This window comes from Escherichia sp. MOD1-EC6475 (assembly GCF_003046645.1).
GTDB classification, from domain to species: Bacteria; Pseudomonadota; Gammaproteobacteria; order Enterobacterales; family Enterobacteriaceae; genus Escherichia; species Escherichia ruysiae.
In genome coordinates this window covers 1-57671 of record NZ_PZKQ01000030.1, presented here as the reverse complement: position 1 = coordinate 57671, position 57671 = coordinate 1, and the positions used below count along the sequence as shown (strand labels likewise).

The 57671-nt window shown below is 52.0% G+C and carries 53 protein-coding genes and 4 tRNA genes (1 of these 57 running past the window's edge); 39 read left to right on the top strand and 18 right to left on the bottom strand.

The annotated features are described in order from the left end of the window. From wzyE to A7589_RS10820, 8 genes are all read left to right on the top strand, one after another. Positions 1-641, top strand: the final stretch of a protein-coding gene (wzyE, locus tag A7589_RS10855) for an ECA oligosaccharide polymerase (RefSeq protein ID WP_000055113.1). Its footprint begins 712 nt before the window's first position; 641 of the gene's 1353 nt are visible here — the last part of the coding sequence; the start codon falls outside the window, past its left edge; its stop codon occupies positions 639-641. 2 nt (positions 642-643) lie between these two features. Then, on the top strand, positions 644-1384 hold the full coding sequence (wecG, locus tag A7589_RS10850) for a lipopolysaccharide N-acetylmannosaminouronosyltransferase (RefSeq protein WP_001064023.1): 741 nt from the start codon (positions 644-646) through the stop codon (positions 1382-1384). A gap of 189 nt (positions 1385-1573) precedes the next feature. Next, entirely contained in the window at positions 1574-2959 is a 1386-nt protein-coding gene (thrP, locus tag A7589_RS10845) for a bifunctional threonine/serine APC transporter ThrP (RefSeq protein ID WP_000774732.1), read from the top strand. 102 nt (positions 2960-3061) lie between these two features. Continuing rightward, positions 3062-3138: transfer RNA gene (locus tag A7589_RS10840), tRNA-Arg, on the top strand. A 58-nt stretch (positions 3139-3196) separates the two neighbouring features. Further along, positions 3197-3272: transfer RNA gene (locus tag A7589_RS10835), tRNA-His, on the top strand. Positions 3273-3292: 20 nt separating this feature from the next. After that, positions 3293-3379 (top strand) — tRNA-Leu (locus A7589_RS10830). Between the two features lie 42 nt (positions 3380-3421). Then, positions 3422-3498, top strand: a tRNA-Pro gene (locus A7589_RS10825). Positions 3499-3645: 147 nt separating this feature from the next. Then, the gene (locus A7589_RS10820) at positions 3646-4881 is read left to right on the top strand and encodes an anaerobic sulfatase maturase (protein ID WP_000941501.1); all 1236 of its coding nucleotides are present in this window, start codon (positions 3646-3648) and stop codon (positions 4879-4881) included. A gap of 127 nt (positions 4882-5008) precedes the next feature. On the opposite strand, the gene aslA is transcribed toward A7589_RS10820, so the two are convergent. From aslA to hemC, 5 genes are all read right to left on the bottom strand, one after another. Then, positions 5009-6664 (bottom strand): arylsulfatase AslA, encoded by a 1656-nt coding sequence (aslA, locus tag A7589_RS10815; protein WP_000406037.1) that lies wholly within the window; start codon positions 6662-6664, stop codon positions 5009-5011. Positions 6665-7344: 680 nt separating this feature from the next. Further along, positions 7345-8541 carry a protoheme IX biogenesis protein HemY gene (hemY, locus tag A7589_RS10810; protein ID WP_000921807.1) on the bottom strand — a complete coding sequence of 399 codons (1197 nt, stop codon included), beginning with the start codon at positions 8539-8541 and terminating at the stop codon, positions 7345-7347. A gap of 2 nt (positions 8542-8543) precedes the next feature. Next, complete coding sequence (hemX, locus tag A7589_RS10805) at positions 8544-9719, bottom strand: uroporphyrinogen-III C-methyltransferase (RefSeq protein ID WP_016158859.1); 1176 nt, start codon at positions 9717-9719, stop codon at positions 8544-8546. Between the two features lie 21 nt (positions 9720-9740). Beyond that, positions 9741-10481, bottom strand: coding sequence for a uroporphyrinogen-III synthase (hemD, locus tag A7589_RS10800; RefSeq protein ID WP_000026038.1), 741 nt, complete (start codon positions 10479-10481; stop codon positions 9741-9743). Then, on the bottom strand, positions 10478-11419 hold the full coding sequence (gene hemC, locus A7589_RS10795) for a hydroxymethylbilane synthase (RefSeq protein ID WP_010358469.1): 942 nt from the start codon (positions 11417-11419) through the stop codon (positions 10478-10480). The genes hemD and hemC overlap by 4 nt, the downstream gene beginning before the upstream one ends. 385 nt (positions 11420-11804) lie before the next feature. On the opposite strand from hemC, the gene cyaA reads away from it, so the two are divergent. Continuing rightward, positions 11805-14351, top strand: coding sequence for a class I adenylate cyclase (cyaA, locus tag A7589_RS10785; RefSeq protein ID WP_000281706.1), 2547 nt, complete (start codon positions 11805-11807; stop codon positions 14349-14351). 39 nt (positions 14352-14390) lie between these two features. On the opposite strand, the gene cyaY is transcribed toward cyaA, so the two are convergent. Both cyaY and A7589_RS10770 read right to left on the bottom strand, forming a co-directional pair. After that, positions 14391-14711 (bottom strand): iron donor protein CyaY, encoded by a 321-nt coding sequence (gene cyaY / locus A7589_RS10780; RefSeq protein WP_000999947.1) that lies wholly within the window; start codon positions 14709-14711, stop codon positions 14391-14393. Positions 14712-14758: 47 nt separating this feature from the next. Further along, a complete protein-coding gene (locus tag A7589_RS10770; protein ID WP_105282518.1) occupies positions 14759-16786 on the bottom strand; it encodes a hypothetical protein in 2028 nt (675 codons plus the stop codon). 188 nt (positions 16787-16974) lie between these two features. Between A7589_RS10770 and lptM the strand changes: the two genes are divergently transcribed. The 6 genes from lptM (at position 16975) to uvrD (ending at position 22598) form a co-directional block, all read left to right on the top strand. Continuing rightward, positions 16975-17178 carry an LPS translocon maturation chaperone LptM gene (gene lptM / locus A7589_RS10765; RefSeq protein ID WP_000799886.1) on the top strand — a complete coding sequence of 68 codons (204 nt, stop codon included), beginning with the start codon at positions 16975-16977 and terminating at the stop codon, positions 17176-17178. Positions 17179-17214: 36 nt separating this feature from the next. Further along, complete coding sequence (dapF, locus tag A7589_RS10760; RefSeq protein WP_001160645.1) at positions 17215-18039, top strand: diaminopimelate epimerase; 825 nt, start codon at positions 17215-17217, stop codon at positions 18037-18039. Continuing rightward, positions 18036-18743, top strand: coding sequence for a DUF484 domain-containing protein (locus tag A7589_RS10755; protein ID WP_000812780.1), 708 nt, complete (start codon positions 18036-18038; stop codon positions 18741-18743). The genes dapF and A7589_RS10755 overlap by 4 nt, the downstream gene beginning before the upstream one ends. Beyond that, the gene (gene xerC / locus A7589_RS10750) at positions 18740-19636 is read left to right on the top strand and encodes a tyrosine recombinase XerC (RefSeq protein ID WP_000130704.1); all 897 of its coding nucleotides are present in this window, start codon (positions 18740-18742) and stop codon (positions 19634-19636) included. The genes A7589_RS10755 and xerC overlap by 4 nt, the downstream gene beginning before the upstream one ends. Then, positions 19636-20352, top strand: a complete 717-nt coding sequence (gene yigB / locus A7589_RS10745; RefSeq protein WP_001213592.1) for a 5-amino-6-(5-phospho-D-ribitylamino)uracil phosphatase YigB — start codon at positions 19636-19638, stop codon at positions 20350-20352. Before xerC ends, yigB begins: the two co-directional genes overlap by 1 nt. A gap of 83 nt (positions 20353-20435) precedes the next feature. Next, positions 20436-22598, top strand: a complete 2163-nt coding sequence (uvrD, locus tag A7589_RS10740; RefSeq protein ID WP_000383407.1) for a DNA helicase II — start codon at positions 20436-20438, stop codon at positions 22596-22598. Between the two features lie 135 nt (positions 22599-22733). Here the strand turns inward: uvrD and A7589_RS10735 are convergent, their stop codons facing one another. Beyond that, the gene (locus tag A7589_RS10735) at positions 22734-23498 is read right to left on the bottom strand and encodes a phosphodiester glycosidase family protein (protein WP_000951168.1); all 765 of its coding nucleotides are present in this window, start codon (positions 23496-23498) and stop codon (positions 22734-22736) included. A 161-nt stretch (positions 23499-23659) separates the two neighbouring features. Between A7589_RS10735 and ysgD the strand changes: the two genes are divergently transcribed. Beyond that, positions 23660-23716 (top strand): YsgD/CorL family protein, encoded by a 57-nt coding sequence (gene ysgD, locus A7589_RS23245; protein WP_212723238.1) that lies wholly within the window; start codon positions 23660-23662, stop codon positions 23714-23716. Positions 23717-23867: 151 nt separating this feature from the next. Next, complete coding sequence (gene corA, locus A7589_RS10730) at positions 23868-24818, top strand: magnesium/cobalt transporter CorA (protein WP_000947145.1); 951 nt, start codon at positions 23868-23870, stop codon at positions 24816-24818. 42 nt (positions 24819-24860) lie between these two features. On the opposite strand, the gene A7589_RS10725 is transcribed toward corA, so the two are convergent. From A7589_RS10725 to yigI, 4 genes are all read right to left on the bottom strand, one after another. Further along, positions 24861-25241 carry a DUF2628 domain-containing protein gene (locus A7589_RS10725; RefSeq protein ID WP_000033709.1) on the bottom strand — a complete coding sequence of 127 codons (381 nt, stop codon included), beginning with the start codon at positions 25239-25241 and terminating at the stop codon, positions 24861-24863. 16 nt (positions 25242-25257) lie between these two features. Beyond that, positions 25258-25635, bottom strand: coding sequence for a hypothetical protein (locus tag A7589_RS10720; RefSeq protein ID WP_032147809.1), 378 nt, complete (start codon positions 25633-25635; stop codon positions 25258-25260). A 93-nt stretch (positions 25636-25728) separates the two neighbouring features. After that, positions 25729-26619 carry an EamA family transporter RarD gene (gene rarD, locus A7589_RS10715; RefSeq protein ID WP_000380000.1) on the bottom strand — a complete coding sequence of 297 codons (891 nt, stop codon included), beginning with the start codon at positions 26617-26619 and terminating at the stop codon, positions 25729-25731. A gap of 198 nt (positions 26620-26817) precedes the next feature. Then, a complete protein-coding gene (gene yigI / locus A7589_RS10710) occupies positions 26818-27285 on the bottom strand; it encodes an acyl-CoA thioesterase YigI (protein WP_001277144.1) in 468 nt (155 codons plus the stop codon). 165 nt (positions 27286-27450) lie between these two features. On the opposite strand from yigI, the gene pldA reads away from it, so the two are divergent. From pldA to rhtC, 3 genes are all read left to right on the top strand, one after another. Continuing rightward, positions 27451-28320 (top strand): phospholipase A, encoded by an 870-nt coding sequence (gene pldA / locus A7589_RS10705; RefSeq protein ID WP_001259596.1) that lies wholly within the window; start codon positions 27451-27453, stop codon positions 28318-28320. A gap of 131 nt (positions 28321-28451) precedes the next feature. Beyond that, entirely contained in the window at positions 28452-30281 is a 1830-nt protein-coding gene (recQ, locus tag A7589_RS10700) for an ATP-dependent DNA helicase RecQ (protein ID WP_024191047.1), read from the top strand. Between the two features lie 63 nt (positions 30282-30344). After that, positions 30345-30965 carry a threonine export protein RhtC gene (gene rhtC, locus A7589_RS10695; protein WP_000928822.1) on the top strand — a complete coding sequence of 207 codons (621 nt, stop codon included), beginning with the start codon at positions 30345-30347 and terminating at the stop codon, positions 30963-30965. 61 nt (positions 30966-31026) lie between these two features. Here rhtC and rhtB read toward each other — a convergent pair whose 3' ends face one another. Then, complete coding sequence (rhtB, locus tag A7589_RS10690; protein ID WP_000142513.1) at positions 31027-31647, bottom strand: homoserine/homoserine lactone efflux protein; 621 nt, start codon at positions 31645-31647, stop codon at positions 31027-31029. A gap of 110 nt (positions 31648-31757) precedes the next feature. Here rhtB and pldB point away from each other — a divergent pair, with 110 nt between their 5' ends. The 3 genes from pldB to bioP all read left to right on the top strand — a co-directional run bounded on the left by pldB (position 31758) and on the right by bioP (position 34563). Then, the gene (gene pldB, locus A7589_RS10685; protein ID WP_000487637.1) at positions 31758-32780 is read left to right on the top strand and encodes a lysophospholipase L2; all 1023 of its coding nucleotides are present in this window, start codon (positions 31758-31760) and stop codon (positions 32778-32780) included. A 7-nt stretch (positions 32781-32787) separates the two neighbouring features. Beyond that, positions 32788-33588, top strand: coding sequence for a sugar/pyridoxal phosphate phosphatase YigL (yigL, locus tag A7589_RS10680; protein ID WP_000285356.1), 801 nt, complete (start codon positions 32788-32790; stop codon positions 33586-33588). A gap of 75 nt (positions 33589-33663) precedes the next feature. Continuing rightward, a complete protein-coding gene (bioP, locus tag A7589_RS10675) occupies positions 33664-34563 on the top strand; it encodes a biotin transporter (protein ID WP_001196249.1) in 900 nt (299 codons plus the stop codon). Here the strand turns inward: bioP and metR are convergent. Next, complete coding sequence (gene metR / locus A7589_RS10670) at positions 34451-35404, bottom strand: HTH-type transcriptional regulator MetR (protein ID WP_000573620.1); 954 nt, start codon at positions 35402-35404, stop codon at positions 34451-34453. The two genes, bioP and metR, sit on opposite strands and share 113 nt — an antisense overlap. Before the next feature lie 117 nt (positions 35405-35521). Here metR and metE point away from each other — a divergent pair, with 117 nt between their 5' ends. Further along, complete coding sequence (metE, locus tag A7589_RS10665; RefSeq protein WP_000153912.1) at positions 35522-37783, top strand: 5-methyltetrahydropteroyltriglutamate--homocysteine S-methyltransferase; 2262 nt, start codon at positions 35522-35524, stop codon at positions 37781-37783. 38 nt (positions 37784-37821) lie between these two features. Here the strand turns inward: metE and A7589_RS10660 are convergent, their stop codons facing one another. Beyond that, a complete protein-coding gene (locus tag A7589_RS10660; RefSeq protein ID WP_010353608.1) occupies positions 37822-38637 on the bottom strand; it encodes a dienelactone hydrolase family protein in 816 nt (271 codons plus the stop codon). A gap of 261 nt (positions 38638-38898) precedes the next feature. Between A7589_RS10660 and udp the strand changes: the two genes are divergently transcribed. The 9 genes from udp to tatD all read left to right on the top strand — a co-directional run bounded on the left by udp (position 38899) and on the right by tatD (position 46801). Beyond that, the gene (udp, locus tag A7589_RS10655) at positions 38899-39660 is read left to right on the top strand and encodes a uridine phosphorylase (protein WP_000045177.1); all 762 of its coding nucleotides are present in this window, start codon (positions 38899-38901) and stop codon (positions 39658-39660) included. A gap of 140 nt (positions 39661-39800) precedes the next feature. Then, positions 39801-41228: a DNA recombination protein RmuC gene (rmuC, locus tag A7589_RS10650; RefSeq protein ID WP_000347691.1), complete on the top strand. Its 1428-nt coding sequence runs from the start codon at positions 39801-39803 to the stop codon at positions 41226-41228. 94 nt (positions 41229-41322) lie between these two features. Next, positions 41323-42078 (top strand): bifunctional demethylmenaquinone methyltransferase/2-methoxy-6-polyprenyl-1,4-benzoquinol methylase UbiE, encoded by a 756-nt coding sequence (gene ubiE / locus A7589_RS10645; protein ID WP_000227958.1) that lies wholly within the window; start codon positions 41323-41325, stop codon positions 42076-42078. 13 nt (positions 42079-42091) lie between these two features. Then, positions 42092-42697 (top strand): ubiquinone biosynthesis protein UbiJ, encoded by a 606-nt coding sequence (gene ubiJ / locus A7589_RS10640; protein ID WP_001116107.1) that lies wholly within the window; start codon positions 42092-42094, stop codon positions 42695-42697. Beyond that, complete coding sequence (gene ubiB / locus A7589_RS10635; protein ID WP_000187551.1) at positions 42697-44337, top strand: ubiquinone biosynthesis regulatory protein kinase UbiB; 1641 nt, start codon at positions 42697-42699, stop codon at positions 44335-44337. Before ubiJ ends, ubiB begins: the two co-directional genes overlap by 1 nt. Before the next feature lie 78 nt (positions 44338-44415). Next, on the top strand, positions 44416-44685 hold the full coding sequence (gene tatA / locus A7589_RS10630) for a Sec-independent protein translocase subunit TatA (protein WP_001295260.1): 270 nt from the start codon (positions 44416-44418) through the stop codon (positions 44683-44685). A gap of 3 nt (positions 44686-44688) precedes the next feature. After that, the gene (gene tatB / locus A7589_RS10625; RefSeq protein ID WP_000459596.1) at positions 44689-45204 is read left to right on the top strand and encodes a Sec-independent protein translocase protein TatB; all 516 of its coding nucleotides are present in this window, start codon (positions 44689-44691) and stop codon (positions 45202-45204) included. A 2-nt stretch (positions 45205-45206) separates the two neighbouring features. Further along, positions 45207-45977 (top strand): Sec-independent protein translocase subunit TatC, encoded by a 771-nt coding sequence (tatC, locus tag A7589_RS10620; RefSeq protein ID WP_000109945.1) that lies wholly within the window; start codon positions 45207-45209, stop codon positions 45975-45977. A gap of 41 nt (positions 45978-46018) precedes the next feature. Further along, positions 46019-46801, top strand: a complete 783-nt coding sequence (gene tatD / locus A7589_RS10615; protein ID WP_010352529.1) for a 3'-5' ssDNA/RNA exonuclease TatD — start codon at positions 46019-46021, stop codon at positions 46799-46801. Here the strand turns inward: tatD and rfaH are convergent. Next, positions 46798-47286 carry a transcription/translation regulatory transformer protein RfaH gene (rfaH, locus tag A7589_RS10610; protein ID WP_001192392.1) on the bottom strand — a complete coding sequence of 163 codons (489 nt, stop codon included), beginning with the start codon at positions 47284-47286 and terminating at the stop codon, positions 46798-46800. The two genes, tatD and rfaH, sit on opposite strands and share 4 nt — an antisense overlap. Positions 47287-47452: 166 nt before the next feature. Between rfaH and ubiD the strand changes: the two genes are divergently transcribed. Both ubiD and fre read left to right on the top strand, forming a co-directional pair. Next, on the top strand, positions 47453-48946 hold the full coding sequence (ubiD, locus tag A7589_RS10605) for a 4-hydroxy-3-polyprenylbenzoate decarboxylase (protein ID WP_000339815.1): 1494 nt from the start codon (positions 47453-47455) through the stop codon (positions 48944-48946). 45 nt (positions 48947-48991) lie between these two features. Continuing rightward, on the top strand, positions 48992-49693 hold the full coding sequence (gene fre / locus A7589_RS10600; RefSeq protein WP_010352530.1) for an NAD(P)H-flavin reductase: 702 nt from the start codon (positions 48992-48994) through the stop codon (positions 49691-49693). 183 nt (positions 49694-49876) lie between these two features. On the opposite strand, the gene fadA is transcribed toward fre, so the two are convergent. Then, positions 49877-51040: an acetyl-CoA C-acyltransferase FadA gene (gene fadA / locus A7589_RS10595; protein ID WP_000438770.1), complete on the bottom strand. Its 1164-nt coding sequence runs from the start codon at positions 51038-51040 to the stop codon at positions 49877-49879. 9 nt (positions 51041-51049) lie between these two features. After that, the gene (gene fadB, locus A7589_RS10590) at positions 51050-53239 is read right to left on the bottom strand and encodes a fatty acid oxidation complex subunit alpha FadB (protein ID WP_105282517.1); all 2190 of its coding nucleotides are present in this window, start codon (positions 53237-53239) and stop codon (positions 51050-51052) included. Between the two features lie 189 nt (positions 53240-53428). Here fadB and pepQ point away from each other — a divergent pair, with 189 nt between their 5' ends. The 4 genes from pepQ to hemG are packed head-to-tail and all read left to right on the top strand — an operon-like array spanning position 53429 to position 57421. Beyond that, positions 53429-54760, top strand: a complete 1332-nt coding sequence (gene pepQ, locus A7589_RS10585; protein WP_000444572.1) for a Xaa-Pro dipeptidase — start codon at positions 53429-53431, stop codon at positions 54758-54760. Further along, complete coding sequence (locus A7589_RS10580) at positions 54760-55374, top strand: IMPACT family protein (protein WP_001296979.1); 615 nt, start codon at positions 54760-54762, stop codon at positions 55372-55374. Before pepQ ends, A7589_RS10580 begins: the two co-directional genes overlap by 1 nt. Positions 55375-55412: 38 nt before the next feature. Continuing rightward, positions 55413-56864, top strand: a complete 1452-nt coding sequence (gene trkH, locus A7589_RS10575; protein WP_000545681.1) for a Trk system potassium transporter TrkH — start codon at positions 55413-55415, stop codon at positions 56862-56864. Between the two features lie 11 nt (positions 56865-56875). Further along, the gene (gene hemG, locus A7589_RS10570) at positions 56876-57421 is read left to right on the top strand and encodes a menaquinone-dependent protoporphyrinogen IX dehydrogenase (protein ID WP_000853959.1); all 546 of its coding nucleotides are present in this window, start codon (positions 56876-56878) and stop codon (positions 57419-57421) included. Positions 57422-57671: the final 250 nt, after the last annotated feature.

Here is a 57671-nt window from a genome sequence, read left to right as displayed (position 1 = left end):
TTGGCATGTTCTGGCTGGCGCTTAAACGCTATGGAATGAACGTTAGCGGCGATGAGGCGTTCTATACGTTTCTCTATCTCACCCGCGACACCTTCTCGCCGTGGGAGAATCTGGCGTTGCTGTTGCAGAACTACGACAACATTGACTTCCAGGGGCTGGCGCCGATTGTCCGCGATTTCTATGTCTTTATTCCTTCCTGGTTGTGGCCGGGACGCCCGAGCATGGTGCTGAATTCTGCCAACTATTTCACCTGGGAAGTGCTGAACAATCACTCCGGCCTGGCAATCTCGCCTACGCTTATTGGTTCACTGGTTGTTATGGGCGGCGCGCTGTTTATTCCTCTGGGGGCGATTGTAGTTGGACTGATCATTAAATGGTTCGACTGGCTGTATGAGCTGGGCAACCGCGAAACCAATCGTTATAAGGCCGCGATATTGCACAGTTTCTGCTTCGGGGCGATCTTTAATATGATTGTACTGGCGCGCGAAGGGCTGGATTCGTTTGTCTCACGCGTGGTCTTTTTTATCGTGGTCTTCGGCGCATGTCTGATGATCGCAAAACTGTTGTACTGGCTTTTTGAAAGCGCCGGACTCATTCATAAACGCACAAAATCATCGCTCCGGACGCGGGTTGAAGGATAACAATGAATAACAACACCACGGCACCGACCTATACGCTACGTGGCTTACCGTTGATCGGTTGGCGTGATATGCAGCACGCCCTCGATTATCTGTTCGCTGACGGGCAGCTTAAGCAGGGAACGCTGGTTGCCATTAATGCCGAAAAAATGCTGACCATTGAAGATAACGCCGAGGTCAGGGAGTTAATTAACGCTGCCGAATTTAAATATGCCGATGGTATTAGCGTTGTGCGTTCGGTACGGAAAAAGTACCCACAGGCACAGGTTTCCCGCGTTGCCGGAGCCGATCTCTGGGAAGAGCTGATGGCGCGCGCAGGAAAAGAAGGGACGCCAGTATTTCTTGTTGGCGGTAAACCTGAAGTGCTGGCGCAAACTGAAGCTAAATTGCGCAACCAGTGGAATGTGAATATCGTTGGTAGTCAGGATGGTTATTTTAAACCCGAGCAGCGTCAGGCGCTGTTTGAACGCATTCATGCCAGTGGAGCGCAAATCGTCACCGTTGCGATGGGATCTCCCAAGCAGGAGATCTTCATGCGTGACTGCCGTCTGGTGCATCCAGATGCGCTGTATATGGGCGTTGGCGGGACTTACGATGTCTTTGCTGGTCATGTGAAACGCGCACCGAAAATCTGGCAAAAACTGGGGCTGGAGTGGCTCTATCGCCTGCTTTCGCAGCCAAGCCGCATTAAACGCCAGCTCCGTTTACTGCGCTATTTACGCTGGCACTACACCGGTAACCTCTAATTTTCCTTTCTGTAAAGCGACGGAGTGGTCACTCCGTCGCCTGCCTGCTGTTTTATTACACAAAACATTCAAATTCTTAATGCTTCATTTGCCATTTCTTCTAAATTACGAAAACATTCGCAACACTCGATGTACCCATAACGATAACCGGTAACACCGGAAAAACATGCAAACACAACACGAGGATTTATGGCAGATAACAAACCAGAGCTACAGCGTGGGCTGGAAGCTCGACATATCGAACTCATCGCCCTGGGGGGCACCATTGGCGTTGGCTTGTTTATGGGGGCTGCCAGTACCCTGAAATGGGCAGGGCCATCCGTATTGTTGGCCTATATCATCGCCGGGCTGTTCGTCTTTTTTATCATGCGTTCAATGGGCGAAATGTTGTTCCTCGAACCGGTTACCGGTTCGTTCGCCGTTTACGCGCATCGTTATATGAGCCCGTTCTTTGGCTATCTTACCGCCTGGTCTTACTGGTTTATGTGGATGGCGGTGGGGATTTCAGAAATTACCGCCATCGGCGTCTACGTCCAGTTCTGGTTCCCGGAGATGGCGCAGTGGATACCGGCATTGATCGCGGTGGCGCTGGTGGCGTTGGCGAATCTGGCGGCGGTGCGGTTGTACGGCGAAATCGAGTTCTGGTTCGCGATGATCAAAGTCACTACGATTATCGTGATGATTGTCATTGGCCTGGGCGTGATTTTCTTTGGCTTTGGCAATGGCGGACAGTCGATTGGTTTTAGCAATCTCACAGAGCATGGCGGTTTCTTTGCGGGTGGCTGGAAAGGGTTCCTGACCGCTCTGTGTATTGTGGTGGCGTCCTACCAGGGCGTGGAGCTGATTGGCATTACTGCCGGTGAAGCGAAGAATCCGCAGGTGACGCTGCGCAGTGCCGTAGGCAAAGTGCTGTGGCGGATCCTGATTTTCTACGTAGGCGCGATTTTCGTTATCGTCACCATCTTCCCGTGGAATGAAATTGGCAGCAACGGTAGTCCGTTCGTACTGACTTTCGCCAAAATTGGCATTACCGCAGCGGCGGGCATTATCAACTTTGTGGTGCTGACGGCGGCACTCTCTGGCTGTAACAGTGGCATGTACAGTTGCGGACGTATGCTCTACGCGCTGGCGAAAAACCGTCAGTTACCGGCGGCGATGGCGAAAGTTTCTCGTCACGGCGTACCGGTTGCGGGTGTGGCGGTATCAATAGCCATTCTGTTGATTGGTTCATGCCTGAACTACATCATCCCCAATCCACAGCGTGTGTTTGTTTACGTCTACAGCGCCAGCGTTCTTCCGGGGATGGTGCCGTGGTTTGTGATCCTGATTAGTCAGCTGCGTTTTCGTCGTGCGCACAAAGCGGCGATTGCCAGCCATCCGTTCCGCTCCATTCTCTTCCCGTGGGCCAATTACGTAACAATGGCATTCCTGATTTGCGTTTTGATCGGCATGTACTTTAATGAAGATACCCGTATGTCGCTGTTTGTCGGCATCATCTTCATGCTGGCGGTGACGGCAATTTATAAAGTTTTTGGCCTTAATCGCCACGGTAAAGTGCATAAACTGGAGGAATAAGCAGCAAAATGCACAAACCGTAACCAAACGCGCATTTTATTTAAAAAGGGACTAGACAGAGGGGTGGGAAGTCCGTATTATCCACCCCCGCAACGGCGCTAAGCGCCCGTAGCTCAGCTGGATAGAGCGCTGCCCTCCGGAGGCAGAGGTCTCAGGTTCGAATCCTGTCGGGCGCGCCATTTAGTCCCGGCGCTTGAGCTGCGGTGGTAGTAATACCGCGTAACAAGATTTGTAGTGGTGGCTATAGCTCAGTTGGTAGAGCCCTGGATTGTGATTCCAGTTGTCGTGGGTTCGAATCCCATTAGCCACCCCATTATTAGAAGTTGTGACAATGCGAAGGTGGCGGAATTGGTAGACGCGCTAGCTTCAGGTGTTAGTGTCCTTACGGACGTGGGGGTTCAAGTCCCCCCCCTCGCACCACGACTTTAAAGAATTGAACTAAAAATTCAAAAAGCAGTATTTCGGCGAGTAGCGCAGCTTGGTAGCGCAACTGGTTTGGGACCAGTGGGTCGGAGGTTCGAATCCTCTCTCGCCGACCAATTTTGAACCCCGCTTCGGCGGGGTTTTTTGTTTTCTGTGCATTCCATCACTCACCCTTCGCAATAAACGCCCGTAGTTAATCATTGCCAAACGGTATTATTTCGCCCTTAAATTCATCGAAGGACGACTTCAGGCAAGGAGCGACTATGCTGCAACAGGTTCCGACGCGTGCTTTTCACGTAATGGCGAAACCGAGCGGTTCAGATTGTAATCTGAACTGTGACTACTGTTTTTATCTCGAAAAACAATCCATTTACCGCGAAAAGCCAGTCACGCATATGGACGATGACACGCTTGAAGCGTATGTCCGTCACTATATTGCTGCCAGCGAACCCCAAAACGAAGTGGCTTTTACCTGGCAGGGCGGCGAACCAACGTTACTCGGGCTGGATTTTTACCGCCGTGCAGTGGCGCTACAGGCGAAATATGGTGCTGGCAGGAAGGTAAGTAACAGCTTCCAGACTAACGGCGTGCTGCTCGATGATGAATGGTGTGCATTTCTGGCAGAAAATCATTTCCTGGTCGGTTTATCGCTGGATGGTCCGGCTGAGATCCATAATCAATATCGCGTGACCAAAGGCGGCAGACCAACACATAAGCTGGTGATGCGCGCACTTAAATTACTGCAAAAATATCACGTTGATTATAACGTTCTGGCCTGCGTCAACCGCACCAGCGCGCAGCAACCGTTACAGGTTTATGATTTTTTGTGCGATGCGGGAGTCGAATTCATCCAGTTTATTCCGGTGGTCGAGCGCCTGGCTGATGAAACAGCTGCCCGCGATGGACTGAAACTACATGCGCCTGGTGATATTCAGGGGGAACTGACGGAATGGTCGGTGCGCCCCGATGAATTTGGTGAATTTCTGGTGGCGATTTTCGACCACTGGATCAAACGCGACGTCGGCAAGATTTTCGTGATGAATATCGAATGGGCGTTTGCCAATTTTGTCGGTGCGCCGGGCGCAGTTTGCCATCATCAGCCGACCTGTGGGCGCTCGGTGATTATTGAGCACAACGGCGATGTTTACGCCTGCGATCACTATGTTTATCCACAATATCGACTGGGGAATATGCTTCAGCAGACAGTTGCAGAAATGATCGATTCCCCGCAACAGCAGGCGTTCGGTGAAGATAAATTTAAGCAGTTGCCGGCGCAGTGTCGAAGTTGCAACGTGTTAAAAGCGTGCTGGGGAGGTTGCCCGAAACACCGCTTTATGCTCGATACCAGCGGCAAACCGGGGCTGAATTATTTATGTGCCGGGTATCAGCGTTATTTCCGCCATCTACCGCCATATCTTAAAGCAATGGCTGATTTGCTGGCGCACGGCCGCCCGGCCAGCGATATTATGCAGGCACATTTGATGGTAGTGAGTAAGTAAAAAGCGGCCATTTGGAGGCCGCTGCGGTTGCTTGCCGGTGCCTACATGATCGTGCAAATTCAATAAATTGCAGCGTTCTGTAGGCTGGATAAGATGCATCAGCATCGCATCCGGCAAAGGTAGCGGCTTAGTCAGATTTAATCTGCGCGCGTGGTGGATATTTTTTCAGGATCTCCATATACGCATGCATTTCGGTCTGTAGCGGTACTCCCATCGGAATATGTCGCACGCCGATGGAGTCGCTTTCCTGCGGATCGGTATAGAGATTAAACACCGCAGAGCCCGCCGTTTGCATTACCGTACCGGTGAATCCTCCCTGATATCCACTCTGGGTATAGGCATATGGCTGCTGAATGAGAACATGATATTTGAACTCATCCATACGCACGGCAGCAAGTTGACCATTCAGGAAATAGTGCTCGGCTTTACGATTGGACTGACCGTTTGTTCCGAGGAAGAAAGAAGTCTGATCCACGCCATCGATAAAGGTGGTTTTCGGCACTAAATTTGCCACTTTCGCCCCAGGATGACCCGCCAGATCCAGCGCGGTTGGGAAAATATCCGCCAGATCGACAATACCGTCAGATTTACGCGGCTGGATCATGCCTTTCCAGTACACGAAAGTCGGTACGCGGACGCCGCCTTCCCAGGTCGAACCTTTAGAGCCACGGAACGGTGTGCGACCGTGTGGTGGCACTTCGGCTTCCGGGCCATTATCGGAGGTAAAGATAATCAGCGTGTTATCGAGCTGACCGTTTTTCTCCAGTGCTTTATACAGGTTGGCGAACACATCGTTCATCTCAACCATACAGTCGCCGTAAGAGGTGCGCGCCGGAGAACTTCCCGCATATTTTGCGTTCGGGTAGTTATCAAAGTGACAGCCGCGAGTGCCGTAATAGAGGAAAAAAGGTTTGTCGCTTTTTGCCATTTTATCGAGGAAATTAACGCCATATTCCATCCAGCGTTGATCCAGATCTTCCATATATTTCGGCGTAATGTCGGCAATGGCTTTTTGCTCACCGCCGCGCACGGCATGAACGTCATCTTTGCTGAACGGTAATTGTTTGATGTATTCAGAACGATCCGGGCTCAGGGCGACTTCCGGATTTACGTGAACATCGCGCCATTCGGTATACATATCGGACACTGAGTTGAAGCCACGGAAATCATCGAAGCCGACGTTCTGCGGCTGCGACTCTTTGTTTTCCCCCATGTGCCATTTCCCGATGGCTTGAGTGACATAGCCTTGATCATGCAGCAGTTGCGGTAGTGTCGTTAACCCTTGCAGACCGCCAGGTTGTCCGTACATCGGCGGCATCAAAATGCCGTGGTGGATGGAATACTGTCCAGTGAGAATCGTTGCGCGGGTTGGTGAAGAACTGGGTTGTGAATAAGCAGACGTTAAAATCAGCCCCTGGCTGGCAACGGCGTCAATGTCTGGCGTTGGGTTACCCACCGCCACGCCGCCGCCGTTAAAGCCAACGTCCATCCAGCCCACATCGTCCAGCAAGAAAACAACCACGTTCGGTTTCTTACCGGTTTTTTTCTCAAGTTCTGCCAGTTTCTGCTGGGTTTCTTTATCCTGCGCCGGGTGCTGCATTACCGGCATCATATTATCGGCAATTTGGGTTGCCGGTTTAACCAGATATTGATTTGGGTGATCGTATCCGGCAAAGCCTTTGCGTGCGGTGGCAGTTGACGGGGTATCTGCTGCACTGGCCATAAGGGGAATAGCAGTGGCAACAGCAATAACAAGAAGTTTGGGTGAAAAAGAAATTTCCATGCGAAATGCTCCGGTTTCCTGTCATCAAAACGACGACGTAATTAAGCATTGATAATTGAGATCCCTCTCCCTGATAAAATAATCATATAAATAATTTATGGAAATATATTATTTATATACCGTGGAAATAAATATGAATATCAGGAGAGCATTTTCAATCCTACCTCCAGTGTGGCGGATATGTAAGGCTGGTTTATTATATAATATTGATTATTGATGCTATTTTGATTTTGAATTCAATTAATATTTATATTGCCTATTTAACGACTTTAACTATTCATGAAGTATATAACCAAAGGCTGCCAGATTTGAGATAACATTCACCAATGTAATTATTGCAAGTGAATGAAAACAGGGTGCAGAATTATCTCATAACAAGTATTAAAGGATGTTATTTCCTTGTCCTGTATGGCATAATGATTGAGTAGATGCTCATTCCATTTCTTATGTTCGCCTTAGTGCCTCATAAACTCCGGAATGACGCAGAGCCGTTTACGGTGCTTATCGTCCACTGACAGATGTCGCTTTTGCCTCATCAGACACCATGGACACAACGTTGAGTGAAGCACCCACTTGTTGTCATACAGACCTGTTTTAACGCCTGCTCCGTAATAAGAGCAGGCGTTTTTTTATCCCTTCAGGAAAGGTCCGGAGGCTCTGTGCCTCCAGGTGAGAAAGGATTACTGCGGCGGGTTATTCTGTAACGTTAGCATTAAACCGTCTCGGCGCATCGCGGCGGCTTCTTCCGGTTTGTGCAGTCTGTCCAGCACGTCGGCAAGCCATGCATAATCATAAGCGTCCGGGCGTTGTTTCAGCGCCGCGCGGAAGGCGAGGGATGCTTCCTGCCATTCGCCATGCTTCATCAGCGACTGACCCAATGTGCTCCATAACAGCGGACGGTCGCCCACGTTTTTGATCTGTTGGCGCAGCACTTTTTCCAGTTGTTCTGGATTATTGGTTTTCAGGCGTGGGATCGGCAGCAGCAAACGATCGTCATACTGGTGTTTCAGGCCGTCGATGATAATTTGCTGGGCGGTGTCATGGTCATCACATTCAATAAGGTGTTCCGCCATTGCCACCTGCAACGCCACCTGATGACGCGTTTTCCGGCTTTGATTTTTCCACCAGTTACGCAAGCCTTCACTACCGTCATCAGCCCGCGCCTGATCCATCAGGCCAATCCATGCCTGTTGTTCCAGTGCTGCGCGGTGTTCTTCATCGCTAACGTGGGCTTTCGCCATTGATGGGATGATGTCCAGTAGCGAACTCCATGCGCCCGTGCGGATATAAGCCTGTTCAGCCAGACGTAATACTTCTGGATGGCGTGGCGTTACTTCCAACAACTTATCCACGCCGTGGCGTGCCGCATGGTTTTCATTACGCGCCAGTTGCAGGCGAACGCGGGCGATTTCTACCGGAATAGTATCATTGCCCGCCAGTTCTGCCGCGCGTTCCAGATGCTGATTGGCGCGCGATTCATCACCACGCTGTTGCGCGGCTTCGGCAGCCAGCAAATAGTTCACTACGGGTTGCTCAGCATGATCGGCATTTTTCGCCATCAGCTTTTCGACTTGCTGATAATCGCCTTCCGCCAGTTTCAGCAGCGCCTGCTCGGTCTGTTTACGCGCGCGGCGACGCTTACGGCCGACAAACCAACCGCGAGTGTGTGCGCCTGTGCGGAAAATCCGTCGCAGTAACCATTCGATAGCAAACAGCACCACCATCGCCAGAATCAAAATGATTGCCAGTCCCGTGACGCTGGTTTCGATATTGTAGTTATCCGTTTGGATCAGCACGTAACCCTGGTGTCCGGCAATCATTGGGCCGACGACGATGCCTGCAATCAGCAACACAAAGAGCAATAACACTTTTAGCATGGTTATTCTCCTTGCGGCGCGGCTGCCGGTGTATCAGCTTGCGGTGCAGGTGCAGCCTCCGCTACTGGTGTTACTGGTTGCGCCAGCAGATTGCGCACGCGAGTCTGCATCAGTTTTTCCAGCATTGCCTGGCTTTGCAGGGTTTCCGGGAGATCCATCGAGATATTTTGCTGACTTAACTGATCCACCTCGTCGAGGAACGCTTTGGTGGTGGCATCGTCAGTATCGTAGTAAGCACGTACCCAGGTGGAGACGTTCTCCAGCGCCTGGCGGTAAGTCTCTTGCTGATGACGTGGCACAGCTTGTGCAGCGACCAGCAGGCGAGAGCGAATATTTTCGCGCAGATAGATATCCTGATTCGGCGCTAACAGCGGTACGGCGGTGTCATCACGACGGCGAATCGTAATGAAGTTGTCCATAAAGTTCTGCCAGCTTTTTTGCAGGTTGATGCGCCATTCGCTGATGGAGCTGGAAAGCTCTTCACCATCGGAATCCATCGGCGAACCGTCACTGTCATTATCGGCCAGACGCAGGTTATCAACCTGATTAGAAAGCTGATTCAGCTTGAGGATGATGCCGTCATAATCTACCTGCGAGACCGCAGAAAGGCTGGCAATATCATCGGTAATTGCCCGGCGAACGGTAATCAGACTCGGGTCATTCATATCCGCCAGACTGGCGTCTGCGCTTTTCAGCAATGCCGCAGCGGTAGTGACGTCCTGATCGCTCCACAATTTACGTCCGGCGAGCTTCACCAGGAAATCAGCCTGCGCCAGCAGCCAGGTTTTGGCGTCACTACCTGAAATAGTGGCGACCTTTTGTTGAACTTCATCCAGCTTTTTGGCCAGCGTTTCCTGCTGACGATTTGCTTGCTCTAACTGCGTAGCCTGTTGTTTTATGATGCTTTCCAGCTCGGTTTTTTGGCTCTCCTGGGCTTTTTGCAGAGCCGCGAGTTGGTTAGCCAGAACATCGCTGGTGGCCGTCTGACTGACGGCCTGTTGTTTACCCCAGCCATACAAACCGACACCTGCAGCCAGAGCAATAGCGATAGCCACCGCACTTAAAATTAGAGCAGTACTGTTATTACTCTTTTTTTCTACTGTGACAGATTGTGGCGTGGTGTCCACGACCTCCCTGGTCTCTTCAACCACGGCGGAGGTTTTTTCTTGTTCCGTCATTATGGCTTCCTGTTATGAGAGTTATTGTAATGCCCGTAAAAGCGCATCGTTGTCTGCGTTATCGGCGACCTTAATATCTTGCCAGCCCAGTTCCCGGGCGAGTTTCGCCAGACGCTCGCTGACGACCAGTAGTCGACAGCGTAGTAACCAGTGCTCACGATACCATCGTGGAATCAGCGACCAGAGCTGTTGCAGCATTTCACCGCTGGTAACAACGACAGTTGTCACTTCGCGAGACTGCCAGCGCATCGCTTCTTCTGCACCATCGTAATGAATGGCGCATCGTTGATAACATTCGCAAAAAATGACTTCAGCACCGCGTGCCGTCAGGGTATCCCCGATCAGCTCACGACCGCCGTTGCCACGTAAAATTAGCGCACGTTTGCCTGCAATATTTTGTAATTCAGGTAATTGTAGCAAGACTTCGCTGATTTCCCGATCCTGCGGATAACGAACTTCGTGTCCGCTCACGGTATGCAGCGCCAGTGCGGTAGTGCGACCAATGGCGAAATAATCGGGTAGGGCGGGCCACTTGAGACCTTGCTGATGCAGCTGTGACTGTGCAAAAGCAACGGCATGTTGCGAAAGGGCAAATACCAGATCGCCTTCGCTCAGTGCCGCCAACTGGTCGGCAAGTTGTGGCAGTTGCCGACCCGGAGAAAACTCAATCAGCGGAAAATGCCAGGCCACCTGTCCCAGTGCGCGCAGACGGCTCACTAACTCTTCTCCTGCGGGAGATGGGCGGGTGACCAGGATACTCATGCTGGCGCATCTCCGCTGTAGACTTCGGCGAGGATCTCGCGCGCGCCGTTATTCAGTAGCTCTTCCGCCAGCGAAATGCCCATTTGCTCGGCATCCTGCGGCGAACCACGGCGCTCACCGCGAATAATCTGCGAACCGTCCGGTGCGCCAACCAGCGCACGCAGCCAGATTTCGCCATTGATAAGTTCGGCATAGCTACCAATCGGCACCTGACAACCGCCTTCGAGGCGGGTATTCATGGAGCGTTCGGCGGTGACGCGTAGCGCAGTTTCGTGGTGATTCAGCGCGGCGAGTACCTCGCGGGTGCGCGAATCATCAAGGCGGCATTCAATGCCTACAGCACCTTGTCCTACTGCCGGAAGAGAAATTTCAGGCGGCAGCGCAGCACGAATGCGAGACTCCAGTCCTAAACGTTTTAAGCCAGCTACGGCAAGAATAATGGCATCGTATTCGCCATTATCCAGTTTACTCAGACGAGTACCGACATTGCCGCGCAGAGAACGGATAATGAGATCCGGACGGCGTTCAGCCAGTTGGCACTGGCGGCGTAAGCTGGAAGTTCCGACGATGCTGCCTGCGGGTAACGCATCCAGACTGTCATAGTTATTGGAAACAAAGGCATCGCGAGGATCTTCGCGCTCGCAAATGGTGACCAGTCCCAGACCTTGCGGAAATTCAACCGGCACATCTTTCATTGAATGCACGGCGATATCGGCACGGTTTTCCAGGAGCGCGACCTCCAGCTCTTTCACAAATAAGCCTTTTCCGCCAACCTTCGCCAGCGGCGTATCAAGAATCACATCGCCGCGCGTTACCATCGGCACCAGTTCAACCACCAGCCCTGGATGGCTCGCCATCAATTTGTCTTTGACATAATGTGCCTGCCAGAGTGCAAGTGGGCTTTGGCGTGTGGCAATTCTTAAAACATTGTCTAACATGCTTGTTACCGTCATTATCATCCATGATCCATCCTAACATCCTTGCCGGAGCGATGTCAGTGTTGTGGTGAAACGTCGATGCCTGTGCAAAACGTAAAATGTAGCCAGGCGCTGGTTCCTGACAGGCGCTTCAAGCCGTCGTAATACGGAATTTACAGAGAATAAACGGTGCTACACTTGTATGTAGCGCATCTTTCTTTACGGTCAACCGGCAAGGTGTTAAATTGATCACGTTTTAGACCATTTTTTCGTCGTGAAACTAAAAAAACCAGGCGCGGAAAGTGGTACGGTTACCTTTGACATACGAAATATCCCGAATGCCGCGTGTTTCCGTTGATGTTGGCGGAATCACAGATATGACGGGTAGCAAATCAGGCGATACGTCTTGTACCTCTATATTGAGACTCTGAAACAGAGACTGGATGCCATAAATCAATTGCGCGTGGATCGCGCGCTTGCTGCTATGGGGCCTGCATTCCAACAGGTCTACAGTCTGCTGCCGACATTGTTGCACTATCACCATCCGCTAATGCCGGGTTACCTTGATGGTAATGTTCCCAGAGGCATTTGCCTTTACACGCCTGATGAAACCCAACGCCACTACCTAAACGAACTGGAACTGTATCGTGGAATGTCAGTACAGGATCCGCCAAAAGGCGAGCTTCCGATTACTGGCGTATACACCATGGGCAGCACCTCGTCTATAGGGCAAAGCTGTTCCTCCGACCTGGATATCTGGGTCTGCCATCAATCCTGGCTCGATAGCGAAGAGCGCCAGTTACTACAACGTAAATGCAGCCTGCTGGAAAGTTGGGCCGCCTCGCTGGGCGTGGAAGTCAGCTTCTTCCTGATTGATGAAAACCGTTTCCGCCATAATGAAAGTGGTAGTCTGGGGGGCGAAGATTGTGGCTCTACCCAGCATATACTGCTGCTTGACGAATTTTATCGTACCGCCGTGCGTCTCGCTGGTAAGCGTATTCTGTGGAATATGGTGCCGTGCGACGAAGAGGAGCATTACGATGACTACGTAATGACGCTCTACGCGCAGGGCGTGCTCACGCCTAATGAATGGCTGGATCTCGGTGGCTTAAGTTCACTTTCCGCTGAAGAGTACTTTGGCGCCAGCCTTTGGCAACTCTACAAAAGCATCGATTCTCCGTACAAAGCGGTGCTGAAAACACTGCTGCTGGAAGCTTATTCTTGGGAATATCCAGACCCACGCCTGCTGGCGAAAGATATCAAACAGCGTTTGCACGATGGCGAAATAGTGTCATTTGGTCTCGATCCTTACTGCATGATGCTGGAGCGCGTTACTGAATATCTGACGGCAATTGAAGATTTCACCCGTCTGGATTTAGTGCGTCGCTGCTTCTATTTAAAAGTGTGCGAAAAACTCAGTCGCGAACGCGCTTGTGTAGGCTGGCGTCGTGAAGTATTAAGCCAACTGGTCAAAGAGTGGGGATGGGACGAAGCCCGTCTGGCGATGCTCGATAATCGCGCCAACTGGAAGATTGATCAGGTGCGTGAAGCGCACAACGAGTTGCTTGATGCGATGATGCAGAGCTACCGTAATCTGATCCGCTTTGCCCGTCGCAATAACCTTAGCGTTTCCGCCAGCCCGCAGGATATCGGCGTACTGACGCGTAAACTGTACGCTGCGTTTGAAGCATTACCGGGGAAAGTGACGCTGGTAAACCCGCAGATTTCACCGGATCTTTCCGAGCCAAACCTGACCTTTATTTATGTGCCGCCGGGTCGTGCCAACCGTTCAGGTTGGTATCTGTATAACCGTGCGCCGACAATCGAGTCGATCATCAGTCATCAGCCGCTGGAATATAACCGCTATCTGAATAAGCTGGTGGCCTGGGCGTGGTTTAATGGCTTGCTGACATCACGGACGCATCTGTTTATTAAAGGCAACGGCATTGTCGATCTGCCTAAGTTGCAGGAGATGGTGGCTGATGTGTCGCACCATTTCCCGTTGCGTTTACCTGCGCCGACGCCGAAGGCGCTCTACAGCCCCTGTGAGATCCGCCATCTGGCGATTATCGTCAACCTGGAATATGACCCGACGACAGCGTTTCGTAACCAGGTAGTACATTTCGATTTCCGTAAGCTGGATGTCTTCAGCTTTGGCGAAGAGCAAAAATGCCTGGTGGGTAGTGTTGATCTGTTGTATCGCAACTCGTGGAATGAAGTGCGTACGCTACATTTCAACGGCGAGCAGTCGATGATTGAAGCCCTGAAAACCATTCTTGGCAAAATGCATCAGGACGCCGCGCCGCCGGATAGCGTAGAAGTCTTCTGTTATAGCCAGCATCTGCGCGGATTAATCCGTACCCGTGTACAGCAACTGGTTTCTGAGTGTATCGAACTGCGTCTTTCCAGCACTCGCCAGGAAACCGGGCGCTTCAAGGCGCTGCGTGTTTCTGGTCAAACCTGGGGCTTGTTCTTCGAACGCCTGAATGTGTCTGTGCAGAAACTGGAAAATGCTATCGAGTTTTATGGCGCTATTTCGCATAACAAACTGCATGGTTTGTCAGTGCAGGTTGAGACCAATCACGTCAAATTACCGGCAGTAGTGGATGGCTTTGCCAGCGAAGGGATAATCCAGTTCTTCTTCGAAGAAACGCATGATGAGAACGGTTTTAATATCTACATTCTCGATGAAAGCAATCGGGTTGAGGTGTATCACCACTGCGAAGGTAGCAAAGAGGAGCTGGTGCGTGACGTCAGCCGCTTCTACTCGTCATCGCACGACCGTTTCACTTACGGCTCCAGTTTCATCAACTTCAACCTGCCGCAGTTCTATCAGATTGTGAAGGTCGATGGTCGCGAACAGGTCATTCCGTTCCGTACCAAATCTATCGGCAACATGCCGCCAGCCAATCAGGATAATGACACGCCGCTGTTACAGCAGTATTTTTCGTGATGAGTATGCCGGAAAGCGAGGCTTATCCGGCATGAAATCTTAACGGAAGCTCACCGTCTCTCCCGCCTGCTGCGTCGCCGCCTGCTCCAGCAAATCCCAGAAGGTTTCGCCGCTGCGATCGCAAATCCATTCGTCGCCTTTCAGATCAAAGTGGTAGCCGCCCTGTTTGGTTGCCAACCACACCTGGTGCAGTGGTTCCTGGCGGTTGATAATGATTTTGCTGCCGTTTTCAAAGGTAATGGTCAGTACGCCGCCGTTGATTTCGCAGTCGATATCGCTGTCACCATCCCAGTCGTCCAGGCGTTCTTCAATGGTTAGCCACAGTTGGTCAGCCAGGCGATGAAATTCACTGTCGTTCATTGTTGTATCCTGTTTTTAGGTGATGGCGGCAGTATAGCGGCATGGGGTCAGGGCTTCAAAGTTTGCCCAATACCTGGTGTCTTGCGGCACTCTTCCTCCGTCTTAAAGATGATGATGTCATCATTGGATGAAAACATGTTCTGATCCAAATTACGTGTTTTTGCCGGACAGGGCGATGCGGTTCGATAAAGTTGGCTGCCGATCCAGGTATAAACATAGCGATTGTCATAAGCGAAGCGTTCGGTAGTCTTCAATGGCCCATCAATGGCAAAAACTTGAATATCGTCGCGTAACCGGGAAGAGCGCATAAAGTAGCCATGGTCTTTCCCGGCGTTAATTCGTTGGTTCAGGAAAGGTGCAGAAGAGTCAAGAGTTAGGGTTTCCAGGGTGTCTTCACCAAAAGGAGACAATTTCGCAATGTACAGATGATTTTTGTACTGCGCGACACGATCGGTGATGGGATGAAATGCTTTCGGGTCAATATCGGGGAGTTTCTCCCATTGACTCCATTGCTGGTCTGTAGAGCGAAGCTTACGCCAGCTAACATCGGTTTCACCGACGAGAAAAGAGCTTTCGCCATCAGAATATTGAGCAATGTTAACGGATGAGTTATAGGGGATTCCCGTTGGAATAAACGCACCATCCGCAAGAAGTCTGCCGTCCAACTCTCCACTACGGTAGTCTGCCCAGTAGCCATAACCTGAATGTTTGGTTTTCCATGTCACCCGCACGGCTTTGGTGTTGGGGGTTGGGTAGCGCCACAGCTGCGAGCCATCGAATGCGTAAACATAACGATCGTCGTGCGCATACCATTTCTTATAATGCGGGCTATCGCCAAGGTGAGCCTCATGCTCATCGGGAACACGATAATCCATCAGGATAAGCGGCCCGGAAGACTCGAATACCTGGAGGCCATCTTCTTCTTCGCCATCAGCTGGTAATTTGGTCAATAAATAGCCGTGAGTTCTTCCCGCGTTAAAGCGTTTATCTATCACCAAACCAGGATTATCCAGCGTGACGATATCCAGCCTATTTTCGCCAAATTCCTTTTTTTTGATGGTGTACAGCTTGTCCTGATATTGCGCGACGGTATTACTAAGAGGGTGAAATTGTTCTGGATCGAGGCCGGCCAGGACTTCTTGCTGGCATTCTGGCCCTTTGCGCCATGACACAAAGTGTTCCTGTAAATTGAACGCTGCGCAGCTATTTGCTCTATCTTTGTCCAGATTTCCCTGATTCAGCACTTTACGCTGCAGCCCGTTTTTATCACGCCAGGTTAATAACGAACCGGGCATCCAGCGCACGACAGTAAATGTCTCTGGGTCGGCATCAAGCTGCTCGCCGTTGATCATAATTTTTTTGTGTGTACGGGCCAGCGTATCCCAGGGGCCAAACGGCACAGCAACGCAGGGGTTAAACGCGGTGGAGAACTTTCCTCGCTGATCCCAGGGCTTTTGCGCCAGCACATGGAAACTATCGGGATCTACGAGGCGATGCCCATCGACATATAAGAAATTAGCGTCACGTAATATCAGCCCCAGAAAGTCAGGTTTCCAGGGGGAACGGAATTTCACCTGATGCAGCGTTTTAATATCTAAACTATTTTCTTCACCATTGTCATCGGTGCGCTTGCCTTCGAAATAGAGACTATTTTTATCTGCTGCAAAATCTCCCCATGCCTTGAATGAGGCGACATCGACGGGAGGTGTGCCGGGAGGGTTTTTCACAACTTCACCCGCATAGAGGATATAGCGACCATCGCTATGCCAGGAGTAATGAGGATACCAGGCCTGTGCGCCTTCATAGAGGTAGTCGGTTGTCAGATCGGTCAGAGGCGGTTCTTTATCCCATTCGTCCAGTGTTGTCGGGTCTATTAATAAATTGGGTAACCGACGCAACCTTTTGTAATTTACGCCAGGAAGAGAAAAATTTGTTTCTTCATAAGGGCGCAGGTACACCACGCCTTTTCCCTGTTGCTGGTAAATATTATGTTCAGGCTCATCAAGCCGACATCCCCATGCCGACGATAAAAACAACGAACAAGACAACAAACAAACCACATTGCGATAGTGCATAAAGCCATCCTGGCGCGAGGTGCCGATCACGAAACTACCAGCAAAACATAAATCCTCTCTTGTAAGCGTTATACTCGCAGCAATTCCTCACTTTTCAGACTTCATAAAGAGTCGCTAAACGCTTGCTTTTACGTCTTCTCCTGCGATGATAGAAAGCAGAAAGCGATGAACTTTACAGGCAATCCATAATGAAAAACGTGTTTAAGGCACTCACTGTATTACTTACTCTTTTCAGCCTGACGGGCTGCGGTCTGAAAGGTCCGCTCTATTTCCCGCCCGCAGATAAAAACGCGCCACCGCCGACCAAACCGGTAGATACGCAAACACAATCCACGTTGCCGGATAAAAACGACCGCGCCACTGGCGATGGCCCATCTCAGGTGAATTACTAAAAGTCAGTTTCTGTACCCGCGTGAATGGAGTAGATAATGCAGTTCTCGAAAATGCATGGCCTTGGCAACGATTTTATGGTCGTCGACGCGGTAACGCAGAATGTCTTTTTTTCACCGGATCTGATTCGTCGCCTGGCGGATCGGCACCTGGGTGTGGGTTTTGATCAGCTACTGGTGGTTGAGCCGCCGTACGATCCAGAACTGGATTTCCACTATCGCATTTTCAATGCTGACGGTAGTGAAGTGGCGCAGTGCGGCAACGGCGCACGCTGCTTTGCCCGTTTTGTACGCCTGAAAGGGCTGACCAATAAGCGCGATATTCGCGTCAGCACTGCCAATGGTCGGATGGTACTGACCGTCACCGATGACGATCTGGTACGGGTAAATATGGGCGAACCAAATTTCGAACCTTCCGCCGTGCCGTTTCGCGCCAACAAAGCGGAAAAGACCTATATCATGCGCGCCGCCGAGCAGACAATCTTATGCGGCGTGGTGTCGATGGGAAATCCGCACTGCGTGATTCAGGTCGATGATGTCGATACTGCGGCGGTAGAAACACTGGGGCCAGTTCTGGAAAGCCACGAACGTTTCCCGGAGCGCGCCAACATCGGTTTCATGCAAGTGGTTAAGCGCGAGCATATTCGTTTACGCGTTTATGAGCGTGGGGCAGGTGAAACCCAGGCCTGCGGCAGCGGCGCGTGTGCGGCGGTAGCGGTAGGGATTCAGCAAGGTTTGCTGGCCGAAGAAGTTCGTGTGGAACTCCCTGGCGGTCGCCTTGATATTGCCTGGAAAGGTCCGGGTCATCCGTTATATATGACGGGTCCGGCAGTACATGTTTACGACGGATTTATTCATCTATGAAGCAACCAGGGGAAGAACTACAGGAAACACTCACGGAGCTTGATGACCGGGCGGTTGTCGATTACCTGATTAAAAATCCTGAGTTTTTTATCCGCAATGCGCACGCAGTAGAGGCAATTCGAGTGCCGCATCCGGTACGTGGCACCGTTTCGCTCGTCGAATGGCATATGGCTCGCGCGCGTAACCATATTCATGTTCTGGAAGAGAACATGGCGCTGTTGATGGAACAGGCTATCGCCAACGAAGGCCTGTTTTATCGCTTGCTCTATTTGCAGCGCATTCTTACTGCCGCCAGCAGTCTCGACGATATGCTAATGCGCTTTCACCGCTGGGCACGCGATCTTGGTCTGGCGGGTGCGAGTCTGCGCCTGTTCCCGGATCGTTGGCGTTTAGGCGCGCCGTCGAACCATACCCATCTGGCATTAAGCCGTCAGGCTTTCGAACCTCTGCGTATTCAGCGTCTGGGGCAGGAACCGCATTATCTGGGGCCGCTTAACGGGCCTGAATTGCTGGTGGTGCTGCCGGAAGCGAAAGCGGTGGGATCGGTGGCGATGTCGATGCTGGGAAGTGATGCTGATCTTGGTGTGGTGCTGTTCACCAGCCGTGATGCCAGTCACTATCAACAAGGGCAGGGAACGCAGTTACTCCATGAAATTGCGCTGATGATGCCGGAGCTTCTGGAGCGTTGGATTGAACGCGTATGACCGATTTACATACCGATGTGGAACGCTACCTACGTTATTTGAGCGTGGAGCGTCAACTTAGCCCGATTACCCTGGTTAACTACCAGCGGCAGCTTGAGGCGATCATCAATTTTGCCAGCGAAAACGGCCTGCAAAGCTGGCAACAATGTGATGTGGCGATGGTGCGTAATTTTGCTGTACGCAGTCGCCGTAAAGGGCTGGGAGCGGCAAGCCTCGCGTTACGGCTTTCTGCGCTACGTAGCTTTTTTGACTGGCTGGTTAGCCAGAACGAACTCAAAGCTAACCCGGCAAAAGGTGTTTCGGCACCGAAAGCGCCGCGTCATCTGCCGAAAAATATCGACGTCGATGATATGAATCGGCTGCTGGATATCGATATCAACGATCCCCTCGCTGTACGTGACCGGGCAATGCTGGAAGTGATGTACGGCGCGGGGCTGCGTCTTTCCGAACTGGTGGGGCTGGATATCAAACACCTCGACCTGGAGTCCGGCGAAGTGTGGGTGATAGGAAAAGGTAGCAAAGAGCGCCGCCTGCCGATTGGTCGTAACGCCGTGGCGTGGATTGAGCACTGGCTTGATTTACGCGACCTGTTTGGCAGTGAAGACGACGCACTTTTCCTGTCGAAACTGGGCAAACGCATCTCTGCGCGTAACGTACAAAAACGCTTTGCCGAATGGGGCATCAAACAGGGGCTGAATAATCACGTTCACCCGCATAAATTACGTCACTCATTCGCCACGCATATGCTGGAGTCGAGCGGCGATCTGCGTGGTGTGCAAGAGCTGTTGGGTCATGCCAATCTCTCTACCACGCAAATCTATACTCATCTTGATTTTCAACACCTTGCCTCGGTGTATGATGCGGCGCATCCACGCGCCAAACGGGGGAAATAATGCGTTTTTACCGGCCTTTGGGGCGCATCTCGGCGCTCACCTTTGACCTGGATGATACCCTTTACGACAACCGTCCGGTGATTTTGCGCACCGAGCGGGAGGCGCTGACTTTTGTGCAAAATTATCATCCGGCGCTGCGCAGCTTCCGGAATGAAGATCTGCAACGCCTGCGTCAGGCGGTACGGGAAGCGGAACCCGAGATTTATCACGATGTGACGCGCTGGCGTTTTCGATCGATTGAACAAGCGATGCTCGACGCCGGGCTGAGTGCTGAAGAAGCCAGTGCCGGCGCACACGCGGCAATGATCAACTTTGCCAAATGGCGCAGCCGGATCGATGTTCCGCAGCAAACCCACGACACCTTAAAACAGCTGGCGAAGAAATGGCCGCTGGTGGCGATCACCAATGGTAACGCCCAGCCGGAACTGTTTGGTTTGGGCGACTACTTTGAGTTTGTGCTGCGCGCTGGCCCGCACGGGCGCTCGAAACCGTTCAGCGATATGTACTTTCTGGCGGCGGAAAAACTCAACGTGCCGATCGGCGAGATCTTACATGTTGGGGACGATCTCACCACTGACGTGGGTGGGGCGATCCGCAGCGGAATGCAGGCCTGTTGGATCAGACCGGAAAATGGCGATCTGATGCAAACCTGGGACAGCCGTTTACTGCCGCATCTGGAAATTTCCCGGTTGGCATCTCTGACCTCGCTGATATAATCAGCAAATCTGTATATATACCCAGCTTTTTGGCGGAGGGCGTTGCGCTTCTCCGCCCAACCTATTTTTACGCGGCGGTGCCAATGGACGTTTCTTACCTGCTCGACAGCCTTAATGACAAACAGCGCGAAGCGGTGGCCGCGCCACGCAGCAATCTTCTGGTGCTGGCGGGCGCGGGCAGTGGTAAGACGCGTGTACTGGTGCATCGTATCGCCTGGCTGATGAGCGTGGAAAACTGCTCGCCGTACTCGATTATGGCGGTGACCTTTACCAACAAAGCGGCGGCGGAGATGCGCCATCGTATCGGGCAACTGATGGGCACCAGTCAGGGCGGCATGTGGGTCGGCACCTTCCACGGGCTGGCGCACCGCCTGCTGCGTGCGCACCATATGGACGCCAACCTGCCGCAGGATTTCCAGATCCTCGATAGCGAAGACCAACTGCGTCTGCTTAAGCGTCTGATCAAGGCGATGAATCTCGACGAGAAGCAGTGGCCGCCACGTCAGGCAATGTGGTACATCAACAGCCAGAAAGATGAAGGCCTGCGTCCGCATCATATTCAAAGCTACGGTAACCCGGTGGAGCAGACCTGGCAGAAGGTGTATCAGGCGTATCAGGAAGCGTGTGACCGCGCAGGCCTGGTGGACTTCGCCGAACTGCTGCTACGCGCGCACGAGCTTTGGCTTAACAAGCCACATATCCTTCAGCACTATCGCGAACGTTTCACCAACATTCTGGTGGACGAATTCCAGGATACCAACAACATTCAGTATGCGTGGATCCGTTTGCTGGCGGGCGATACCGGCAAAGTAATGATTGTTGGCGATGACGACCAGTCAATCTATGGCTGGCGTGGGGCGCAGGTCGAGAATATTCAGCGTTTCCTCAATGATTTCCCCGGTGCCGAAACTATTCGTCTGGAGCAAAACTACCGCTCTACCAGCAATATTCTGAGCGCCGCTAACGCCCTGATTGAAAACAATAACGGGCGTCTGGGTAAAAAACTGTGGACCGATGGCGCGGACGGTGAGCCTATTTCCCTCTATTGCGCTTTTAACGAACTCGATGAAGCGCGTTTTGTGGTTAATCGCATCAAAACCTGGCAGGACAACGGCGGGGCGCTTGCCGAGTGCGCCATTCTCTACCGCAGCAACGCCCAGTCGCGTGTACTGGAAGAGGCCTTATTACAGGCGAGTATGCCGTACCGTATTTACGGCGGGATGCGCTTCTTCGAACGCCAGGAAATCAAAGATGCGCTCTCGTATCTGCGCCTGATTGCCAACCGCAACGATGACGCGGCCTTTGAGCGTGTGGTGAATACGCCAACGAGGGGTATTGGTGACCGGACGCTGGACGTCGTGCGTCAGACATCGCGCGATCGCCAGTTAACTCTCTGGCAGGCATGTCGTGAACTGTTGCAGGAAAAAGCCCTCGCCGGACGTGCTGCCAGCGCCTTACAGCGGTTTATGGAACTGATCGACGCCTTAGCGCAGGAAACTGCCGATATGCCGCTGCATGTACAGACTGACCGGGTAATTAAAGACTCCGGCCTGCGCACCATGTACGAGCAGGAGAAAGGCGAAAAAGGCCAGACGCGTATCGAAAACTTAGAGGAACTGGTGACGGCAACGCGCCAGTTCAGCTACAACGAAGAAGACGAAGATTTAATGCCGCTACAGGCGTTCCTCTCTCACGCGGCGCTCGAAGCAGGTGAAGGGCAGGCGGATACCTGGCAGGATGCGGTACAGCTGATGACGCTGCACTCGGCGAAAGGTCTGGAGTTTCCGCAGGTGTTTATTGTCGGTATGGAAGAGGGCATGTTCCCAAGTCAGATGTCGCTGGATGAAGGCGGGCGTCTGGAAGAAGAACGCCGTCTGGCCTACGTTGGTGTAACCCGCGCGATGCAGAAACTGACGCTGACTTACGCGGAAACCCGCCGCCTGTACGGCAAAGAAGTTTACCATCGCCCATCGCGCTTTATTGGTGAGCTGCCGGAAGAGTGCGTGGAAGAGGTGCGCTTGCGCGCCACGGTAAGTCGTCCGGTCAGCCATCAGCGTATGGGTACGCCGATGGTCGAGAACGACAGCGGTTACAAGCTCGGCCAGCGCGTGCGCCACGCCAAATTTGGTGAAGGCACTATCGTCAATATGGAAGGCAGCGGCGAACATAGCCGTTTGCAGGTGGCGTTCCAGGGCCAGGGAATCAAATGGCTGGTGGCGGCTTACGCCCGGCTGGAGACGGTATAACGTTGCCGGATGCGGTGCTGCGCACCTTATCCGGCCTACAAAATCATGCAGATTCAATAAATTGCGGCCGGATAAGGCGTTTACGCCGCATCCGGCATCAGCACCATATTCAGTATCTGACACAAAACTATCATTCTAACTTTTCCGCTCGACGGAAATCATGGTAACAAAAGGATAGCGTTGCCACGGGATTGCTCCGCCTTTCATATACATATGCGAGATCGTGCCATCAAGATAAAGCAGCTGCTCTACGTCCAGTTTCGCTTTGGCATAGCAGGCAAAATCATAAAAATTTGTCGCCTGCTGGCTCAACAAAAACACGGCGTTCCCTTGTTTATTTATCCCTACACCGTTACGAATTTTACGCGAGGCAACATTCGGGTGAATGCGCGGATTAATTACGCCGTTTTCTAACAACATTGGCCCTGACTGCACTGCGAACTGAATCTCTTTACTGGCTTTAAATGCCTGCAGCGGAACGATAGCGGCTTTATCTCCCGCGACATAAAACACGCCGCCAGGACGGATAAAGAAGTTCCCTTCCCCTGAGGCGAGATTTAGCGCCACCTTCTGCTGACCGTTTTCGATGTACAAACCGAGCGGCGCATAGCTTTCATCATAGATGCCGCCGTTCATCACCATCTGAATTTGCCCCTGGCTATTAATATCCGCCAGCAGCGCATGTAACGTTCCCCACGCTTCGCCATTGGCTTTTTGCCAGTACATTTTCACCCGCTCTGTCTGAGGGTTAACGGTATACGCCTGTACTGTCAGCGACGGATCTGAGAGCGCGCAGTCATCAGCAGCAACAGCAAACAAGGGGAGTAAGACGAGGGCGAGAAAAATCCGTTTGAGATTCAAGGTGATCATTCCTTTACCAATGAGTAGCCGATGCGCCATTATAGGTCCTGGCTGTGTGATTTTTTTATCCTGTTAACGACCTTGACGAGTACCAAAAAGCGCGAAGTTCAACTATTGTTCTGTGGTGTTCCGTTGCGTGTTGACGGCAAAATTTTGCTGGCGTAACATGCGCGCACGATCACTCTAAGAGGACATTCGCCTTGGACACACCCAGTAGATACTGGCTCATTATCCTGTCATCCAGGATCAACTCCTAAGGCTATCCCCTTTTGCTGATAGCCTTAGCGGTTGTCAGCGACCTCAATTTTTCCCGTCGCGCTGAGTCAGGCTGTTTAATGGTCTGAAACCCAATTTGTTTCTGTGTGCCCACCGAACTGTCCGATATTTTAAGCATTGGGAGTCCCGGTCATGCTGAGCGCATTTCAACTGGAAAATAACCGACTGACCCGGCTGGAAGTCGAAGAGTCACAACCCCTTGTAGATGCAGTATGGATTGATCTTGTCGAACCGGATGACGACGAGCGACTGCGCGTACAATCTGAACTTGGCCAGAGCCTGGCAACCCGCCCGGAACTGGAAGACATCGAAGCATCGGCGCGTTTCTTTGAAGACGATGACGGCCTGCATATTCACTCCTTCTTCTTCTTTGAAGATGCGGAAGATCACGCCGGTAACTCCACTGTGGCATTTACCATCCGTGATGGTCGCCTGTTTACCCTGCGTGAGCGCGAGCTGCCTGCATTCCGTCTGTATCGTATGCGCGCCCGTAGCCAGTCAATGGTTGACGGTAACGCCTACGAGCTGCTGCTGGATCTGTTCGAAACCAAAATCGAACAGTTGGCGGATGAAATTGAAAACATCTACAGCGATCTGGAGCAGTTGAGCCGGGTAATTATGGAAGGGCATCAGGGCGATGAGTACGACGAGGCGCTCTCCACACTGGCGGAACTGGAAGATATCGGCTGGAAAGTTCGTCTGTGTCTGATGGATACCCAGCGCGCGCTCAACTTCCTGGTACGCAAGGCGCGTTTACCTGGCGGGCAACTGGAGCAGGCGCGTGAAATCCTGCGAGATATCGAATCCCTGCTGCCGCATAACGAATCCCTGTTCCAGAAGGTAAACTTCCTGATGCAGGCGGCGATGGGCTTTATCAACATCGAGCAGAACCGCATCATCAAAATCTTCTCGGTGGTATCCGTGGTGTTCCTACCGCCAACACTGGTCGCTTCCAGCTACGGGATGAACTTTGAGTTTATGCCAGAACTGAAGTGGAGTTTCGGCTACCCAGGCGCGATTATCTTTATGATTCTCGCGGGTCTGGCACCGTATCTGTACTTTAAGCGGAAGAACTGGTTGTAAAAAACGAGAGCGGTGGCTTAGCCTGGCTAAGCCACCTGTTATTCAGAGGCTCCAGGTATCAATACCCTTTACTTCTTTTTCATAGAACCATTTATTCGTGCTAACAGCAACATAGCCTGCTACAGCGAATCCCAGTACATTAACGCCAATTAATGCACCAACCAATAGTGAGAGAATGCCAAGTAATAGAACTATAATTGCTTTTTTCCATAATCCCAGGACAAATAAATATATCCAGGAGAAGAAAAAAGCAATGAAATTCATTTGAACAGTTAATCGTTGCCTTATTTTTAATGCTTTAAATGCTTTTTTATACTCTGGTGTTGCCCCCCAGAATCCAGGAAAACCATATTGGTCATAAAAATTAAATCGGTATTTCCATTTTTCACTTAATGAACCATCGTTCATATATCCCTTACTCATAAATACTCCGTAACTATTATTTTGATGAATCAGTAGGTGCAAGTATTAGCATACTGAAAGTGGTAAAATAGCAAATTAAGAAAATCATCGAACCATTGCCTGAACAATCAAAATGTTCGGCAATCATGATGATGATAGAGATGGTATAGACAGCTAATGTGCAAAAAATATACGTTTTTATATACGTGAAACCACTATCACGGAGTCGTTGGCAATTCATATTGATGACGAGATAATGGAGAAGAATGGTAGATATTATAACAAAAAATCCTGATCCGGCCTCGCCAGAAAAAGCAATAAGTAAGACACAAACTAAATTTGTTAAAATAAATGAAAACAAATAACGGCGTCTGGAAATCTTGCCTTTAGATGTTGGCATAAATATACGTAACATTGATTTTACATCCTTGTGTGATTCTCCCGCCAGCATGGCAATATGCCCACCCTCATGCAAGAGCAGGCACATTTTTTCAGAATATATTTATTTTTATTTGGACGTTCGACGCTGCGTATAAATTGCATCCATCACAAAAATTGCCAGCGCCAGCCAGATAAAGGCGAAGGTCACCATTTTATCCGCCCCCGGTGTTTCACCATAAAACGTCACTGCCAGCAGGAACATCAGCGTCGGGCCAATATACTGGAAAAAGCCTAACGTTGAGAGACGCAAGCGCGTGGCAGCGGCGGTGAAACACAACAGCGGTACAGTGGTGACAACACCAGCGGCGATCAGCAGTAAATTCAGCGACATTGGGTTTTGCCCCATATGGCTGGTAGAACTATCAGCAATAGCAAACAGGTAAATCGCCGCCACGGGTAGCAGCCACATGGTTTCGATTAACATGCCTGTTTGAGCTTCAACCGCAATCTTCTTGCGTACCAGGCCGTAGAAGGCAAAACTAAATGCCAGTCCCAGCGCGATGATTGGCAGCGAACCAAAGGTCCAGAGCTGGACCAGCACACCACAAATCGCCAGAATCACTGCCAGCCATTGCATCCGGCGGAATCGCTCGCCGAGGAAAATCATCCCCAGCAATATATTCACCAGTGGATTAATAAAATATCCAAGACTGGCCTCCAGCATATGGTGATTGTTCACTGCCCAGATAAACAGTAACCAATTGCCACCAATTAGCACAGCAGAGACTGCCAGCATAAATATTTTCTTCGGCGTCTGAATCAGGGTTTTTAAATAGGACCACTGGCGGCTGATGCTCATCAACACCACCATAAAGAAAAACGACCAGATTACACGATGCGTCAGGATTTCATCAGCAGGTACGTAATAAATCAGTTTGAAGTACGCAGGTGCAATACCCCAAATAAAATAAGCGGCAAGAGCGAGTAATACGCCCTGCCGCGTTTGTTTTGTATCCATTGGAAAACTCATTTTTTGTTGTTAATTGCAGTTTACCTGCTCAGATGGCTGACAAAGTGCGCTTTGTTCATGCCTTACCCAACCTACAAAAGGATGCAAATTCAATACATTGCATTTCTCTGGTAGACCAGATAAGCGCAGCGCATCAGGCAATTTGCGTTTGTCATCAGTTTCAGCAGTTTACCTGCTTTTAGATTTTCAACCTACCATATAGGTGGCGGTAGCACTGGCAATATAAAGCTGTTCTTCATTGTGCAGTTCGACACGGGCGACGGCGACTTTATTACCCGCACGTAACAGGCTACTGGTGGCTGTAAAACGCTCACCCCTGCCTGGACGCAGATAATCGACGCGAAGATCTATGGTTCCCATCCGCGATAGCCGCTGGCGCAGTTCATCTTCATTAATGGTTTCGTGACGCGTTAAAGTGCTGCCTACACATACCAGGCCAGCGGCGACATCCAGCGCCGACGCAATCACCCCGCCGTGCAAAATACTTTGCGCCCAGTTACCGACCATCATTGGCTGATTATTAAAGGCCAGCTGCGCAAATTCTTTTTCGTAACGCTCCAGTTCCATCCCCAATGCCCGGTTAAACGGCATGTGATAGACAAACATTTCACCCACTAATTTCAGGGCTTGTTCAGCGGTCAGTACAGCAGACATATCATCCTTACACTTCGTTGGTTAACGAAATGTTGATTTTATGCTTCTTTGTTGTTGGTTTCTACTTTAGGAAGGGATAACTAACGGCAATTGAGTTAAGTATGTAAAATAGCCCGCAGAAAAAATATTCATCTAATCAATAATTCGTTACGGAGAACACGATCGATGCGGACTCTACTGGGCTGCTTGTTGCCAGTGTGTATGCTGCCGATAGTGGCAAATGCACAAGAAGCAACGGTGAAAGATGTGCATGATGCGCCTGCAGTACGTGGTAGCATCATCGCCAATATGTTGCAGGAACATGATAATCCTTTCACCCTTTATCCTTATGACACCAACTACATCATCTATACCCAGACCAGCGATCTGAATAAAGAAGCGATTGCGAGTTACGATTGGGCAGAAAACGCGCGTAAGGATGAAGTGAAGTTCCAGTTAAGTCTGGCGTTTCCGCTTTGGCGTGGGATTTTGGGGGCAAACTCTGTTCTGGGCGCGTCTTACACGCAGAAATCCTGGTGGCAGCTTTCTAATAGCGAAGAGTCATCGCCGTTTCGTGAAACTAACTATGAACCGCAACTGTTCCTCGGTTTTGCTACCGATTACCGCTTTGCTGGCTGGACACTGCGCGATGTGGAGCTGGGGTACAATCATGACTCTAACGGGCGTTCCGACCCGACGTCCCGTAGCTGGAACCGTATCTATACTCGCCTGATGGCGGAAAATGGTAACTGGCTGGTGGAAGTTAAACCGTGGTATGTGGTGGGTAATACTGACGATAACCCGGATATCACCAAATATATGGGGTACTACCAGCTTAAAATCGGCTATCACTTGGGTGATGCCGTATTGAGCGCGAAAGGGCAGTACAACTGGAACACCGGTTACGGCGGCGCGGAGTTAGGCTTAAGTTACCCGATCACCAAACATGTGCGTCTTTATACTCAGGTTTACAGCGGTTACGGCGAATCGCTCATCGACTATAACTTTAACCAGACCCGCGTCGGTGTGGGGGTTATGCTAAACGACCTGTTCTAATGCGAGTTGATTGAAAGGCAAATCTGGAATCCAGCATCCAGGATTACCCTGCCAGAGACTAAAAGCATTGCAGTTTCTCGCGCAGGCGCTGAAAATAGCGCCTGTTTTTATTTCAGGCAATCGGGGTGAATGTGGCGCAGGCGGAAGTGTTGAATCTGGAGTCCGGAGCTAAACAGGTTTTACAAGAAACCTTTGGCTACCAACAGTTTCGCCCCGGCCAGGAAGAAATTATCGACACCGTACTTTCCGGTCGCGATTGCCTCGTCGTCATGCCAACTGGCGGCGGAAAATCCCTGTGCTATCAAATCCCTGCGTTGTTATTGAACGGTCTTACTGTCGTTGTTTCACCACTGATTTCCTTGATGAAAGACCAGGTGGATCAACTGCAAGCCAACGGTGTAGCGGCGGCGTGCCTTAACTCGACGCAAAACCGAGAGCAGCAGCTTGAAGTGATGACAGGCTGTCGCACCGGGCAAATTCGCCTGCTGTATATCGCGCCGGAACGCCTGATGCTGGATAACTTCCTTGAGCATCTGGGGCACTGGAATCCTGTCTTATTAGCCGTTGATGAAGCGCATTGTATTTCCCAATGGGGCCACGATTTCCGCCCGGAATATGCTGCGCTCGGTCAGTTACGCCAGCGTTTCCCGACGCTGCCGTTTATGGCGCTAACTGCTACAGCCGATGACACCACGCGACAAGATATCGTGCGCCTGCTGGGGCTTAACGATCCGCTGATTCAAATCAGTAGTTTTGACCGCCCGAATATTCGCTATATGTTGATGGAGAAGTTCAAACCGCTCGATCAACTGATGCGTTACGTGCAGGAACAACGCGGTAAGTCGGGGATTATTTACTGTAATAGTCGTGCGAAGGTAGAAGATACCGCTGCGCGCCTGCAAAGCAAGGGTATTAGCGCAGCTGCGTATCACGCAGGGCTGGAAAACGATGTCCGCGCCGACGTGCAGGAAAAATTCCAGCGCGATGACCTGCAAATTGTGGTGGCGACCGTGGCGTTCGGTATGGGCATCAACAAACCTAACGTCCGCTTCGTGGTGCATTTTGATATTCCGCGCAATATTGAATCCTATTATCAGGAAACCGGTCGCGCCGGGCGTGACGGCCTGCCAGCGGAAGCAATGCTGTTTTACGATCCGGCAGATATGGCGTGGTTGCGCCGCTGTCTGGAAGAAAAGCCGCAGGGGCAGCTACAGGATATCGAGCGCCATAAACTCAATGCGATGGGGGCGTTTGCCGAAGCGCAAACTTGCCGACGCCTGGTACTGCTGAATTATTTTGGCGAAGGGCGTCAGGAACCGTGTGGGAACTGCGATATCTGCCTCGATCCGCCGAAACAATACGATGGTTCAACCGATGCGCAGATTGCGCTTTCCACCATTGGTCGTGTGAATCAGCGGTTTGGTATGGGCTATGTGGTGGAAGTGATCCGTGGTGCTAATAATCAGCGTATCCGCGACTATGGTCATGACAAACTGAAAGTCTACGGCATGGGGCGTGATAAAAGTCATGAACACTGGGTGAGCGTGATCCGCCAACTGATTCACCTCGGTCTGGTGACGCAAAATATCGCCCAGCATTCTGCGCTACAACTGACAGAGGCCGCGCGTCCGGTGCTGCGTGGCGAATCCTCTTTGCAACTTGCGGTGCCGCGTATTGTGGCACTCAAACCGAAAGCGATGCAGAAATCCTTCGGCGGCAATTATGACCGCAAACTGTTCGCCAAATTACGCAAACTGCGTAAATCTATTGCCGATGAAAGCAATGTCCCGCCGTATGTGGTGTTTAACGACGCTACCTTGATTGAGATGGCTGAACAGATGCCGATCACCGCCAGCGAAATGTTGAGTGTAAACGGTGTCGGGATGCGCAAGCTGGAACGCTTTGGTAAACCGTTTATGACGCTGATTCGCGCTCATGTCGACGGCGACGACGAAGAGTAGTCAGCGGCACAAAAAAGTGCCAGGATGAACATTCCGTAAACGTTTTCCCCGCGAGTCAAATGTATGTTGATGTTATTTCTCACCGTTGCCATGGTGCACATCGTGGCGCTTATGAGCCCCGGTCCCGATTTCTTTTTTGTTTCTCAAACTGCCGTTAGCCGTTCGCGTAAAGAAGCGATGATGGGCGTGCTGGGCATAACCTGCGGCGTCATGGTCTGGGCAGGGATCGCGCTGCTTGGCCTGCATTTGATTATCGAAAAAATGGCCTGGCTACATACGCTGATTATGGTTGGCGGTGGCCTGTATCTTTGCTGGATGGGTTACCAGATGCTGCGCGGTGCGCTGAAAAAAGAGGCTGTTTCTGCGCCTGCGCCACAGGTGGAACTGGCGAAAAGCGGGCACAGTTTCCTGAAAGGCTTGCTGACCAATCTCGCCAATCCGAAAGCGATTATCTACTTTGGCTCGGTGTTCTCGCTGTTTGTCGGCGATAACGTCGGCACCACCGAACGTTGGGGCATTTTCGCGCTGATTATTGTCGAAACGCTGGCGTGGTTTACCGTTGTTGCCAGCCTGTTTGCGCTACCGCAAATGCGCCGGGGTTATCAACGTCTGGCGAAGTGGATCGACGGTTTTGCCGGCGCGTTATTTGCCGGATTTGGCATTCATTTGATTATTTCGCGGTGATGCCAGACGCATCATCAGAGTAGGTCGGATAAGGCGTTTACGCCGCATCCGACATTATTTTTCACGCATGTCTTGCCGATGCCAACAGCGCCCCCACCAGCATAAACAACGAGCCGAAAATCTTATTCAGCGCCTTCATCTGCTTCGGCCCTTTAATCCAGAGTGCGATCCGTTGGGCGAGGGTGGCGTAACCGATCATCACAATAATATCGACCACAATAGTGGTGACGCCGAGCACGATATACTGCATCAGTTGCGGTTGCTGCGGCATGATAAATTGCGGAAATAGCGCAGCCAGAAACACAATACTTTTGGGATTAGTAAGGTTCACAAACACTGACCGCTGGAACAGGTGGCGGCGCGATTGGGTAGGAGCCAGCGATTTAAGATCAATTGCACCAGCGGCGCGCCACTGCTGGATTCCCAGCCAAATCAGGTAAGCCGCGCCTGCCCACTTCAACACTTCAAAAGCAATAACCGAGCGGGAAAATAGCGTTCCCAAACCCACGCCAACCAGCACAATATGAATCGCCAGTCCGGTCTGAAGCCCTGCAATAGACGCTACCGCGCCGCGATAACCGTGGTTGAGCGAAGTGGTCATGGTGTTGATTGCGCCAGAGCCTGGCGAGAGGCTTAAAATGATCGATGTCAGTAAGTAGGCGAACCACCATTCAAAGGTCATGGGAATCTCCCGGATAGTCTATTTTTGTGCCACAATACGCTACTGTCGCAGCGTTGTGTCAGGCACGCTTAAAAAAACGATTTTACGTGGTTTAAGAGGCAGATTACCCGATGTTTCAGCAGCAAAAAGACTGGGAAACAAGAGAAAAAGCGTTTGCTGCTTTTACGATGGGGCCACTGACCGACTTCTGGCGTCAGCGGGACGAAGCAGAGTTTATCGGCGTGGATGACATTCCGGTGCGTTTTGTCCGCTTTCGCGCTCAACAACATGATCGGGTGGTCGTCATTTGTCCGGGGCGTATTGAGAGCTATGTAAAGTATGCGGAGCTGGCCTACGACCTGTTCCATCTGGGGTTTGATGTGTTAATCATCGACCATCGCGGTCAGGGGCGTTCCGGTCGACTGTTAGCCGATCCGCATCTCGGGCATGTTAATCGCTTTAATGATTATGTTGATGATCTGGCGGCGTTCTGGCAACAGGAGGTTCAGCCAGGTCCGTGGCGTAAACGCTATATACTGGCGCACTCGATGGGCGGTGCAATCTCCACGCTGTTTCTGCAACGTCACCCCGGCGTATGCGATGCTATTGCGCTAACTGCGCCAATGTTTGGGATTGTGATTCGTATGCCATCATTTATGGCGCGGCAGATCCTTAACTGGGCAGAAGCGCATCCACGTTTTCGTGATGGCTATGCGATTGGCACCGGGCGCTGGCGCGCGCTGCCGTTTACCATCAATGTACTGACCCACAGCAGGCAGCGATATCGACGTAATTTACGTTTCTATGCTGATGACCCAACGATTCGCGTCGGTGGGCCGACCTACCATTGGGTACGCGAAAGTATTCTGGCTGGCGAACAGGTGTTAGCCGGTGCGGGTGATGACGCCACGCCAACGCTTCTCTTGCAGGCTGAAGAGGAACGCGTGGTAGATAACCGTATGCACGACCGTTTTTGTGAACTCCGCGCCGCAGCGGGCCATCCTGTAGAAGGGGGGCAGCCGCTGGTAATTAAAGGTGCGTACCATGAGATCCTTTTTGAAAAGGACGCAATGCGCTCAGTCGCGCTCCACGCCATCGTTGAATTTTTCAACCGGCATAACTCACCCAGCGGAAATCGCTCTATAGAGGTTTAAATTTCTTATGTATCAGGTTGTTGCGTCTGATTTAGATGGTACGTTACTTTCTCCCGACCATACATTATCCCCTTACGCCAAAGAAACCCTAAAACTGCTCACCGCGCGTGGCATCAACTTTGTGTTTGCGACGGGTCGCCACCACGTCGACGTGGGGCAAATTCGCGATAATCTGGAGATTAAGTCTTACATGATTACCTCCAATGGCGCGCGCGTTCACGATCTGGATGGCAATCTGATTTTTGCTCATAACCTGGATCGCGACATTGCCAGCGATCTATTTGGCGTAGTCAACGACAATCCGGACATCATTACTAACGTTTATCGCGACGACGAATGGTTTATGAATCGCCACCGTCCGGAAGAGATGCGCTTTTTTAAAGAAGCGGTGTTCAAATATGCGCTGTATGAGCCAGGATTGCTGGAGCCGGAAGGCGTCAGCAAAGTGTTCTTCACCAGTGAGTCTCATGAAACACTGTTGCCGCTGGAGCAGGCTATCAACGCTCGCTGGGGCGATCGCGTCAACGTCAGTTTCTCTACCTTAACTTGTCTTGAAGTGATGGCGGGTGGCGTGTCGAAAGGCCATGCGCTGGAAGCGGTAGCGAAGAAGCTGGGCTACAGCCTGAAGGATTGCATTGCGTTTGGTGATGGGATGAACGACGCCGAAATGCTGTCGATGGCGGGGAAAGGCTGCATTATGGGCAGCGCGCACCAGCGCCTGAAAGATCTGCATCCTGAGCTGGAAGTGATTGGTACTAATGCCGACGACGCGGTGCCGCATTATCTGCGTAAGCTCTATTTATCGTAATCGTTCTTTATTTGGTCAGTTGTCAACCTGATACTTCGCTACAATGGATACTCGTTAATCAAAGAGTTTTCCATTGTGGCGCTACTTATCATCACCACGATTCTGTGGGCCTTCTCCTTTAGCTTTTATGGCGAGTACCTTGCGGGGCACGTCGACAGCTATTTTTCGGTGCTGGTACGCGTTGGGCTGGCGGCGCTCGTTTTCCTGCCGTTCTTGCGTACCCGTGGCAATAGCCTGAAAACCATTGGCCTGTATATGCTGGTGGGCGCGATGCAGCTTGGCATTATGTATATGCTGAGTTTCCGTGCCTATCTCTACCTGACAGTCTCTGAACTGCTGTTATTTACCGTCCTGACGCCGCTCTACATCACGCTGATTTATGACATTATGAGTAAGCGCCGTCTGCGCTGGGGCTACGCTTTTAGCGCGTTACTCGCGGTGATTGGTGCCGGGATTATTCGCTATGATCAGGTCACCGACCATTTCTGGACTGGCTTGTTGCTGGTGCAACTCTCCAATATCACTTTTGCCATCGGCATGGTGGGTTACAAACGCCTGATGGAAACTCGCCCGATGCCGCAGCATAACGCCTTTGCGTGGTTCTATCTTGGCGCGTTCCTGGTGGCGGCGATTGCATGGTTCTTGCTGGGTAATACGCAGAAAATGCCGCAAACCACGCTGCAATGGAGCATTCTGGTGTTTCTTGGCGTGGTGGCTTCCGGGATTGGTTATTTTATGTGGAACTACGGTGCGACTCAGGTGGACGCCGGAACGCTCGGCATTATGAATAATATGCACGTTCCGGCAGGATTACTGGTTAACCTGGCTATCTGGCATCAACAGCCGCACTGGCCAACATTTATTACAGGCGCGCTGGTGATCCTGGCCTCACTGTGGGTGCATCGGAAGTGGGTCGCTCCGCGCTCTTTACAAACGGCAGATGATCGCAGGCGTGATTGCGCGCCGAGCGAATAAACGCTTCTGTCACTGGCTGACGCTGCTCGCCGTCGCGCACGGCGGCGTACAGTCGGCTCCATAATCCCTCGCCCAGGGTTTTGGTCACAACCAGACCCTGGCGTTCAAAACTCTCCACGACCCAATGTGGTAGAGCGGCAATACCCATCCGCGCGGCAACCATCTGAATCAACAATAAGGTGTTATCGACGCTTTTCAGTGACGGGCTGACGCCTGCCGGCTGCAGAAAATGGCGCCAGACATCCAGTCGACTGCGCTGCACCGGATAAATCAACAGCGTCTCGCTGGCGAGATCTTCCGGCGTGATTCGTGTTTTCGCCGCCAGTGGATGGTCAGGTGCTAACACCAGGCGTACTTCATAATCGAACATCGGCGAATAATGCAGGCCACTGCGCGGCAGAATATCGGAGGTCATCACCAGATCCAGCTCGCCCTGCTGCAACGCGGGCTGCGGGTCAAACGTCACGCCCGATTTAAAGTCCATCTCGACCTGCGGCCAGTTCTTATGGAAATTTTCTAACGCAGGCGTCAGCCACTGAATACAGCTATGGCACTCAATGGCAATGCGCAGGCGCGTCTGCTGCGGTTCATTGCAGGCTTGCAGTGCCTGACTGATTTGCGGCAGTACCTGGTTTGCCAGTTGCAACAGGATTTCTCCCTGCGGCGTAAAACGTAGCGGCTGGCTTTTACGCACAAATAGCCGGAAGCCAAGGCGTTGTTCCAGATCGCTAAACTGGTGAGACAGGGCGGATTGCGTCTGATGCAACGTCGCCGCAGCGGCTGCGAGCGAGCCGCAATTCCGCAACGCTTGTAGCGTTTTCAGGTGTTTTACTTCGATCATGAAAGTCCTTCACTTCGGCATGAATAATTTGCGCTTGAGGAATATACAGTAACCGCCAATTATGGATGTGTAAACATCTGGACGGCTAAATACTAAAAATTCCATAAGGGGCATATAATGACAATTCTTAATCACACCCTCGGTTTCCCTCGCGTTGGCCTGCGTCGCGAGCTGAAAAAAGCGCAAGAAAGTTATTGGGCAGGGAATTCCACGCGTGAAGAATTACTGGCGGTTGGGCGTGAACTGCGTGCTCGTCACTGGGATCAGCAAAAGCAGGCGGGTATTGACCTGCTGCCGGTAGGTGACTTTGCCTGGTACGATCATGTTCTGACCACCAGCCTGCTGCTGGGTAACGTTCCAGCGCGTCATCAGAATAAAGACGGTTCAGTGGATATCGACACCCTGTTCCGTATTGGTCGCGGTCGTGCGCCAACAGGTGAACCTGCGGCGGCGGCAGAAATGACCAAATGGTTTAACACCAACTATCACTACATGGTGCCGGAATTCGTTAAAGGCCAACAGTTCAAACTGACCTGGACGCAGCTGCTGGATGAAGTGGACGAGGCGCTGGCGCTGGGTCACAAGGTAAAACCTGTGCTTCTGGGGCCGGTTACCTGGCTGTGGCTGGGTAAGGTGAAAGGTGAACAGTTTGACCGCCTGAGCCTGCTGAATGACATTCTGCCGGTTTATCAGCGGGTTCTGGCAGAACTGGCAAAACGCGGTATTGAGTGGGTACAGATCGACGAACCGGCGCTGGTGCTGGAACTGCCGCAGGCGTGGCTGGACGCGTATAAACCTGCTTACGATGCGCTCCAGGGCCAGGTGAAACTGCTGCTGACTACCTATTTTGAAGGCGTAACGCCAAATCTCGACACGATTACGGCGCTGCCTGTTCAGGGTCTGCATGTCGACTTCGTGCATGGTAAAGATGACGTAGCAGAACTGCACAAGCGTCTGCCTTCTGACTGGCTGCTGTCTGCGGGTCTTATCAATGGTCGTAACGTCTGGCGCGCCGATCTCACCGAGAAATATGCGCAAATTAAGGACATTGTCGGCAAACGTGATTTGTGGGTGGCATCTTCCTGCTCGTTGCTGCACAGCCCTATCGACCTGAGCGTGGAAACGCGTCTTGATGCAGAAGTGAAAAGCTGGTTTGCCTTCGCCCTGCAAAAATGCCATGAACTGGCGCTGCTGCGCGATGCGCTGAACAGTGGTGACACGGCAGCACTGGCAGAGTGGAGCGCCCCGATTCAGGCGCGTCGTCACTCAACTCGTGTACATAATCCGGCGGTAGAAAAGCGTCTGGCGGCGATCACCGCCCAGGACAGCCAGCGGGCGAATGTCTATGAAGTGCGTGCTGAAGCCCAGCGTGCGCGTTTTAAACTGCCAGCCTGGCCGACCACCACGATTGGTTCTTTCCCGCAAACCACGGAAATTCGTACCCTGCGTCTGGATTTCAAAAAGGGCAATCTCGACGCCAATAACTACCGCACGGGCATTGCGGAACACATCAAACAGGCCATTGTTGAGCAGGAACGTTTAGGTCTGGATGTGCTGGTGCACGGTGAAGCCGAGCGTAACGACATGGTGGAATACTTTGGCGAGCACCTCGACGGTTTTGTCTTTACGCAAAACGGTTGGGTACAGAGCTACGGTTCCCGCTGCGTGAAGCCGCCGATTGTTATTGGTGACGTTAGCCGCCCGGCACCGATTACCGTTGAGTGGGCATCGTTCGCACAATCGCTGACCGACAAACCGGTGAAAGGGATGCTGACTGGCCCGGTAACCATTCTCTGCTGGTCGTTCCCGCGCGAAGATGTCAGCCGTGAAACCATCGCCAAACAGATTGCGCTGGCGCTGCGTGATGAAGTAGCCGATCTGGAAGCCGCTGGAATTGGCATCATCCAGATTGACGAACCGGCACTGCGCGAAGGTTTACCGCTGCGTCGTAGTGACTGGGACGCCTATCTCCAGTGGGGCGTGGAGGCTTTCCGTATCAACGCCGCCGTGGCGAAGGATGAAACGCAGATCCACACTCACATGTGTTATTGCGAGTTCAACGACATCATGGATTCGATTGCGGCGCTGGATGCTGACGTCATCACTATCGAAACCTCGCGTTCCGACATGGAGTTGCTGGAGTCATTCGAAGAGTTTGATTATCCGAATGAAATCGGGCCAGGCGTCTATGACATTCACTCGCCAAACGTACCGAGCGTAGAATGGATTGAAGCCCTGCTGAAGAAAGCGGCAAAACGCATTCCGGCAGAGCGCCTGTGGGTCAACCCGGACTGCGGCCTGAAAACGCGCGGCTGGCCAGAAACCCGCGCGGCACTGGCGAACATGGTGCAGGCGGCGCAGAATTTGCGTCGGGGGTAAACATAAACCGGGTGGCAATGCCACCCGGTCTTTTCTCATTACAGCGACTTCTTCCCACCATACTGCTTAAACCATTCCAGCATACGCTGCCAACCGTCTTTTGCGGACTCAGCATGATAGCTCGGGCGATAATCGGCGTTAAACGCATGACCGGCATCCGGGTACACGATAATCTCTGCTTTCGCGTTCGCTGCTCGTAGCGCCTGACGCATGGTTTCGACGCTCTCCTGCGGAATGCTGTTATCCTGACCGCCATATAAGCCGAGAACCGGCGCGTTGAGATCGGTTGCGATATCAACAGGTTGTTTCGGTGAGTTCAGCGACTTATCGCCCGTCAGTTTGCCGTACCACGCCACTGCGGCTTTTAGCTGTGGATTATGCGCGGCATATAGCCAGGTGATACGTCCGCCCCAGCAAAATCCGGTAATCATTAAGCGATGGACGTCGCCGCCGTTGCGGGACGCCCAACTGGCGACATGATCGAGATCGGCCAGCACCTGCGAGTCAGGCACTTTTGCCACCAGACCGCTTAGCAACGTGGGAATATCGGCGAAATCATTAGGATCGCCTTCGCGGAAGTAGAGTTCTGGTGCGATAGCCAGATACCCCTCCAGCGCCAGACGGCGACAAATGTCACGGATATGTTCATGCACGCCAAAAATTTCCTGCACTACAATGACCACTGGTAGTGGACCATCGCTCTGCTTTGGACGGGCATGATAAGCAGGCATGTTATCCCCTTGTGAAGGGATAGAGGTGAACCCTGCTACAATCGCATCGTCCGGGGTCTGAACGATGGTCGAGGCGAGGGGGGATGCAGCAGGTGCAAATCCAGAGTGTTGTGTTGTTGTCATGGTATTCTCCGTACCCTTATAAAAATTTTGCGCAATGTTAACTATAGTCAGCGTGCAACAATTCACATTGCCTCAAATGGCTCATCTTTTAAGCAGCCTTACTGACTTAAGAGTAAATTATGTGATTTAAGTCACTTTTGATGAGTAAATGTATGCAACACATTTGCATCATAGTGATGATTATCACGAAAAAATCTTAATCCCTTCGGTAAAGTACCTTTTTGCTTCTTCTGACTAAACCGATTCACAGAGGAGTTGTACATGTCCAAGTCTGATGTTTTTCATCTCGGCCTCACTAAAAACGATTTACAAGGGGCTACGCTTGCCATCGTCCCAGGCGACCCGGATCGTGTGGAAAAGATCGCCGCGCTGATGGATAAGCCGGTTAAGCTGGCATCTCACCGCGAATTCACCACCTGGCGTGCAGAGCTGGATGGTAAACCTGTTATCGTCTGCTCTACCGGTATCGGCGGCCCGTCTACCTCTATTGCTGTTGAAGAGCTGGCACAGCTGGGCATTCGCACCTTCCTGCGTATCGGTACAACTGGCGCTATTCAGCCGCATATTAATGTTGGCGATGTACTGGTTACCACGGCGTCTGTTCGTCTGGATGGCGCGAGCCTGCACTTCGCACCGCTGGAGTTCCCGGCTGTCGCTGATTTCGAATGTACGACTGCGCTGGTTGAAGCAGCGAAGTCTATTGGCGCAACGACTCACGTTGGCGTGACTGCTTCTTCTGATACCTTCTACCCAGGTCAGGAACGTTACGATACTTACTCTGGTCGCGTAGTCCGTCACTTTAAAGGTTCTATGGAAGAGTGGCAGGCGATGGGCGTGATGAACTATGAAATGGAATCTGCGACTCTGCTGACCATGTGTGCAAGTCAGGGCCTGCGTGCTGGTATGGTGGCGGGCGTTATCGTTAACCGTACCCAGCAAGAGATCCCGAATGCTGAGACGATGAAACAAACTGAAAGCCATGCGGTGAAAATCGTGGTGGAAGCGGCGCGCCGTCTGTTGTAATTCTCTTCTCCTGTCTGAAGGCCGACGCGTTCGGCCTTTTGTATTTTTGCGTAGCGCCTCGCAGGAAATGCCTTTTCAACTGGACGTTTGTACAGCACAATTCTATTTTGTGCGGGTAAGTTGTTGCGTCAGGAGGCTTTGTGGATTTCTCAATCATTGTTTATGCCATTATTGCGCTGGTCAGTGTGGCCATCGGCTGGCTGTTTGCCAGTTATCAACATGCGCAGCAAAAAGCCGAGCAATTAGCTGAACGTGAAGAGATGGTCGCGGAGTTAAGCGCGGCAAAACAACAAATTACCCAAAGTGAACACTGGCGCACAGAGTGTGAATTACTCAATAACGAAGTGCGCAGCCTGCAAAGTATTAACACCTCGCTGGAGGCTGATCTGCGTGAAGTGACCACGCGGATGGAGGCCGCACAGCAACACGCTGACGATAAAATTCGCCAGATGATTAACAGCGAGCAGCGTTTGAGCGAGCAGTTTGAAAACCTCGCCAACCGTATTTTCGAGCACAGCAATCGCCGCGTTGATGAGCAAAACCGTCAGAGCCTGAACAGCCTGTTGTCGCCGCTGCGTGAACAACTGGACGGTTTTCGCCGTCAGGTTCAGGACAGCTTCGGTAAAGAAGCACAAGAACGCCATACCCTGACCCACGAAATTCGCAATCTCCAGCAGCTCAACGCGCAAATGGCCCAGGAGGCAATCAACCTGACGCGTGCGCTGAAAGGCGACAATAAAACCCAGGGCAACTGGGGCGAAGTGGTATTAACGCGAGTACTGGAGGCATCTGGCTTGCGTGAAGGGTATGAATACGAAACCCAGGTGAGTATCGAAAATGACGCCCGCTCGCGGATGCAGCCGGATGTCATCGTGCGACTACCGCAGGGGAAAGATGTGGTGATCGACGCCAAAATGGCGCTGGTCGCTTATGAACGCTACTTCAACGCGGAAGACGACTACACCCGCGAAAGTGCATTGCAGGAACATATCGCGTCGGTGCGTAACCACATCCGCTTGCTGGGGCGTAAAGATTATCAACAGCTACCAGGGCTAAGAACGCTGGATTACGTGCTGATGTTTATCCCCGTCGAACCTGCGTTTTTACTGGCGCTTGACCGCCAGCCGGAGCTGATAACCGAAGCGTTGAAAAACAATATCATGCTGGTTAGCCCGACCACGCTGCTGGTGGCGTTGCGTACTATCGCCAATCTGTGGCGTTATGAGCATCAAAGCCGCAACGCCCAGCAAATCGCCGATCGCGCCAGCAAGCTGTACGACAAGATGCGTTTGTTTGTCGATGATATGTCTGCGATAGGTCAAAGTCTGGACAAAGCGCAGGATAACTATCGTCAGGCAATGAAAAAACTCTCTTCAGGTCGCGGAAATGTGCTGGCGCAGGCAGAAGCGTTTCGCAGTTTAGGGGTAGAAATTAAACGCGAGATTAATCCGGATTTGGCTGAACAGGCAGTGAGTCAGGATGAAGAGTATCGACTGCGGTCGGTTCCAGGGCAGCCGAATGATGAAGCTTATCAACGCGATGATGAATATAATCAGCAGTCGCGCTAGCCCATTGGGGGTAGTTACGCCGGGTAGAAATCTAGGGCATCGACGCCCAATCTGTTACACTTCTGGAACAATTTTTTGATGAGCAGGCATTGAGATGGTGGATAAGTCACAAGAAACGACGCACTTTGGTTTTCAGACCGTCGCGAAAGAGCAAAAAGCGGATATGGTCGCCCACGTTTTCCATTCTGTGGCATCGAAATACGATGTTATGAATGATTTGATGTCATTTGGTATTCATCGTTTGTGGAAGCGTTTCACGATCGATTGCAGCGGCGTACGCCGTGGGCAGACTGTACTGGATCTGGCTGGCGGCACCGGCGATCTGACAGCGAAATTCTCTCGCCTGGTCGGTGAAACGGGTAAGGTGGTCCTCGCCGATATCAATGAATCCATGCTCAAAATGGGGCGCGAGAAACTGCGTAATATCGGTGTGATTGGCAACGTTGAGTATGTTCAGGCGAACGCCGAGGCGCTGCCGTTCCCGGATAACACCTTTGATTGCATCACCATTTCGTTTGGTCTGCGTAACGTCACCGACAAAGATAAAGCACTACGTTCAATGTATCGCGTGCTGAAACCCGGCGGCCGCCTGCTGGTGCTTGAGTTCTCGAAACCGATTATCGAGCCGTTAAGCAAAGCTTATGACGCTTACTCCTTCCATGTTCTGCCGCGTATTGGCTCGCTGGTCGCGAATGACGCCGACAGCTACCGTTATCTGGCTGAATCCATCCGTATGCATCCCGATCAGGATACTCTGAAAGCCATGATGCAAGATGCCGGATTCGAAAGTGTCGATTATTACAACCTGACGGCTGGCGTTGTGGCGCTGCATCGTGGTTATAAGTTCTGACAGGAGACCGGAAATGCCTTTTAAACCTTTAGTGACGGCAGGAATCGAAAGTCTGCTCAACACCTTCCTGTATCGCTCACCCGCGCTGAAAACCGCCCGCTCGCGTCTGCTGGGTAAAGTATTGCGCGTGGAGGTAAAAGGCTTTTCGACATCGTTGATTCTGGTGTTCAGCGAACGTCAGGTCGATGTACTGGGAGAATGGGCGGGTGATGCTGACTGCACCGTTATCGCTTATGCCAGCGTGTTGCCGAAACTTCGCGATCGCCAGCAGCTTGCTGCACTGATTCGTAGCGGTGAGCTGGAAGTGCAGGGCGATATTCAGGTGGTGCAAAACTTTGTTGCGCTAGCAGATCTGGCGGAGTTCGACCCAGCGGAACTGCTGGCACCTTATACGGGTGATATCGCCGCCGAAGGCATTAGCAAAGCCCTGCGTGGTGGCGCGAAGTTCCTGCATCACGGTATTCAACGCCAGCAACGCTACGTGGCGGAAGCCATTACTGAAGAGTGGCGTATGGCGCCTGGTCCGCTTGAAGTGGCCTGGTTTGCGGAAGAGACATCCGCCGTTGAGCGAGCCGTCGATGCGCTAACCAAACGGCTGGAAAAACTGGAGGCAGTTTAATGACGCCAGGTGAAGTACGGCGCCTGTATTTCATCATTCGCACTTTTTTAAGTTACGGACTTGATGAACTGATCCCTAAAATGCGTATCACTTTGCCGTTGCGGTTATGGCGATACTCATTATTCTGGATGCCGAATCGGCATAAAGACAAACAATTAGGTGAACGACTGCGACTGGCGCTGCAAGAACTGGGTCCGGTATGGATCAAGTTTGGACAGATGCTATCGACCCGCCGTGACCTTTTTCCGCCGCATATTGCTGACCAACTGGCGCTCTTGCAGGATAAAGTCGCGCCTTTTGACGGCGAACTGGCGAAAGCACAAATTGAAGCGGCGATGGACGGTCTGCCGGTGGAAGCGTGGTTTGATGATTTTGACATTAAGCCGCTGGCATCGGCTTCCGTAGCACAGGTACATACTGCTCGGTTGAAATCGAATGGCAAAGAGGTGGTGATTAAAGTCATTCGCCCGGATATTTTGCCAGTCATAAAAGCGGATCTGAAACTCATCTATCGTCTGGCTCGTTGGGTGCCGCGTTTACTACCGGATGGTCGCCGTCTGCGTCCAACCGAAGTGGTGCGCGAGTACGAAAAGACGTTGATTGATGAACTGAATTTGCTGCGGGAATCTGCCAACGCCATTCAGCTTCGGCGTAATTTCGAAAATAGCCCGATGCTCTACATCCCGGAAGTTTACCCTGACTATTGCAGTGAAGGGATGATGGTGATGGAGCGTATCTATGGCATTCCAGTTTCGGATGTCGCGACGCTGGAGAAAAACGGCACCAACATGAAATTGTTGGCGGAACGCGGTGTGCAGGTGTTCTTCACTCAGGTCTTTCGCGACAGCTTTTTCCATGCCGATATGCACCCTGGCAACATCTTCGTAAGCTTCGAACACCCGGAAAATCCGAAGTATATTGGTATTGATTGCGGGATTGTCGGCTCGTTAAACAAAGAAGATAAACGCTATCTGGCGGAAAACTTTATCGCCTTCTTTAACCGTGACTATCGCAAAGTAGCGGAACTGCACGTTGATTCTGGCTGGGTGCCGCCAGATACCAACGTTGAAGAGTTCGAATTTGCCATTCGTACTGTCTGTGAACCTATTTTTGAGAAACCGCTGGCAGAAATTTCATTTGGACATGTGCTGTTAAATCTGTTTAATACGGCGCGTCGTTTCAATATGGAAGTACAGCCGCAACTGGTGTTACTCCAGAAAACCTTGCTCTACATCGAAGGGGTAGGACGCCAGCTTTATCCGCAGCTCGATTTATGGAAAACGGCGAAGCCTTTTCTCGAGTCATGGATTAAAGATCAGGTTGGTATTCCTGCGCTGGTGAGAGCATTTAAAGAAAAAGCGCCGTTCTGGGTCGAAAAAATGCCAGAACTGCCTGAACTGGTTTACGACAGTTTGCGCCAGGGCAAGTATTTACAGCACAGTGTTGATAAGATTGCCCGCGAGCTTCAGGCAAATCATGTACGTCAGGGACAATCGCGTTATTTTCTCGGAATTGGCGCGACGTTAGTATTAAGCGGCACATTCTTGTTGGTCAGCCGACCGGAATGGGGGCTGATGCCCGGCTGGTTAATGGCAGGTGGTCTGATCGCCTGGTTTGTCGGTTGGCGCAAAACACGCTGATTTTTTCATCGCTCAAGGCGGGCCGTGTAACGTATAATGCGGCCTTGTTTAATCATCATCTACCACAGAGGAACATGTATGGGTGGTATCAGTATTTGGCAGTTATTGATTATTGCCGTCATCGTTGTACTGCTTTTTGGCACCAAAAAGCTCGGCTCCATCGGTTCCGATCTTGGTGCATCAATTAAAGGCTTTAAAAAAGCAATGAGCGATGATGAACCAAAGCAGGATAAAACCAGTCAGGATGCTGATTTTACTGCAAAAACTATCGCCGATAAGCAGGCGGATACGAATCAGGAACAGGCTAAAACAGAAGACGCGAAGCGCCACGATAAAGAGCAGGTGTAATCCGTGTTTGATATCGGTTTTAGCGAACTGCTATTGGTGTTCATCATCGGCCTCGTCGTTCTGGGGCCGCAACGACTGCCTGTGGCGGTAAAAACGGTAGCGGGCTGGATTCGCGCGTTGCGTTCACTGGCGACAACGGTGCAGAACGAACTGACCCAGGAGTTAAAACTCCAGGAGTTTCAGGACAGCCTGAAAAAGGTTGAAAAGGCAAGCCTGACCAACCTGACGCCTGAACTGAAAGCGTCAATGGATGAACTGCGCCAGGCTGCAGAATCGATGAAGCGTTCCTATGTTGCAAACGATCCTGAAAAGGCGAGTGATGAAGCGCACACCATCCATAATCCGGTGGTGAAAGATAATGAAGCTGCGCATGAGGGAGTAACCCCTGCCGCTGCACAAACGCAGGCCAGTTCGCCGGAACAGAAGCCAGAAACCACGCCAGAGCCGGTGGTAAAACCTGTTGCGGACGCTGAACCGAAAACCGCTGCACCTTCCCCTTCGTCGAGTGATAAACCGTAAACATGTCTGTAGAAGATACTCAACCGCTTATCACGCATCTGATTGAGCTGCGTAAGCGTCTGCTGAACTGCATTATCGCGGTGATCGTGATATTTCTGTGCCTGGTCTATTTCGCCAATGATATCTATCACCTGGTATCCGCGCCGTTGATCAAGCAATTGCCGCAAGGTTCAACGATGATCGCCACCGATGTGGCCTCGCCGTTCTTTACGCCGATCAAGCTGACCTTTATGGTATCGCTGATTCTGTCAGCGCCGGTGATTCTCTATCAGGTGTGGGCGTTTATCGCCCCGGCGTTGTATAAGCATGAACGTCGCCTGGTGGTGCCTCTGCTGGTTTCCAGCTCTTTGCTGTTTTATATCGGCATGGCGTTCGCCTACTTCGTGGTCTTTCCACTGGCATTTGGCTTCCTCGCCAATACCGCGCCGGAAGGGGTACAGGTATCCACCGACATCGCCAGCTACTTAAGCTTCGTTATGGCGTTGTTTATGGCGTTTGGTGTTTCGTTTGAAGTGCCGGTTGCCATTGTGCTGCTGTGCTGGATGGGGATTACCTCGCCAGAAGACTTACGCAAAAAACGCCCGTATGTGCTGGTTGGCGCATTCGTCGTTGGGATGCTGCTGACGCCGCCGGATGTCTTCTCGCAAACGCTGCTGGCGATCCCGATGTACTGCCTGTTTGAAATCGGTGTCTTCTTCTCCCGCTTTTACGTTGGTAAAGGCCGAAACCGGGAAGAAGAAAACGACGCTGAAAGCGAAAAAACTGAAGAATAAATTCAACCGCCCGTCAGGGCGGTTGTCATATGGAGTGCAGGATGTTTGATATCGGCGTTAATTTGACCAGCTCGCAATTTGCGAAAGACCGTGGTGATGTTGTAGAGCGCGCTTTTGACGCGGGAGTTGATGGGCTACTCATCACCGGTACTAACCTGCGTGAAAGCCAGCAGGCGCAAAAACTGGCGCGTCAGTATCCGCACTGTTGGTCAACGGCGGGCGTGCATCCTCATGACAGCAGCCAGTGGCAAGCCGCGACCGAAGAAGCAATTATTGAACTGGCCGCGCTGCCAGAAGTAGTGGCGATTGGTGAGTGTGGTCTCGACTTTAACCGCAACTTTTCTACGCCGGAAGAGCAGGAACGCGCTTTTGTTGCCCAGCTACGTATTGCCGCAGAATTAAACATGCCTGTATTTATGCACTGTCGCGATGCCCATGAGCGGTTTATGACATTGCTGGAGCCGTGGCTGAATAAACTGCCTGGTGCGGTTCTTCATTGCTTTACTGGCACACGCGAAGAGATGCAGGCGTGCGTGGCGCGTGGGATTTATATCGGCATTACTGGTTGGGTTTGCGATGAACGACGCGGGCTGGAATTGCGTGATCTGTTGCCATTTATTCCGGCGGAGAAATTGCTGATCGAAACCGATGCGCCGTATTTACTCCCGCGCGATCTCACGCCAAAGCCATCATCCCGGCGTAACGAGCCTGCTTATCTGCCTCATATTGTGCAACGTATTGCGCACTGGCGAGGGGAGGATGCTGCGTGGCTGGCGGCCACCACAGATGCCAATGTCAAAACGCTGTTTGGGATTGCGTTCTAGAGTTTGCGGAACTCAGTGTTCTTCACGCTGTGCTTAATTTCTTTATTGATAAGATTAAGCAATAGCATGGAGCGTGCCTCGCCGTCGGGTTCGGTGAAAATGGCCTGAAAACCTTCGAATGCGCCTTCGGTAATAATCACCTTATCACCTGGATATGGCGTTGCCGGATCGACAATGTCTTCCGGTTTATACACCGACAGCTGATGAATCACAGCCGATGGGACTATCGCAGGCGATGCACCAAAGCGCACGAAGTGGCTGACACCACGTGTGGCGTTGATGGTAGTGGTATGAATCACTTCTGGATCAAATTCCACAAACAGGTAGTTGGGGAACAACGGCTCACTGACTGCGGTACGTTTGCCACGCACGATTTTTTCCAGGGTGATCATCGGTGCCAGACAATTAACGGCCTGTCTTTCGAGGTGTTCCTGGGCACGTTGAAGTTGCCCGCGCTTGCAGTACAGTAAATACCAGGATTGCATAATGACTCTTATCCGTTTAATCGGGGCGCAAGAATAGCAAAAGCGATGCGTTAAGTTAATTATATTCCCCGGTTTGCGTTATAGCGCCTGAGTTCACGCTAATTTAACAAATTTACAGCATCGCGAAGATGAACGCCGTATAATGGGCGCAGATTAAGAGGCTACAATGGACGCCATGAAATATAACGATTTACGCGACTTCCTGACTCTGCTTGAACAGCAGGGTGAGCTAAAACGTATCACGCTCCCGGTGGATCCGCATCTGGAAATCACTGAAATTGCTGACCGCACATTGCGTGCCGGTGGGCCTGCGCTGTTGTTCGAAAACCCTAAAGGGTACTCGATGCCGGTGCTGTGCAACCTGTTCGGTACGCCGAAGCGCGTGGCGATGGGCATGGGGCAGGAAGATGTTTCGGCGCTACGTGAAGTCGGTAAATTATTAGCGTTTCTGAAAGAGCCGGAGCCGCCAAAAGGTTTCCGCGACCTGTTTGATAAGCTGCCGCAGTTTAAGCAGGTGTTGAACATGCCAACGAAACGGTTACGTGGTGCGCCTTGTCAGCAAAAGATCGTCTCCGGCGAGGATGTCGATCTTAACCGCATTCCCATTATGACCTGCTGGCCGGAAGATGCCGCTCCGCTGATTACCTGGGGATTGACCGTGACGCGTGGCCCGCACAAAGAGCGGCAGAATCTTGGCATTTATCGCCAGCAGTTGATTGGTAAAAACAAGCTGATTATGCGCTGGTTGTCGCATCGCGGCGGCGCGCTGGATTTCCAGGAGTGGTGTGCGGCGCATCCGGGTGAACGTTTCCCGGTTTCCGTGGCGCTGGGTGCTGATCCCGCTACTATTCTCGGTGCAGTCACGCCCGTTCCAGATACGCTTTCAGAGTATGCATTTGCCGGATTGCTGCGCGGCACCAAAACCGAAGTGGTGAAGTGTATCTCCAATGACCTTGAAGTGCCCGCCAGTGCGGAAATTGTGCTGGAAGGGTATATCGAACAAGGCGAAACGGCGCCAGAAGGGCCGTATGGCGACCACACCGGTTACTATAACGAAGTCGATAGTTTCCCGGTATTTACCGTGACGCATATTACTCAGCGTGAAGATGCGATTTACCACTCCACCTATACTGGTCGTCCGCCGGATGAACCTGCGGTACTGGGCGTGGCGTTGAACGAAGTGTTCGTGCCAATTCTGCAAAAACAATTCCCGGAAATTGTCGATTTTTACCTGCCGCCGGAAGGCTGTTCCTATCGTCTGGCGGTAGTGACAATCAAAAAACAGTACGCCGGGCACGCGAAGCGCGTCATGATGGGCGTCTGGTCGTTCTTACGCCAGTTTATGTACACCAAATTTGTGATCGTTTGCGATGATGATGTCAACGCACGCGACTGGAATGATGTGATTTGGGCTATTACTACCCGTATGGACCCGGCGCGGGATACCGTTCTGGTAGAAAATACACCCATTGATTATCTGGATTTTGCCTCGCCTGTTTCCGGGCTGGGTTCAAAAATGGGGCTGGATGCCACGAATAAATGGCCGGGGGAAACCCAGCGCGAGTGGGGGCGTCCTATCAAAAAAGATCCGGACGTTGTCGCGCGTATTGATGCAATCTGGGATGAACTGGCTATTTTTAACAACGGTAAAAGCGCCTGAGGCGCGTTTGTATTGCCCTATTTATCGATCCGACAGAGAAAGCGCATGACAACCTTAAGCTGTAAAGTGACCTCGGTAGAAGCTATCACGGATACCGTATATCGTGTCCGAATCGTGCCAGACGCGGCCTTTTCTTTTCGTGCTGGTCAGTATTTGATGGTAGTGATGGACGAGCGCGATAAACGCCCGTTCTCAATGGCCTCGACGCCGAATGAACAAGGTTTCATTGAGCTGCATATTGGCGCTTCTGAAATCAACCTTTACGCGAAAGCAGTCATGGATCGCATCCTCAAAGATCATCAAATCGTGGTCGATATTCCGCACGGTGATGCGTGGCTGCGCGATGATGAAGAGCGTCCGATGATTCTGATTGCGGGCGGCACCGGGTTCTCTTATGCCCGTTCGATTTTGCTGACGGCGCTGGCGCGTAATCCCAATCGTGATATCACCATTTACTGGGGCGGGCGTGAAGAGCAGCACCTTTATGATCTTTCCGAACTTGAGGCGCTTTCGCTTAAGCATCCTGGTCTGCAAGTGGTGCCGGTGGTTGAACAACCGGAAGCGGGCTGGCGTGGTCGTACTGGCACGGTTTTAACGGCGGTGTTGCAGGATCACGGTACGCTGGCAGAGCATGATATCTACATTGCCGGACGTTTTGAGATGGCGAAAATCGCCCGTGACCTGTTTTGCAGTGAGCGTAATGCGCGGGAAGACCGCCTGTTTGGCGATGCGTTTGCGTTTATCTGAGCCATAAAAAACCCGCCCCTGACAGGCGGGAAGAACGGCAACTAAACTGTTAATCAGTGGCATTTACATCGACGCTGCATCCGGCAAACAATGCCCGATGCGACGCTGTTGCGTCTTATCGTGCCTACAAATAGTTCTGAACCGTAGGCCGGATAAGGCGTTTACGCCGCATCCGGCAAGTGGTTAAACCCGCTCAAACACCGTCGCAATGCCCTGACCCAGGCCGATACACATCGTCGCCAGACCAAACTGGACGTCTTTGCGTTCCATCAGATTCAGCAGCGTGGTGCTGATACGCGCACCGGAACAACCCAGCGGATGACCCAGCGCGATCGCACCACCGTTGAGGTTGATCTTCTCGTCAATTTGCTCCATTAACCCCAGATCTTTAATACACGGCAGGATCTGCGCGGCAAAGGCTTCGTTCATTTCAAACACGCCGATGTCGCTGGCAGAAAGCCCCGCTTTTTTCAACGCCAGCTTAGAGGCCGGAACCGGGCCGTAACCCATAATCGATGGGTCACAACCAACGACCGCCATCGAACGCACGCGAGCGCGCGGCTTAAGACCTAATTCACGGGCGCGGCTTTCACTCATTACCAGCATGGCGGCTGCACCATCGGAAAGCGCAGAAGATGTACCCGCCGTTACCGTACCGCTTACTGGATCAAACGCCGGACGCAGCGTGGCGAGGGCTTCCACGGTGGTTTCCGGGCGAATCACTTCGTCGTAATTAAACTGCTTCAGGACGCCGTCGGCATCGTGACCACCGGTCGGGATAATTTCATTTTTAAATGCACCCGACTGCGTGGCGGCCCAGGCGCGGGCGTGTGACCGCGCGGCAAAGTCATCCTGCATTTCACGGCTGATACCGTGCATACGCGCCAGCATTTCTGCCGTTAAGCCCATCATGCCCGCCGCTTTGGCGACATTGCGGCTCAGGCCGGGGTGAAAATCGACGCCGTGACTCATCGGCACATGGCCCATATGCTCCACGCCGCCGACCAGACATGCCTGCGCATCGCCGGTCATGATCATCCGTGCTGCGTCATGCAATGCCTGCATGGATGAACCACACAAGCGATTGACGGTCACCGCAGGGACAGAGTGCGGCACTTCTGCCAGCAGCGCAGCGTTACGGGCGATGTTAAAACCCTGCTCCAGCGTCTGCTGCACACACCCCCAGTAAATATCGTCGAGAGTAGCCGCTTCCAGCGCCGGATTACGCGCCAGCAGGCTACGCATTAAATGAGCGGAGAGATCTTCCGCACGCACGTTACGAAAAGCACCGCCCTTCGAACGGCCCATCGGGGTGCGAATTGCATCGACAATGACAACCTGTTCCATTGTGACTCCTTAAGCCGTTTTCAGGTCGCCAACCGGACGGGCTGGCTCAACCGGGGGATAGTACGGTTCGTTATGACGCGCTTTATTACGCAGACCTTCCGGCACTTCATACAGCGGGCCGAGGTGCTGATACTGCTGTGCCATATCGAGATATTTCGCGCTGCCGAGGGTGTCCAGCCAGCGGAACGCGCCGCCGTGGAACGGAGGGAAGCCCAGGCCGTAGACCAGCGCCATGTCCGCTTCTGCCGGAGTGGCGATAATGCCCTCTTCCAGACAGCGGATCACTTCGTTGACCATCGGGATCATCATGCGGGCGATAATCTCTTCCTCGCTGAAATCGCGCTTCGGCTGGCTGACTTCTGCCAGCAGGCCGTCAACGGCGGCATCTTCTTCTTTCTTCGGCTTGCCTTTGCTGTCTTCTTTATAACGCCAGAAACCGAGGCCGTTCTTCTGACCAAAGCGGTTGGCATCAAACAGCGCGTCGATGGCGTCGCGATAATCTTTCTGCATCCGCTGCGGGAAGCCTGCTGCCATCACTGCCTGGGCGTGGTGCGCGGTATCAATCCCCACGACATCCAGCAGATATGCCGGACCCATCGGCCAGCCAAACTGTTTTTCCATCACTTTGTCGATCTTGCGGAAGTCCGCGCCGTCGCGAAGCAACTGACTGAATCCAGCGAAGTAGGGGAACAGTACGCGGTTAACGAAGAAGCCGGGGCAGTCGTTCACCACAATCGGCGTCTTGCCCATCTTGCTTGCCCAGGCGACGACTTTCGCGATGGTTTCGTCGGAGCTTTTCTCGCCGCGAATAATTTCCACCAACGGCATCCGGTGCACCGGGTTAAAGAAGTGCATACCGCAGAAGTTTTCCGGGCGTTCCAGCGCGTTGGCCAGTTCGCTGATAGGAATGGTTGAAGTGTTAGACGCCAGCACGGTATCCGGGCGTACTTTTTGTTCGGTTTCTGCCAGTACGGCTTTTTTCACTTTCGGGTTTTCGACAACCGCTTCTACCACAACATCCACGCGGTCAAACCCGGCGTAGTCGAGCGTTGGGTGGATCGTGGAGATCACGCCAGCCAGTTTCAGACCATCGATCTTGCCGCGCTCAAGCTGCTTGTTCAGCAGTTTCGCGGCTTCAGTCATGCCGAGGGTTAACGACTTGTCGTTGATATCTTTCATGATCACCGGCACGCCCTTCCACGCAGACTGGTAAGCAATGCCGCCCCCCATAATGCCTGCGCCCAGCACAGCGGCCTGTTTCGGCGTTTCAACGTCTTTGGTGAGTTTCTTCGCTTTGCCTTTTACATATTGATCGTTAAGGAAAATGCCGACCAGTGCGCGAGCTTCGTTGGTATGCGCCAGCGGGACAAAACTTTTGTTTTCCAGGTTTAAGGCTTCTTCACGGCCAAAACGGGCAGCCGCTTCAATAGTTTTTACTGCGGTGATGGGCGCGGGGTAATGTTTCCCCGCCGTTTGCGCGACCATCCCTTTAGCGATAGTGAAGCTCATGGTGGCTTCAATCTTGCTCAGTTTTAGCGGTTCCAGCTTCGGCTGACGTTTCGCTTTCCAGTCGAGGTCGCCGTTAATGGCCTGGCGTAAAATCGCCTTCGCGCCATCAATCAGTTTTTCTGTTTTGACTACGCCATCCACCAGACCGATTTTTAGCGCCTGATCCGCGCCGACATCTTTACCGGCGGCAATGATTTCCAGCGCACTATCAGCGCCCAGCATACGTGGCATACGTACAGAACCGCCAAAGCCCGGCATGATGCCCAGTTTGGTTTCCGGCAGACCGATACGCAGATCCGGCGTCGCCAGACGATAATCGGTAGCCAGTACACATTCACAGCCACCACCCAGCGCGTAGCCGTTGACGGCGGCAATGGTCGGCACCGGCAGATCTTCCAGGCGATTAAACACGCTATTGGCAAAATGCAGCCACTGGCTTAACTGTTCTTCGGGAACGAGGAACAGGGACAAAAATTCGGTGATATCAGCACCGACGATAAAGGCTGCTTTGTTCGAACGCAACAGCAGCCCTTTTAAATCTGATTGCTGTTCCAGCACGCCGATGGCCTCGCCGAGGCTAGCGACGGTCGAAGTGTCGAGTTTATTAACTGAACCTGGGGCATCAAATACCAGTTCGGCAATGCCATCTTCCAGCCAGTCAAGGTACAGGGTGTCGCCTTTGTAAAGCATGTCAGTCTCCTGAATCCGCAAGGTGATCTGGTCGTACCAGATGAGTCGAAGTGTGTATTTTGTGTTAAAAATATGCAAACAAAAGATTAAAGAAATGCCGATCTGATCACGCTCGGCAGAAATCACGCTCTGGATGAACGATGTGCTAAGATGCGGAGACTTAAGGTCAAAAAAACAGAAGGGTAAAAAATGGAATCACTGGCCTCGCTCTATAAAAATCATATAGCTACCTTACAAGAACGGACTCGCGATGCGCTGGCGCGCTTCAAGCTGGATGCATTACTTATTCACTCCGGCGAGCTGTTCAACGTTTTTCTCGACGATCATCCTTATCCGTTTAAAGTTAATCCGCAATTCAAAGCGTGGGTGCCGGTAACTCAGGTGCCAAACTGCTGGCTGCTGGTGGATGGCGTGAACAAGCCGAAACTGTGGTTTTATCTGCCGGTTGATTACTGGCACAACGTCGAACCTTTGCCGACCTCTTTCTGGACTGAGGATGTGGAAGTGATCGCGCTGCCGAAAGCCGATGGCATTGGTAGCCTGCTGCCCGCTGCGCGCGGCAATATTGGCTATATTGGCCCGGTGCCGGAACGTGCGCTGCAACTGGGCATTGAGGCCAGTAATATCAACCCGAAAGGGGTGATCGACTACCTGCATTACTACCGCTCCGTCAAAACCGAGTACGAACTGGCCTGTATGCGTGAAGCGCAGAAAATGGCAGTCAACGGTCATCGCGCGGCAGAAGAAGCCTTCCGTTCTGGCATGAGCGAGTTCGATATCAACATTGCCTATCTGACTGCGACTGGTCATCGTGATACCGACGTGCCTTACAGCAACATTGTGGCGCTTAACGAACATGCTGCGGTGCTGCATTACACCAAACTGGATCATCAGGCGCCGGAAGAGATGCGCAGCTTCCTGCTGGATGCCGGGGCAGAATATAACGGCTATGCAGCAGACCTGACCCGTACCTGGTCGGCAAAAAGCGACAACGACTACGCACAGTTGGTGAAAGACGTAAATGATGAACAACTGGCGCTGATCGCTACCATGAAAGCGGGCGTCAGCTATGTGGATTACCACATCCAGTTCCATCAGCGCATCGCCAAACTGCTGCGTAAACATCAAATCATCACCGATATGAGTGAAGAAGCGATGGTCGAAAACGATCTCACCGGACCGTTTATGCCGCACGGTATCGGCCATCCGCTGGGCCTGCAGGTGCATGACGTAGCCGGTTTTATGCAGGATGATAGCGGTACGCACCTCGCGGCACCGGCAAAATATCCGTACCTGCGCTGCACCCGTATTCTCCAGCCAGGCATGGTGTTAACCATCGAACCGGGTATCTACTTCATCGAATCGCTACTGGCACCGTGGCGTGAAGGGCAGTTCAGCAAACACTTCAACTGGCAGAAAATTGAAGCACTGAAACCGTTCGGCGGCATTCGTATCGAAGACAACGTGGTGATCCACGAAAACAACGTGGAAAACATGACCCGGGATCTGAAACTGGCGTGATGGAAAGCTGGTTAATCCCTGCGGCACCGGTCACGGTTGTTGAAGAGATCAAAAAGAGCCGCTTCATAACGATGTTGGCGCATACCGATGGCGTCGAGGCGGCGAAAGCGTTTGTTGAATCGGTGCGGGCAGAGCACCCAGATGCCCGCCACCATTGCGTGGCGTGGGTAGCTGGCGCACCGGATGATTCTCAACAACTGGGTTTCTCTGATGACGGGGAACCTGCGGGAACGGCAGGTAAACCGATGCTCGCCCAACTAATGGGCAGCGGCGTCGGGGAAATTACCGCTGTGGTAGTGCGCTACTACGGCGGCATATTGCTTGGCACCGGTGGGTTAGTGAAAGCGTATGGCGGCGGCGTGAATCAGGCGCTGCGCCAGCTAACGACCCAACGCAAGACGCCATTAACCGAATATACTTTGCAATGTGAATATAGTCAGTTAACCGGCATTGAAGCGTTGCTGGGGCAGTGTGACGGCAAAATTATCAACAGTGATTATCAGGCATTCGTTCTGCTGCGGGTGGCGCTTCCGGCGGCGAAAGTGGCTGAATTTTCCGCAAAGCTGGCGGATTTTAGCCGTGGTTCATTGCAATTGTTAGCGATTGAAGAATAATCCCCACTTCATTTTGCAGAACTAAGGAAGCGGCAGAGATGCATTTTCGCGCCATTACCCGAATCGTTGGACTACTGGTCATCTTATTTTCAGGGACGATGATTATCCCTGGGCTGGTAGCACTCATTTACCGGGATGGGGCTGGCCGCGCTTTTACCCAGACCTTTTTTGTCGCCCTCGCCATTGGATCTATGCTGTGGTGGCCGAACCGTAAAGAGAAGGGCGAACTGAAATCCCGTGAAGGGTTTCTGATTGTGGTGCTGTTCTGGACGGTGCTGGGTAGCGTCGGTGCGCTCCCTTTTATCTTCTCGGAAAGCCCGAACCTCACGATTACCGATGCGTTTTTTGAATCTTTCTCTGGCCTGACCACTACGGGAGCCACTACGCTGGTGGGGCTGGATTCGCTCCCTCACGCCATCCTCTTTTATCGCCAGATGCTGCAATGGTTTGGCGGGATGGGGATCATCGTGTTGGCGGTTGCGATACTGCCTATCCTCGGCGTGGGTGGGATGCAGCTCTATCGCGCAGAAATGCCCGGCCCGCTGAAAGATAACAAAATGCGCCCGCGAATTGCGGAAACGGCGAAAACCCTGTGGTTGATTTATGTCTTGCTGACCGTCGCCTGTGCGCTGGCGTTGTGGTTTGCCGGAATGAATGCTTTTGATGCCATCGGTCATAGCTTCGCGACAATCGCCATTGGCGGCTTCTCAACCCATGATGCCAGCGTTGGCTATTTCGATAGCCCGACAATTAACACTATCATTGCTATCTTCCTGCTGATCTCCGGCTGTAACTACGGTCTGCACTTCTCGCTGCTAAGTGGGCGTAGTCTGAAGGTTTACTGGCGCGATCCGGAATTTCGCATGTTTATCGGCGTACAGTTTACGCTGGTGGTTATTTGTACACTCGTACTGTGGTTTCATAATGTCTACAGTTCGGCGCTGATGACAATTAACCAGGCATTTTTCCAGGTGGTGTCGATGGCGACAACCGCTGGGTTTACGACAGACAGCATTGCCCGCTGGCCGCTCTTTTTGCCGGTACTGCTGTTATGTTCAGCTTTTATCGGCGGTTGCGCCGGGTCAACGGGCGGTGGCCTGAAAGTGATCCGCATCTTGCTGTTGTTCAAACAGGGGAACCGTGAGCTGAAACGACTGGTGCATCCGAACGCCGTCTACAGCATTAAGCTGGGGAATCGCGCACTGCCGGAACGTATCCTCGAAGCCGTTTGGGGATTTTTCTCCGCCTATGCATTGGTGTTTATTGTCAGTATGCTGGCGATTATCGCCACGGGCGTGGATGACTTTTCTGCCTTTGCTTCGGTTGTGGCGACATTGAATAACCTGGGGCCGGGGCTTGGCGTGGTTGCTGATAACTTTACCAGCATGAACCCGGTGGCTAAATGGATCCTGATTGCCAATATGTTGTTTGGTCGTCTCGAGGTGTTTACATTGCTGGTGCTCTTTACCCCGACTTTCTGGCGTGAATGATGGAGTAATACGTGAAAACATTAATTCTTTTCTCAACAAGGGACGGACAAACGCGCGAGATTGCCTCCTACCTGGCTTCGGAACTGAAAGAACTGGGGATCCAGGCGGATGTCGCTAATGTGCACCGCATTGAAGAACCACAATGGGAAAACTATGACCGTGTGGTCATTGGTGCTTCTATTCGCTATGGTCACTACCACTCTGCGTTCCAGGAATTTGTCAAAAAACATGCGACGCGACTGAATTCGATGCCGAGCGCCTTTTATTCCGTAAACCTGGTGGCGCGCAAACCGGAGAAGCGTACTCCACAGACCAACAGCTACGCGCGGAAGTTTCTGATGAACTCGCAATGGCGTCCCGATCGCTGCGCGGTCATTGCCGGGGCGCTGCGTTACCCACGTTATCGCTGGTACGACCGTTTTATGATCAAGCTGATTATGAAGATGTCAGGCGGTGAAACGGATACGCGCAAAGAAGTTGTCTATACCGATTGGGAGCAGGTGGCGAATTTCGCCCGAGAAATCGCCCATTTAACCGACAAACCGACGCTGAAATAAGCATAAAGAATAAAAAATGCGCGGTCAGAAAATTATTTTAAATTTCCTCTTGTCAGGCCGGAATAACTCCCTATAATGCGCCACCACTGACACGGAACAACGGCAAACACGCCGCCGGGTCAGCGGGGTTCTCCTGAGAATTCCGGCAGAGAAAGCAAAAATAAATGCTTGACTCTGTAGCGGGAAAGCGTATTATGCACACCCCGCGCCGCTGAGAAAAAGCGAAGCGGCACTGCTCTTTAACAATTTA

Coding starts and splice junctions, on each gene's coding strand:
- tatA (WP_001295260.1), top strand. CDS start 44,416: ATGGGTGGTATCAGTATTTGGCAGTTATTGATTATTGCCGTCATCGTT.
- udp (WP_000045177.1), top strand. CDS start 38,899: ATGTCCAAGTCTGATGTTTTTCATCTCGGCCTCACTAAAAACGATTTA.
- cyaY (WP_000999947.1), bottom strand. CDS start 14,711: ATGAACGACAGTGAATTTCATCGCCTGGCTGACCAACTGTGGCTAACC.
- rarD (WP_000380000.1), bottom strand. CDS start 26,619: ATGGATACAAAACAAACGCGGCAGGGCGTATTACTCGCTCTTGCCGCT.
- tatC (WP_000109945.1), top strand. CDS start 45,207: ATGTCTGTAGAAGATACTCAACCGCTTATCACGCATCTGATTGAGCTG.
- trkH (WP_000545681.1), top strand. CDS start 55,413: ATGCATTTTCGCGCCATTACCCGAATCGTTGGACTACTGGTCATCTTA.
- hemC (WP_010358469.1), bottom strand. CDS start 11,419: ATGTTAGACAATGTTTTAAGAATTGCCACACGCCAAAGCCCACTTGCA.
- pldB (WP_000487637.1), top strand. CDS start 31,758: ATGTTTCAGCAGCAAAAAGACTGGGAAACAAGAGAAAAAGCGTTTGCT.
- A7589_RS10580 (WP_001296979.1), top strand. CDS start 54,760: ATGGAAAGCTGGTTAATCCCTGCGGCACCGGTCACGGTTGTTGAAGAG.
- pldA (WP_001259596.1), top strand. CDS start 27,451: ATGCGGACTCTACTGGGCTGCTTGTTGCCAGTGTGTATGCTGCCGATA.
- yigI (WP_001277144.1), bottom strand. CDS start 27,285: ATGTCTGCTGTACTGACCGCTGAACAAGCCCTGAAATTAGTGGGTGAA.
- A7589_RS10770 (WP_105282518.1), bottom strand. CDS start 16,786: ATGCACTATCGCAATGTGGTTTGTTTGTTGTCTTGTTCGTTGTTTTTA.
- hemX (WP_016158859.1), bottom strand. CDS start 9,719: ATGACGGAACAAGAAAAAACCTCCGCCGTGGTTGAAGAGACCAGGGAG.
- uvrD (WP_000383407.1), top strand. CDS start 20,436: ATGGACGTTTCTTACCTGCTCGACAGCCTTAATGACAAACAGCGCGAA.
- hemY (WP_000921807.1), bottom strand. CDS start 8,541: ATGCTAAAAGTGTTATTGCTCTTTGTGTTGCTGATTGCAGGCATCGTC.
- xerC (WP_000130704.1), top strand. CDS start 18,740: ATGACCGATTTACATACCGATGTGGAACGCTACCTACGTTATTTGAGC.
- rhtB (WP_000142513.1), bottom strand. CDS start 31,647: ATGACCTTTGAATGGTGGTTCGCCTACTTACTGACATCGATCATTTTA.
- ubiB (WP_000187551.1), top strand. CDS start 42,697: ATGACGCCAGGTGAAGTACGGCGCCTGTATTTCATCATTCGCACTTTT.
- wecG (WP_001064023.1), top strand. CDS start 644: ATGAATAACAACACCACGGCACCGACCTATACGCTACGTGGCTTACCG.
- hemD (WP_000026038.1), bottom strand. CDS start 10,481: ATGAGTATCCTGGTCACCCGCCCATCTCCCGCAGGAGAAGAGTTAGTG.
- metR (WP_000573620.1), bottom strand. CDS start 35,404: ATGATCGAAGTAAAACACCTGAAAACGCTACAAGCGTTGCGGAATTGC.
- rhtC (WP_000928822.1), top strand. CDS start 30,345: ATGTTGATGTTATTTCTCACCGTTGCCATGGTGCACATCGTGGCGCTT.
- A7589_RS10720 (WP_032147809.1), bottom strand. CDS start 25,635: ATGTTACGTATATTTATGCCAACATCTAAAGGCAAGATTTCCAGACGC.
- rfaH (WP_001192392.1), bottom strand. CDS start 47,286: ATGCAATCCTGGTATTTACTGTACTGCAAGCGCGGGCAACTTCAACGT.
- dapF (WP_001160645.1), top strand. CDS start 17,215: ATGCAGTTCTCGAAAATGCATGGCCTTGGCAACGATTTTATGGTCGTC.
- A7589_RS10820 (WP_000941501.1), top strand. CDS start 3,646: ATGCTGCAACAGGTTCCGACGCGTGCTTTTCACGTAATGGCGAAACCG.
- A7589_RS10725 (WP_000033709.1), bottom strand. CDS start 25,241: ATGAGTAAGGGATATATGAACGATGGTTCATTAAGTGAAAAATGGAAA.
- A7589_RS10660 (WP_010353608.1), bottom strand. CDS start 38,637: ATGACAACAACACAACACTCTGGATTTGCACCTGCTGCATCCCCCCTC.
- fadA (WP_000438770.1), bottom strand. CDS start 51,040: ATGGAACAGGTTGTCATTGTCGATGCAATTCGCACCCCGATGGGCCGT.
- A7589_RS10735 (WP_000951168.1), bottom strand. CDS start 23,498: ATGGCGCATCGGCTACTCATTGGTAAAGGAATGATCACCTTGAATCTC.
- lptM (WP_000799886.1), top strand. CDS start 16,975: ATGAAAAACGTGTTTAAGGCACTCACTGTATTACTTACTCTTTTCAGC.
- pepQ (WP_000444572.1), top strand. CDS start 53,429: ATGGAATCACTGGCCTCGCTCTATAAAAATCATATAGCTACCTTACAA.
- yigB (WP_001213592.1), top strand. CDS start 19,636: ATGCGTTTTTACCGGCCTTTGGGGCGCATCTCGGCGCTCACCTTTGAC.
- ubiE (WP_000227958.1), top strand. CDS start 41,323: ATGGTGGATAAGTCACAAGAAACGACGCACTTTGGTTTTCAGACCGTC.
- fadB (WP_105282517.1), bottom strand. CDS start 53,239: ATGCTTTACAAAGGCGACACCCTGTACCTTGACTGGCTGGAAGATGGC.
- thrP (WP_000774732.1), top strand. CDS start 1,574: ATGGCAGATAACAAACCAGAGCTACAGCGTGGGCTGGAAGCTCGACAT.
- ubiJ (WP_001116107.1), top strand. CDS start 42,092: ATGCCTTTTAAACCTTTAGTGACGGCAGGAATCGAAAGTCTGCTCAAC.
- yigL (WP_000285356.1), top strand. CDS start 32,788: ATGTATCAGGTTGTTGCGTCTGATTTAGATGGTACGTTACTTTCTCCC.
- metE (WP_000153912.1), top strand. CDS start 35,522: ATGACAATTCTTAATCACACCCTCGGTTTCCCTCGCGTTGGCCTGCGT.
- ubiD (WP_000339815.1), top strand. CDS start 47,453: ATGGACGCCATGAAATATAACGATTTACGCGACTTCCTGACTCTGCTT.
- fre (WP_010352530.1), top strand. CDS start 48,992: ATGACAACCTTAAGCTGTAAAGTGACCTCGGTAGAAGCTATCACGGAT.
- A7589_RS10755 (WP_000812780.1), top strand. CDS start 18,036: ATGAAGCAACCAGGGGAAGAACTACAGGAAACACTCACGGAGCTTGAT.
- tatD (WP_010352529.1), top strand. CDS start 46,019: ATGTTTGATATCGGCGTTAATTTGACCAGCTCGCAATTTGCGAAAGAC.
- aslA (WP_000406037.1), bottom strand. CDS start 6,664: ATGGAAATTTCTTTTTCACCCAAACTTCTTGTTATTGCTGTTGCCACT.
- corA (WP_000947145.1), top strand. CDS start 23,868: ATGCTGAGCGCATTTCAACTGGAAAATAACCGACTGACCCGGCTGGAA.